Raw genomic sequence first — 57,671 nt, 5'->3', positions numbered from 1 at the left:
GGTTATCTTGATGGTGGTGCAGGTGATGATGAAATTGAAGGCGCTGGGCATTTGCTTGGTGGTGAGGGCAATGACATTCTCAATGGCCAAGGTGTCCTAGAGGGGCAGGCCGGCAATGATACCTTAACTGGACAAGGTAAATTGTATGGGGGCGATGGACAGGATCATCTTACCTTAACAGGTTTGTATGGTGATGAGCTTGGATTGCTTGCTGGCGGTTCGGGTGATGATATCCTGATTGTTGATGTAAACCGAAGACAATTTGTAAATGGTTCTAATCAAAATGAATTTATACAAGATGACGATGGTTATCATGCTATTCAGGATACGGAGCTGACAGAGGCGCAGCGTGCAATCTATGTTGAGGGTGGTCAGGGTAACGATACCATTTATGGTTCATTTGGGGATGAGGTTTACCTGTTTAATCTAGGGGATGGTCAGGACACAATTATTGAGCGTCCAGCAGGTCAGAACTATAGCAATGTCGCTGTATCATTTGATGTATTGCGTTTTGGTCAGGGTATTGCAACAACAGACATAAGCCTCCATCGTTATGGCAATGATCTGGTCATCCAGCATGGCAACCAGACAGATCAGGTTACCATTCAAAACTACTTTACGGGTGGTCATCATAAGGTCAATGAAATTCAGTTTGCTGACTCAACTACTTGGAACAATAGCTATATTGAGAACCATGTCATCTATCATGGTACAGCCAATAATGATGAGGTTTGGGGCTATCGTGATACCCATGAAACCTTTGAAATGGGTGCAGGTGACGATAAGGTTTATTCAGGTGCAGGCAATGACATCATCTATGGTCAGGCTGGAGATGACACTCTGTGGGGACAGGCTGGAAATGATACGTTTTATGGAGGGGTCGGCGCTGATTATTTAGAGGGTAATGAGGGTGACGACATTCTGTATGGTGATCAGGACAACGACATTCTTTATGGTGGGGCTGGTAATGACATCCTTTATGGTGGGCAGGGCGACGATACACTGAGGGGCGGTACAGGGCACGATATCCTGGATGGTGGTGCAGGGAATGATAAATATTTCTATTACTTGGTTGATGGTACAGAGACCATTGACCAGACAGGTGGTGGAACAGATGTTCTGTGGTTGATGGATCAGGGTATTACCGAGGATAGGATTAAATTTACCAAAGAAAATAATGACCTGATTGTGACGATTGACAATAATCCAAATCAGTCGGTCCGAGTCAAGGACCACTTCTTGGGGGGGGAGAAAGCAATTAGCAGTGTACAGCCGAATGGGGGCTATACCATCACAGCGGCTCAAATTGCAGTCAAGGTCAATGCTTCTTCTGGAGGTTCATCCGATCCAGCAGGTGATACCATTTATCAATATAGCTCTGGTGCAATGACGATCACGGAACAATCGGGTAATGATACAGTTCTATTTAAGAATGGCATTACCTTTAGTCAGGTGGGTAATCATCTGACTAAATCAGGGGATGACCTGATCCTGAAAGTAAATGGTAGCAATACCAATAAAGTCACCATCAATAACTTCTTTAAGGCAGGTCAGTATCTGGTTGAAACCTTGCAGTTTGAAACAGGTGGACAACTGACGGCTGAACAAATCTTTGGAGCATTCGGCCTGACAATTCCATCAGGAACAACCCCAACGCCACCAAATCCCGCGGGAGATACAACCTATACCTATAGTTCTGGCGAATTGACCATTACTGAACAGTCGGGTAATGATAAGGTCATCTTTAAAAATGGCATTAGCTTTAGCCAGGTGGGTAACTATCTGTCTAAATCAGGTGACGATCTTATTCTTAAGGTGAATGGTAGCAACACCAATAAGGTCACAGTGAAAAACTTCTTCCTGGCAGGGAATTATCTGGTTGAAAACTTTGAATTTGAGATGGGTGGTAATTTAACGGCAGAGCAGGTTTTTGGAGCGTTTGGTTTAACATTGCCATCTACAGGTGGCGGAAATCAGGGTTCCAGTGAGGTTGCAGGTGACACTGTCTATAACTACACCACAGGTGCTTTAACCATTACTGAACATTCAGGCAATGACAAGGTCATCTTTAAAAATGGTATTACTTTTAATCAGGTGGGAAGTTATTTGACCAAATCAGGTGATGACCTGATCCTGAAAGTGAATGGTAGCAACACTAATAAGGTCACGGTGAAAAACTTCTTCCTGGCAGGTCAGTATCTGGTTGAAACATTCCAGTTTGAGACAGGGGGGCAAATGACCGCTGAGCAGATTTTTGGGGCGTTTGGCATCACCATGCCACAGCAAAGTGCGCCAGCAAACACACCACCTGAAAATACGAATTTAGATGCTTTTAACACCACCTATAACTACAGTTCAGGTGCCATGGTCATTGATGAAAAGCTGGGTACAGATCAGGTGGTTTTTGGCAACGGAATTACCTTTAGCGAGGTGGGTAACTATCTAACTAAATCGGGTGATGACCTGATCCTTAAGGTGAATGGCAGCAATAGCAACAAGGTTACAGTAAAAGACTTCTTCCTTGGAGGTGCGCATGAGGTCGAATCTTTCAATTTCGAAACAGGTGGCAGTATTTCCTCACAGCAGATTTATCAGGTATTTGGTGTGGATCGTCCTGTCAATGCTGAGGATGAAGTCACCAGTATTGTAATGGGTGATTCAGGTGATAACGTGCTGAGCAGTGATGCGGCGGTGAGTGAATTATTCATCTTAAACGAGGGCAATGATATTCTTGAATTGTTGCTCAATGCTTCAGGTGAGACTGCTGTGGATTATGTAACTGACTTTGATATGGCGGAAGACCAGATTGATTTGTCGCAAATATTGGACAGTCATGCAACCAGTTCCAATCTTTCCAGCTATATCGAGATTATTTATGATGCAGATGCTAAAACAAATACATTGAGTGTTCGTAGTCAGTCAAATGTAAATCCCAAAGATCTTCTCATTCTTACTAATCAAGCTGAACAATTATCAGTAGCTGATCTCATGATGAATCAGTCCATCATTTATTAATACTTCTTGAGTTGTAGGGTAGAGAGTTGCCCTACAACTTTATAAACAATCAATTATTCTACTTAAGCACTCATCAAAGCTTTACGTTTTCAAGAAAGTTAGCAGCTTCACCCTCATCTGGTAGCTTATGAGCAAGTACATTTTCATAGAGTTCACGTGGGTAGTCAGTTAGTGTACTTGGAGCCATATCTCAAAATTATTGCGCTTAATGTACAATCACCAAATTATTGAAGAAAATTGAGTTCACTTAATAAAATAGCAGCAAATAAAGAATTGAATTTTTTGTAGTAAAAATAGTAGTAAAAAAATAATTTAAAATATTTAATTGTTTATTATCAATAAATTATATTTTTAGTTTGACTGTCACCGCTTCCGCCAAATACGAAAAAGCCCTTATGAAAATAAGGGCTTTTTTCTTGTCTGTAGATTTACCCCTTAATTTACCCCACATCAAATGCTGGATTGGAATAGCCAAAATAAGAATAATTCAGATAGGTTTAGATAAAAGTGAAATTGAACACTCACAAAACTTCAAAAACATACCGATATATAAATGAGCTGTGTATTTATTTTTGATGCTTTTTAAATTGTACGTAGTCAGGATAATTTCTTATTGAGATTCTTATTCTGATCTGAGATTGAGAGCGGTGTGTACTTAGTCCTCTAAGAAAACCACAAATACATTTAATTTGAGGCGTATCTGTTAGAGTTTTTGATTGATCACTTACGACATTATCAAAATTTTTTTGATATAGAATATATATCGTACTTATTTTTGAAAGAACATTATTGGAAATAATTTTGGATGAAAATTATAAAAGGAACAAATTTTTGGAGGTTACTCTCAATCATTCTGATGTTCATTATTTTTCTAGGATTGTATTATTTTTTTATTGTTTATCCTAAGGATACACTGAAAAACCGTTTGGCAATTGCTGAAGAAATTCTTATGGCATCAAATTGGCAAGATTTGGCATATAAGCATGACTTGTATAAAGCATTACTAAATCAGAATGTACCGCTGAATCCTATTAACGATGAAATTTACTTGGATGATCTGAATAGGCTTAGAGTGTTATATCAAAGTGGAGAAGGCGAAAAGTTAATAGATATATTGAACAAATATTCTAAGTACTCAATTTATCAGGATAAAAGTGTTCGTGGGCTATGCCTACAATTAGAGTTTCTTCAATTGTATAAAGATAAAATTAAGCGAGAGAAGTACCAGACTGAGAGATTAGCTCGTTGGCAAAATTTTAATGAGAAAAATTGGGAAACGGTTTCTTCTTGGTTACAAGAGAAAGATGCATTTAATCAATTCTTTAAATCAAAAAATATGCAAGTTGATTGTTCTTTTTAAGCCTAAGCCAATAAAGTAGGGCCGCCTTGCATACTTATACAGTATTTGATAAAACCACCAATCAATCACGGAAACAAGCTCTATAAATCATTATGGCTAAAAAGTATATTCTTTATCCAATAAAAACAATTAAGGATTGGCAGGGTGAAGACTGGGATGTTTATGAAGAACGAAAAACACAAACCAAACTAACTTTAAATTTTGGTTGGTTATATGGCGTACCACGAGTAGGTTCAAAATCTCTTATTCTTACATTTGAGTTGGTTGAGTATCTAAAAACAGTTACATATCGTGAGACGATAGAGCAACTTGGGATATCGACTTCCACTGCAACCAAGATAAGACGTAACTTAAATCTCCAAAAAGAAGTTGTTCGGCGTGACAGGGATTGGATTATCCAGCATCAAAATGAAATCCTGTACTATAGCTATCCAATGTTATTGGAAAAATATGGACTTCGAAAAGGCATTGTTAAAAGTTACTCTAACTATTTGGTTGCTGAAGTTGGAATCAAAAGAAAAGGAACGCGTCATCACGAAAGCCAATTTGCTGTAGAAAAAATCTATCTCAGACATAAAGAGGAAATTGCCCAGTGTCGAAGCCCCAAAGTATTACAAAAAATGCTTCAGACAGATGAATATACAGCCCGAAAATTCCATGAATTGGCCTGCGCTGAATTGAATCTAACGGTGATGACTGAAGATTTTCTCAAAAACTTAAGAGATACTTGGCAGTGGCGTTATCAACATCAAGCGACTATTTTAAATTCTCAGATGTCAATTAAACAAATTGCGGAACAGCTCAATACCACAACGGATGAGATCAATAATGCCCGCAAGGCATTAAGACGCAGATTAAACATCAAAGAAACTATTGGCGTGGTGAGGGAAGTAGATATGGAGAAGTGGGTATTAGAACATGCAACAGAATTAAGAAATTTAAAAGTGAGTCAATTAAGAGAGAAATATCAACTCACTAAATCGCAACTTAAATATCGTCGAATGCGACTTAAAAAGCTTAAACAAAAAGAGACATAAATAGTCGATTTTCACGAATGTTTTAGACAGGTCTGTATAGACAAATTACGTCATTTTTGATTAAAATTTGTCACAACCTAAACTCAATAATAAGCTATGTTTAATAATATTTATGCTGCATTAGAGCAACTTGGGCTTACTGCGCAGAAGCGTGCGATTCATGTGCAGTTCAGTAATAATAAACTTAACGACCAAGTCTTTCTCCAGCGTATTGATGGAACACATGCCATTAATGACGGAGTTCAGTTACAACTGATCTGCCTTTCAACTTCAGCAACGATCCCTTTAAAGCAGTTTATTGGTAGCCAAGTAGCCGTAGATATCGTCAATGACAAATCTGAGTTAAATCGTATTTCAGGCATTGTAACTAAAGCGGATGTGGGTGCTAGTGATGGCGCACTGACAATTTATCGTCTTACGATTGAAGACCCAACTGCATTATGGAAACATCGTAGAAATTCCCGCGTCTTTATGGCGAAATCTGTTGTTGATGTCGTGCAATGTATTTTTTCTGAGTGGCAGCAACGGAGTTCCTTATTTGCTTCAAGTCTGACTTTGGATATCAGTGGGCTAACCAAGGACTACGATGTAAGACCATTCATTATGCAGAATAATGAACTGGACAGCGAATTCATTCAAAGATTACTATTTTCCGAAGGTGTTAGTACTTTAATTGATGAAGCACAGCTAAAAGTATCGAGTTCAAGTGAACAAATCCAAGCACAAAAACTCAGACTGATTGACAGCAATGATCAATACAAGGCATTGGATCGACGTAGCATCCGTTTTCATCGGAGTAGTGCGACAGAACAACAGGACAGCATCACAGCATTTACAGGTTTACGCTCAATCCAACCGACTTCAGTGCATATCCAACGTTGGCAAGCCGATGCATTGGAAACAGAGGAAGGGGCTGGTTCAGTTCAAAGCAAACACAGTCATAGCGATAATCAGGATAATGCCAGTCTAGGTCTAGAACAAGCATGGCATTTTTCACCTGCATGGATACAAGACTTGAATGGTGAAGATGGTGTAACAAAATCAGGCAACAGCCAGATTGAAAAGTTCAATGAAAACCTGAGCAACTATTACGACTCACAAGCCAAACAATTTACTGCAACATCAACGGTACGTGATGCACATGTTGGCTACTGGTTTGAATTTAACGAACATCCAGAAATTGATGGGCACGATGGCTCAGATAAAGAATTTCTGATCACATCAAAGAATTTCTATAACCAAAATAACTTACCGAAAGACCTGACAGATCAAGTCACTGTCTTATTAAAACAAAGCAACTGGCAACAGAATGAAGTGTACACCGATCAGCAAGATGAACGCCAAGCCAACGCATTAGTCCTGCAAAGACGTCATATTACGCTTGTCCCTGAATATAATCCCTTAACCCAAAGACCGACAGCTCATCCAATGCGCGCAAAAGTGGTTGGGCCAAGCGGTGAAGAAATCCATGTGGATGAATGGGGGCGGATCAAAGTCCGCTTCCTGTTTACCCGCAATGACGATCATAGCCACGATGGTGGTGCGGGTGCTAATGACAACGACACCGATTCAGCATGGGTGGATGTACTGACCCCTTGGGCGGGTGAAGGTTATGGCGCACGCTTCTTACCGAGAATTGGGGAGATGGTAGTGATCAGCTTCTTTGATGGCAACATTGACCGTCCTTATGTGGTTGGGCGGATTCATGAGGCGCAACGTCATCCAACTAAATTCGATGATAAAGGCAAACTACCTGACACCAAAAAACTGGCAGGGATCAAGTCCAAAGAATATCAAGGTGAAGGTTTTAACCAACTGCGTTTTGATGACACCACGGGGCAGATTAGTGCACAACTGCAAAGTAGTCATGCTGCTAGCCAACTCAATTTAGGTAAACTCAGCCATCCAAAAGACATCGCGACAAGTGAAGATCGCGGAGAAGGTTTTGAACTCCGTACCGATCAATGGGGCGTAGTCCGTGCAGGCGAAGGTCTACTGCTTTCCACCTATAAACAGGATCAGGCTCAAGGCGAACATCTAGATGCACAGCCAGCCAAGCAACAGCTAGAAGGCAACCAAAACAATGCCAAAGCATTAAGTGAAGTTGCCAAGAATCAGCAAACCGATGAAATTGAGTCTTTAGAGCAGTTAAAAGAGTTTGCAGATCAAATTCAGAACAAGATCGCAAAATTTGAAAAAGCTTTATTGTTATTGAATTCACCTGCGGGGATTGGACTGAGCACCAGTGACGATATTCATGTATCCGCGGATGGACAGATCAATCAGTTTGCAGGGGGTAGCATTAACCTGAGTACGCAAAAAAATCTGGTTGCACATGTGCAAAATCGAATCAGCCTATTTGCCGCACAAAGTGGGATCAAACAAGTGGCTGCCAAAGGTAAGTTTGAAGTACATGCCCAGTCGGATGGCATGGATTTACTTGCCAAGCAGGGTATTCAGATTATTTCGACTGAGGACCGTATTGAAATCATCAGTCCTAAAGAAATTGTATTTACTGGTGGTCCATCACAACTCAAGCTGAATGGTTCAGGAATTTTCCCTATCACCAGTGGCAAGTTTGAGGTGAAGGCGGGGCAGCATTTATTTGAGGGAGGGCAAAGAGTAAAAGCTGAAATACCATCTCTCCCTATTGTAAGTGATATTAAGACTTTTACTAATAAATGGGATTTTTATGATTTATTTTATGAAGCTGATTTTTCAAAGGTTCAATATAAATTAATTAATAATATAAATAATATTTATATTTCAGGAACTTTAGATGAACATGGTCGGACTAAACGTATGAATACTTCTAGTAATGAAGGATATGACATTCTTATTGGTAAGGATGATGATTGGACTGTTTCCGTGGATGATGAAAGTGAAGTTGATGATTTTGAATATAATTGTAGTTGTGGTTCACAAGGTAGCCATGAACATGAGGATGGGATCTAATCATGGATTGTTTAGCAAATATCAAGTTTTTAGATGCTCTTGATCAGCCAATAAAAGGGTTAGTTCACCAACTATGGGTTGGATCGACATTGATTTCTGATTATATAACTTCTGATAGTGGTGAATCTGTTTGGATTAAACGTCCTGTAGGTACAATTATTGATGTTCGAGTAAGAAGTATAGTTACTGGACAATATAACTCTCAAGTTAAAATACAGCTTATTGGTGAAAAAACTGTTTTTATTGTGCGTAGCCCTAAAATTTTACTCAAAGGAGTAAATCTTTCAGCCAAAGATGTCGCAACTGGCACATATGTACGATCAACATATATTGTTGCCGAAGGCGATTATTTAGGTCGAATTGCTGATGATAATCATACAACTACAAATGAATTAATTAGAATTAATAATTTAAAAAGTGATACTGATATTAGACCTGGGCAAATTTTAAAAATTCCAGTCAGAAAATCTGAAGCATCAACGCCACCACCTGAAACTAAGTCTAAACCACAAACACCAAAACCAAATCAACAAGAAAAAACCAAGGTTATCGTTGTCCAGCAAACGGATACTTTGCCGTTAATTGCAAAAATTACAGGCAATACGGTTGATGAAATCAAAAAATTAAGCGGTCTTACTAGTGATAGATTGAGCCATAATCAAAAGTTGAGAGTTTATGATCGTCAAGTAGCATCTACAGCATCAAAACCTACAACACCGAAGAAAAATGAAGAGAAAAAGCCTGCAACACTACCAAAAGTTACCCAAGATGCTTCTAAAAATAAAGAAAAAACACCTGTAGCTAAAGTTGAAGCCTCTACGCCAGTCAATGTAAATGGCTTATTGCCGCAAGCTTGTGGTGGAGAAAAACACTACAAAAGGACTTTGGCTCGAATAGCTGAATTACATGCTGTGTATCAACCATATGTTATTAAATTAATAAATGCTGCTTATCAACAACTTGGTATTACATGGGTTATTACAGATGGTTATAGAAGCCCATCAACTCAAAATGCTTTACCAAGTGCCAATACTAATGCTAAAGCTCTACAGAGTTACCATCAATACGGGTTGGCAATAGATATTGTTTCAGTCAGAAATGGAGAAATAACATATCTTACAAATGCTAATCAGTCTATGCTGGATAGTAAAGCATTAGGACCAATAGGTCTGAAATTAGGTTTAGGCTGGGGGGGAACATGGAAAAAGAAAGATTGGCCTCATTTTGAGTTACAACCAAATGGGAAAACTTGGCGTGATTTAAAACCCCAACTCTTAGAGTTAGGTGTAAAAAACTATAAAAAGTTAAAATTTTAGGTGAAATTATGAGAAAAGAAATTATAGGTTATTTTGTCCTAACGTTGTCTATCGTTGGGTGTATTGATAATCAAGCATTAGCTTATACTTATACTGGCTCTCAAATAACCAGTAAGTTTAATAAATTACAATCAATTGTTATCCCTTATGAATATGAAAATGGAGTGCTGTCAGATAAACATGCAACAATATATAAAATGAAAAATGGAGAATGTGCAATTGTTGCTATTTTAAATAATGAATCAAACTTTGGTGGATATGAAGATGTTATATATTTTTCGAATAAAAAAATGAAATCAGGATATACGCGGAGTTTTTTTTCTATATTTCTGGATAAAGAAGCAACAAAAAAATCAAAGAATATTAAATATGATGAGTTCATTAATGATTCTGATACCCAAAATGAGTTACGTACAGATTTGAACAATTATCTAAAGAAAATGAATAAAAGTACTTTAGACAAATGTTAGTTAATATTTGATCTAGTTGGAGGAGATTCTTGTAAGGTAAAGTACGATGTTAACTAAATATTTTTCTAAATCTTATATACTGCTGCTAATATTTTTAGCGGCTTGTAATAGTTCTGCAAATCAGGATATTAAAAATAAAGTATTCGAGTTAGATCTGACAGATGAGCAGATAAGTGCAGAAGGTGGGGGAATTGAGCTATATAAAGGTAAAAATTCTTGTCACCTTATACTTAATCTTTATGGGGAATCTGGCCAAGAAAAATATGACTTTAGATTTAAGAAAAAGACTTTAATAGAAACTTACTATTTAACATATAGGTATAAGAATGGGGTTTTAGGCGCTGATGATGATTTAAAGGAACTTATGGCCGTTGATAGTACTCATTCGGATGGTAGTGATATGGAGCTTATTGGGCATGAGTTAGTAGCAGGTGAGAAAGACAAAAATCTTGTTAAAAAGTTCGAAATCTATAAAAAAAGAGTCCCTACAATGATTCTGAGAAAGAACTGTGATTAAAGCTTTAAGTCTCTTGCTATAAGAATGATCGGGGGAATTGAGGCAAGTTAAAAAGCTCCAATATTTTCATATTGGTGGAGCCTGTAACTTATTTTGTGTAATTCCATTTAAAACTAATGCTTCAGTCTAAGATGGCCGAAGTATTCGTTTTATGATGTCTACTCAAAGTACGCACAACAAAATTCAGCCCAATCAGCTATTAAGCCTTTACGTTATCTCAAGATAAGCTCCACGTAAGTAGGCTGCTTCAACTTTATTTGGTAATTTATGTGCAAGTACATGTTCGCAGACTTCGCGTGGATAATCCATCTTATCAGCTGACCAGTCACGGAAAGTAGAACGGAAACCATGTGCTGTAATCATTCTGTTTTGTTTAGGATCTATATAGCCTAAGTCATTTGCACCAACCATAGTGAGTATTGTTCTCCTGTTAGAGTTCGAAAACTAATATGATATAAAAGTGGAATCGAACTGATATCAGCCAAGATAAACAAGCTGCTATTTTGAAATAGATAGAAAAAAGAAATCTCTATGTAGTAAAAAATTAAATATAAAATATTTTATTTTTATAAATCAAGTGATTGTTTTTTTAATTTGACTGTCACCGCTTCCGCCAAATACGAAAAAGCCCTTATGAAAATAAGGGTTTTTTTATTTCTCTGTATTTAGATTAACAGCTTCGTTGCAATTGCCCACATCATAAGTCCAACGACAACATCTAGAATTCTCCAAGAACTGGCTTTTTTAAACCAAGGCAATAAAACTCTTGCTCCATAGCCTAAAGTGAAAAAGAAGATCCATGAAGAAAGTATGGTTCCAGCCGCAAACCAGTACAGGTGATCGGCAAACTGAACTGAAATCGAACCAACCAGAATCACGGTGTCTAAATAGACATGTGGATTCAGCCATGTAAAGGCCAGACACATGCCAATGATTTTAAGGAGGGAATCTTTCTCAATCTGACTAGGATTCAGTGCTGAGCTATTATTGATGGCTGAGTAAAAGTTTCTGAGACCATATAAAAATAAAAAAGCAGCACCGAAGTATTTGGCAATGGTCACAATCAAAGGAAAGTCGATCACGATTTTTGAAAAGCCCATCACCCCCAGATAAATTAGGATAGAATCTGAAAGTGCACAGATTAAACAAACCCAAAATACATGCTGCTGTTTTAAACCTTGTTTGAGGACAAATGCATTCTGTGCACCAATGGCTAAAATTAAAGAAAAGCCAATACCGAGCCCATAGAAAAATGCAGTCATATTTTGGTTCCTCAATCGTATCGGGTGGTCTGTGTTGGCTTTGGATGGAAAACAACGTGCATATGCTTAGGCAAAGGCAGTTCGTCTAACGCTTAGATCAAGTGTTAGATGCTTTTTTTCCATTAAAAATTTACTGTTTGCTATTATCTTTTTATATTTATAAAAGTCAGTAAAATTAAGATTGTTTTGGTTTGGCTAAATTTTTTTTAAGGTTTAAAGGTGGGAGTACAACAAAGCAGCTTAGATATTGTTGTCCGAATTACCCCCCTTATTCTTCAATTATTGCCCTTATTTTAAGAATTGTTTTAGATCAAAATTAAAAGCAATCGACACAGGAAGTGTTCGAGGGAATATCCCAGTAAATATTTAAAAAAGAACTAAGCGAGCCAGGCATGGACCTCAATCATCATATTCAAAATGTAAATAACCGAATGCTCAGTAAAACAAGGACAGTGATTTCGCTCGGTTTTGCCACACAAGGTCTGGGTTATGCGACTGTGATGACCGCACTCCCTACAATAAAAGGCCGATTCAGACTTTCAGATGATCAGTTATCGCTGATTATTCTGGGGGTATGCATTGCAGCAGCGCTCGGCTCAATTTTAGCTGATCGTATCGCGGTAAAACTTGGATCACGACTTGCCGTTGTGACTGGTTTTATTTTTGAAGCCATAGGAATCGCAATTGCTGCATTTAGTCCCAATGTGATTGTCATGATTGCGAGCTTTTTGCTTTATGGACTTGGACTCGGTTGCTTAGATGCAGCGCTGAATATGCAAGCAGTTATCATGGAACAACGACTTGGTAAAAGTGTCTTTGGTGGTTTTTTTGCATGTTATACCGCGGCTGCATTTTTAGGGGCATTAATGATGTCAGCCACTGTTTCAACTACACTTGGAGCAACGACAGCATTATGCATTGCAGTGGTGATTGCATTCGTCACCTCACAACTTTCTAGACACTGCTTATTTCAACAAAAACAATGCTCAGACATACATCTTCAAGAGAAAGCAGCGATTCCATATCAACAACTTCTCATTTTTGGCGTGATTATTCTGATTGTGTTCACTGTCGATTCTGCAATCAGTACATGGAGTTCCATTTATCTTAAAGACGTTTTAGCAAGTTCAGCAACCATTGCTCCTTTAGGTTATGCGGCCTATCAAATAGGAATTTTGCTCACACGCTTAAGTCTTGATTATTTACTGCAATTTAAAACAGCAACATGGGTTGCTTTGGTCACGCTCCTGATTGGAGCATTCGGATGCGTATTATCTGGAATAAGTCATTCATTAGTGACGGTTATTGTTGGTTTTGCATTGGCTGGTGTCGCTGTAGGTGCGTTGGTTCCACTGACCTATTCTGCTGTAGGTCGTTTAGATGAAAGTCGACGAGATGAAATTATTGCGCGTGTTAATATTTTTAATTATGGAGGGGCAGTAGCTGGAGCCGTCATCGTTGGCTTGTTAGCAACGCCTTTTGGCTATGCGCCGTCCTTTATCGGCTTGGCATTTGCTTTACTTAGTATTATTTATTTGAGAAAAAGACTGGCTTGATCTACCTCAATCAGGACAGAGGCATTTTGCGTTGGTCGTGATCAGGGGGAAATTAATAACGATCTTGGAAAGCCCCGTGACGCCAAGGCAAATCAGAATCCTACTTGAAAGTAGGTAGATCCATTGCCTAAAAGAATGAGAACTTTTCAGAGAGAAAAGTTACGAGTTTAGCATCATCTTTTTTTCTTTTAAAAATTCAGTAGAATTAAGATTAATTGGATTTAGCTAAATTTTTTTAAGGTCGTTATGCTGGACAATAAACAATGTGAGGCCTTTTTTGCTGTTGCTGAAAATGGAAGTTTTGAACAAGCAGGGTTGAAGCTGTGCATTACTGCATCAGCGGTGACTTTAAGAGTTCAGGCACTGGAAAAAGAACTGGGACAGTTGCTATTGATTCGTGGTCGCCCTTGTGTCTTGACGCAAGCAGGTCAACAAATGTTTGAGCATTTACAGCACATCAGGCGTTTAGAGCAAAACCTGTTGCATGGTTTGACGGGTGCAGGAGAGTCACATTTTTTTAAAACCGTGATCGGTTCTAATGAGGACTCCTTGGCAACCTGGTTACTTCCAGCATTAAAGGAAGTGTTACTCAAAGAAAAGATCGTGATTGAGCTGAGAACAGATGACCAGTCGCATACTTATTCATTATTAGAAAAGGGCACAGTCAGTGCTTGTATTTCGATTGAAGATCAGCCGATGCGAGGCTGTCATGCTGAATATTTAGGACTGATGCGTTATCGCATGATGGCAACTGAGCAATTTAAAAAGAAATGGTTTGCAGAGGGAATTCATCGAGAAACATTACGCGCTGCACCCGCAATTATTTTTAATGAAAAAGACCGTATGCATTTCGATCTTCTCGAAAAAAATTATGGATTGATGAAAGGAACTTATCCTTGTCATTTAATTCCATCATCAGAGTCTTTTGTGACCGCCATTAAATTGGGGTTAGGCTATGGCATGGTGCCCGAGCTACAACTGAATATTGAAAATAAAGCAGAAGTATTGGTTGGGTTATTGCCTGATATTAGTGTTGATATTCCACTGTATTGGCATCATTGGGATCAGCAGTCAAAACCATTACAGCTTTTGACTGAACATATTGTAAATCATGCTCGATTAATTTTGGCGTAAGTAAGCCACAGTATAAATAAAACTCGTAACCAAGCTTATAAATTGTTTGCTTATAATCATGTCATATAAGTACTGATTTAGAAGCTTGATTCAAATTCGATATTTTAAATCATTAAAATATTCTAGAGCTTTGGATATATTGGGTAGAGACATTATTAAGGGCGGTTAATATGTGCATTGCATCTTGGGTTATTAACGCTTGGTTGAGCTCATTCATATAAGTTAAAAGCTGAGCTTTTACTTTGTTGGAAAAGTCTGGTGTAACAGGTTGATCTTCATAAAGTAAGACATAGTTTTTTGCAAAACCATAAATCAGCAATAAAGCACTGTGTTCTAGCGGGTACTCTGCAGCAACAATCGCTTGTTCACATTGATTTTTTAATTGTTTGTAGGCATCCGTTCCATTCGGAAGAGTCTGGAAAGTTTCAAATATAGATTGGAAAGTCATTTGAATCACTCGCTCAAAAAGAAAATCTACAGATGATCGAGCTGAAAATCAAGCCTTAATTTTTTATTTATTTTAACTCTATTCGTGTATACCTTTTATCCAAAGATTGGCATTCCGTTTTCTTAAAAAATTATCGAATGTTGAGAGGGTTATGCTAATGAAAATATTAAATTGTAGTTGTCTTGATAAAAGCTAATTCAAAAAATGAAATTGAATATAAATCTTGGATTGGGATTTATTTAAACTGTTTTTACATTTCCGATACTTGTCATATACATGGAGTACAAATTAAAAAATTGCTGATATGTGAAAATGTTAAGAATTATTTGATTTTTATCGTTTTAGGTGATGGTTGTGAAAAAGATTTTATTCCCCGTTATTTTTGCATTTGCTTTAGTGGGCTGTACCTCGATTACAACAATGTCGCCTGCTCAATTTAACCAGCTCACCACAACCCCGATTCCATTTGCTGGAAGTTGGACTGGTGAAGCGGGTGCTGCATCAGTCGCGTTAAGTCTGAACCGTCAAGGCAGTGGGTTGCTGTGTATGGATGACCGTAAGGAAGTTATGTCTTATCGGGTAAAGTTGGTCGATAACACCCTATACAGTGATAAAGGGGTCAAGTTTAAAGTCAAAGCGTTGAATAATAGTAAGGCCAACATTCACATGAGTCTATTGGGATTAGGGGTTAATCTTGATCTGAATAAAGATGATTCTCTAAAGAATGCCACAGTAGGTTGTAAGCAAGCCCTAAATTAATTTTGTATTGCTATTCTAAACCTTGCCTGTGATTGCAGGCAGTTAAGTTTTTCGCAGATGAAAGAGACCGTTATGTTTTCTCCTTATATTCATGCGTTTGCATTATTTTTCTCATTACTCAATCCCTTCCTGATGAGTGTTTATATGGTGGGGATGATCCGTAATACCGATGCAAAGGTATTTAGTAAAGCCTTGATACAGGGGAGTTTGATTGCCTTCGGGGTATTTATTCTATTTGCCTGGGGCGGTGAGAATATTTTTAGTCGCTATTTAAATGTTCGTTTCGAATCTTTTCAAATTTTTGGTGGCTTAATTTTCTTGGTCATTGGTTACCGTTATGTATTCCAGGGTGCAGAAACGATCGGAGAAATGCGGGGTGCGCCTGAACATCTGGCGGGTACTATCGCGATGCCATTTATGATCGGTCCAGGCACAATTAGTGCGGCGGTGGTGACTGGGGTGAGTGTACCTTTTACAGGGGCAATGGCTGTTATTGCAATTACCTTGATTCTAACCTGTAGTATTTTGATCTTGATGAAGTTTGGTCATGATCATTTACGCTATAAACATGCAAAATATATCGATCGCTATTTTGATATTGTCGGACGTTTATCTGCTTTGCTGATTGGTACGATTGCAATTGATATGATTGTAAATGGTATCGTTGGTCTGATCCGTTCAGCTAATTTGAGTTAATTACCTTCTAGCTTGATTTAATATATCTGATATTGAAGCTGTTTTTTCTTTCATTCATCTACCAGTTTGAAGAGCGTATTTGGATAAAAACAGTTTCATTGTCATTATTTTGAATTGAATGATAGAAAGAATATAAAAATAATTGATGATGTTTTATCATTTTGCGCATATTTTTACGCGCATGAATGAACGATAATAACAATGTTGCATTCTCAATGAGCTCTCATGTATCAATTAGATCAAGCAAACCAAGCACCTGATGACCAGTCTGAGTTGACGATGACGGTTTTAATGACACCTGATATGGCAAATTTTTCAGGTAATGTTCATGGTGGAACGATTCTCAAGTTGCTCGATCAAGTGGCTTATGCATGTGCCAGTCGATATTCAGGTAGCTATGTGGTAACCATGTCGGTTGATCGCGTCAATTTTAAAGAACCCATCTATGTCGGTGAATTGGTAACTTTCCTTGCCAGTGTCAATCATGTCGGCCGTACTTCAATGGAAATCGGCATTCGTGTTGAAGCGCAAAATATTCAAAAGCGGACAATTCGACATACCAATACTTGTTATTTCACCATGGTTGCCGTAGATGAACAGCGTAAGCCAAAAGAAGTTCCACAGCTAAATTTGGATACAGAATGGAAGCGTTGTCGTTTTGAAGCTGCTGAGCAGCGTAAGGCAATACGGTTGCAAGAAGTTCATCAACCTTCATGCAGTGTTTTTAAGAAAACCCCTTAGTACTCAGTTTTTAATAGAGTGCTGATGCAAAAAAGATCGAACCGCAGCATGGTTCGATCTTTTTTTACATTGGTAATGAAGTAAGGGTTAAATCATTACCAATGTGAGTCTAAGGAACTGGAGGAACCTTGAGATCTAATTAGTTTGTTGGTGCAGGTGTAGATGCAGGCGCTTCAGCTGCTGCTACATCAGTTGCAGCTTGACCTTGAGTTTCAGGTTGTTCTTGAGTAGAAACAACGACTTTTTCTTCAGTTTGAGCTTCTACTGGTGCTGCAAATGTAGACGCTGCTGCAAGAGTAAGTGTAGTCGCAAGAACAGTTTTAATCAGTTTCATGTTTGGCATCCTTATTTCATTTAAAAATAACAACCTTCATGGGATGATTCGGTTAATCCAAATCTCTCAATTTCGGCATGAGGTTCATGCTATGTGCCAAACCCATTTGCGGCAATATTCTTAACAATCTATTACGACTATCTTAACAATATGAAATATTGCGTGCTGTTTTGTAGCTGCTATGTAAAACAGCATGGAGAAATTAAGGATGAAAATGTATGTAAATATGTTTTTATGGTTAAAAAATAATCGCTAATTTTACGTGTTTTAAACATTAAGTTTGGTTTTCTAAAAAATGCTTAATTGAATAAACCATTTATTTTGAATATTTAAATAAGATTTTTAGATTTTAATTGTGATGTATATCACTTTATTTTTGATTGATGGGGTGTGTATCTAATTATGGGTAAAACCATTCTTTATTTTATTTCATCAATTTTTCGCTTTAGAATGAAATAAATTTTTAATGCGAGTCTATCGTGAAGCTTGTTGCTCCGAAAACAGTGCCTACCCATATTATTTCTGGTTTTTTAGGAGCGGGTAAGACCACATTATTGCAGCATTTATTGGCTCAGAAACCAGAACATGAGGTCTGGGCAGTTCTGATGAATGAGTTCGGGCAGATTGGTGTTGATCAGCAACTGATTACTCAGCAACAAGGCTATGCGGTAAAAGAATTGTTGGGGGGCTGCTTGTGTTGTAGTAGTCAATTACCGATGCAAATTGCATTGTCCCGCCTGCTGAGTGATAGCAAACCGGATCGTTTATTTATCGAGCCCACAGGTTTAGGGCATCCCGCACAATTATTAGAACAACTGACTGAACCGCATTGGCAGAGTAGTTTGGCTATGCGAGCTTTAGTCATTGTTGTGGATGGTAGTCGCCTACATGACCAAGACTGGGTCAAACAGAATTTATATACAGATCAATTAAAAGCAGCACAAATCGTGGTGTTATCGCATATCGATTGTATGACCGCAGCAGATCATCAAGCCTATGTGGCTTTAAAACAAGAATATGACACTTATGTCCAGCATTGGATTGAAGCTGAAAATGGGCAAGTAGAGATTCAACAATTGGATATTCAGCAGCAACCTGTACAACGTAAGATCCAACCCTTATTAAGATTGCAGCAAACGCAAGCTGTTGAACCGCTGCCTGAAATAAAACAGCTGCCATACCATTATGTGGAAACGACGCAAGGTTATACGGTAGCAGGTTGGAAACTGCCTAAACGCTGGCAGTTTAACTTCTATGATTTGTTGGATCTATTATGTGCTCAGCAGGATTGGGTGCGTATTAAAGGTATATTTAATACTGAGCAAGGTTGGAAAAGCTTTAACTTTAACCCGCAGCAGTTTAACTATAAATCGGCTGAGGAAAGCATCGACAATCGAATTGAGCTGATTTGTCAGTCAACACGAGACTGGTTGGCTTTTGAAACACAATTATTGCAGTGCCGTATCAATCCGATTGATGATCAACATGATCAAATCGCACATGCTTCTGGGTAAAATAGAGTATGCTTAGCGCCAAATTTGAGTACACCGTATTGAAGAGTATCGTTTATGGCGCTAAAAGCAACAATATATAAGGCAGATCTGAATATTGCCAATATGGATGAGCATATCTATGCAGATTATCAGCTCACACTTGCTCAGCATCCTTCTGAAACCATTGAGCGTTTAATGGTGCGTATTTTAGCTTATGCGCGTTTTGCCGATGAGCGTCTAGAATTTACCAAAGATTTATTTGAAACTGATGAGCCTGCACTATGGCAAAAAGATCTGACAGGGCTGTTAGAGAAATGGATTGAAGTCGGTTGTCCATCTGAAGATAAAGTTAAAAAAGCCAGTGCGCGTTGTAAACAGGTTGCAGTGGTGACCTATGGCGCTCAATCGGATGATTGGTGGCAGAAAAATACCAAGATTAAAACCTTAAGTAATGTGCAAGTATGGCAATTGGCCCCACAAACCACACAAGCACTTGAAGAGTTATGTGAACGCACCATGCAATTGCAGTTGAATATTATGGATGGTGAGTGGACTTTGTTAAGTGACAAAGGACAGGTCGACATTCAGTGGCAACAATTGCAATAATTTTAGTTTGAGTGATGTGGAGAGATAGAAATGAGTGCAGAATTAGAAATCATTGACTTGAAAGTAGGTGAAGGTAAAGAAGCGGTTCGTGGTGCTTTGATCACGACTCACTATACAGGTTGGTTGGAAGATGGAACCAAGTTTGACTCGTCTTTAGATCGTGGCAACTACTTTGAAACTGTGATTGGTACAGGTCGTGTGATTAAAGGTTGGGATCAGGGCATCATGGGTATGCGTGTGGGTGGAAAGCGCAAGTTGATCGTACCTGCACATTTGGCCTACGGCTCACGTAAAATGGGCAAAATCATTCCAGCCAATGCTAATCTGACTTTTGAAATTGAACTATTCGATGTAAAAACACGCGACGAATAACCAGTTTTGATTGAATGAATTGAAGCGGTTTAGTTTTTTTAGGCTAAATCGCTTTAAAATCATAAAGATAAAATAATATTAATAATTGTATAATAAGATTTTGATTTTAAAAACATTTCTTTCATCTGAATTTTATTACAGCCCAAGAAAAATATATTGATTCTATATACAGTCCTGTATATCTTTGAGTTAAAAGAGCAATTTTTCTATGACCCTTATTGTTACAGCATAAATCGGTATTCTCAGGGTGTGAAATATTGTGCTTTAGGTGACGATAGGTTGATGGGGGTAAGTCAGCTATAGTTCATCGATGATAAAAATGTGGCAAAAAGTAATGATAAGAATTTGAGTGAGTAGAGGTCGATATGAATGATTATTTGGATATCACTGCATCAGAACTATTAAGAGAGTTAGATCATTTTTTTCTGATTGATACCCATGATGGCGCCCAGACTGGTTTTTGGGTCAATGAAAAAGCGCTAACGGACAAACATTACTGGATGGATGGTGATTATAAGGTTGAAATCCTCAGGTCTTTACAGCCTTCGCATCAGTATGCACCACATGACTATAAAATCACGCGTTTAGCAGTAGGGGAGAATGACAGCAATGTGGTGTTATTGGATTATGATGGCGTGCATAAAAAAATTCAGAGCTTCCGCCGAGGTGAGTGGGTGAACCGTCTGAATAAATATTTTTATCAAAAAGAGCGCCACTATTTACAGCAGCTTGCAGACCATCCCAATTTTCAATTAATACAGTATTAATCTCGTACGACGACGCTTAAATCCCCCCTAATTCAAATATTGAAATAGGGGGTGGTGTGCTTACCAAAAAATATTCAATTAAAATGTGATTGATTTCATAAAAAATACATTTAAGTTTATTTTCAGCTTTTAAAATTATAAATACAATCCGTACTTCCAGCTGACCATTAAAAACATCTTATTTGTCCATAAAATTGTAAGATGATGCAGGCATGATCTGCGATCAGCGAATTTCTAATCTTGAGACGATATCTCTATGACAACACGTTTAGTGTCTCCGACGTTAAAAACTTTTTTAGGTCTTGTGTTTGGGGTTGTTGCCAGTACTACAACTTTTGCGGCAAATCCAAAAATCGATGCAACCACATTGACTGTCATTGGATATCACGAAATTACAGATCGAAAAGATGCACTGATTCCAAGCTATGCGGTTACCGCCAAACAGTTTGGTGAGCACATCGACTGGCTAAAAAAGAATGGTTATCACTTTATTAATGTTGATCAACTGATCAAAGCACATCAAGGCAAATATAAATTACCAAGCAAACCTATTTTGCTGACGGTGGACGATGGTTATCAGTCGTTTTATCAAAATGCTTATCCGATTATTCGTGCGAAAAAAATTCCAGTGGTGTTAGCTGTTGTCGGATCTTGGTTAGAGCCTAAAGCAGACCAGAAAGTTGACTTTGGGGGGGAGCTGATTGAGCGTAATAAAATCCTGAGTTGGGATGAACTCAAGGAAATGCAAGACAGTGGTTTGGTCGAAATCGCTAGCCACAGTTATCATTTACACCAAGGCATTAATGGTAATCCGCAAGGAAACTCAGAACCTGCTGCGATTACGCGTATTTATGATCCTAAAACCAAGAGTTATGAAAGTGATGCAGCTTATCAAGCTCGCGTTTATCAAGATTTAAAAAAGAACAATGACCTCTTAAAATCACATGGTTTACGTTCACCACGCGTGATGGTCTGGCCGTATGGCCGCTATAATATGCAGTTGGTACAAACCTCCAAACAGTTGGGGATGCCGATTACCATTACTTTGGATGATGGGGCGGATCATGCCAAGCAATCACTACAAAATATGAGTCGTATTTTGATTCAGGGTAATATGTCAACCAGTGCTTTAGCACAGGAGATTAAGAACCGCGAACTGAATCTCAATGACAATAATCGACCGCAAAAAATTATGCATGTCGATTTGGACTATATCTATGATCCAGATGAGAAGCAGCAAGAACGTAATCTTGATCATTTGATTGATCGTATTAATGGTATGGGCGTGAATACGGTCTATTTACAGGCTTTTTCTGATCCAGATGCCAATGGTTCTGCGGATATGGTGTATTTCCCAAATCGTCATATTCCAATGCGTGCAGATTTGTTCAATCGTGTGGCTTGGCAAATTCAAACCCGTACGCCTGTACAGCGTCTATATGCATGGATGCCATTATTGGCGTGGGAACTGCCTAAAACTGATCCAGTGTCGAAAGATTTAGTGGAAACCCAGCAAGCAAAAGCGGGTGAGCATTTGAATATGGGCTATATTCGTCTCAGTCCATTCTCACCAGCAGCACGACAAACAATTAAAGAAATATATCAGGATTTGGCTAAATCAACGCCGTTTGATGGCTTGTTGTTCCATGATGATGTGACTTTGTCAGATTATGAAGATGCCAGTCCTGATGCGTTGGCGGCATATGCCAAGCAAGGCTTGCCAACAGATCTTGCTAAAATTCGTGACAATGATGCCGATTTGCAAAAGTGGACCGCTTATAAAACCCATTATTTAGATGATTTTGCAATGGAATTGGCTGGAGAGGTGCGTCAGTATCAGCCATTTTTGGTGACGGCTCGTAATCTCTATGCGCAAGTAGCTTTAAATGCTTATGCGGAAAATTGGTATGCACAATCTCTAGAGCAATCACTAAATCGTTATGACTTTACTGCGATTATGGCGATGCCTTATATGGAGCAATCGGACAATCCTGCAAAATTCTATTCAGACATTATGAATCGTGTGAAGCAGTATCCAAACGGCATTAAAAAGACCGTGATGGAGTTACAGGCGGTAAACTGGCGCAATGACCAGAAAGTACCATCTGAAGAAATGGCGGCAACGATTAAGTCCTTATATGAGCAGGGTGCAATGCATATCGCTTATTATCCAGATGATCCGATCAAAGGACATCCAGATGTAGAAACTATGCATAAGGCTTTTGGTCTAAAATCATCTCAATTAGTACCATAGTCGAGTAATGTAGATGAGTTGGATTGCTTTATTGTGGTCATATGCCATTAAATTTGTTTTTTACTATCCATTATTTATGTCGTATTTATGGATGGTTGGCGCAATTATTTTTTATTGGAAAGAGCGTCAAGATCCTCCCTATCAGCAACCCGCGGCCTTACCTGAGTATCCCAAAGTCGCGGTATTAGTCCCTTGTTTTAATGAAGGGGACAATGCTGAAGAAACCATTAGCCATGCACTCAAATTGGATTATCCGAATTTTGAGGTGATTGCGATTAATGATGGTAGTTCTGACAATACGGGTGAGGTGTTAGATCGATTGGCGACACAGTATGAAAAATTACGTGTCGTACATCTGGCACAGAACCAAGGTAAAGCGATGGGACTACAAGCGGGTAGCTTGATGACCGATGCAGAATTTCTGATCGGGATTGATGGCGATGCTTTGCTTGATCCACATGCCGCTAAATGGATGATACGACATTTCTTAGAAGATCCAACAGTTGCCGCAGTAACGGGAAACCCGCGTATTCGGACCCGTTCGACTTTACTTGGACGAATTCAAGTCGGGGAATTCTCTTCGATTGTCGGCATGATCAAACGTGCACAACGTACTTTTGGCCGGTTATTTACCGTGTCGGGTGTGATCACGGCCTTTCGTAAAAGCGCTGTTCATCAAGTGGATTATTGGTCACCGAATATGTTGACTGAAGACATCGATATCACATGGAAATTACAACGTGCAGGTTGGGATGTCCGCTTTGAGCCAAATGCTTTGGTGTGGATATTGATGCCGGAAACCCTTAATGGTCTATGGAAGCAACGTCTACGTTGGGCGATGGGTGGCGCACAGGTCTTAGTTAAAAATATTGATGTGTTTTTAAAGCCTAAACTTAATTTTTTATGGCCGTTGATGTTTGAACTATGTTTGACACTCATTTGGTCATATTTGATGCTTATCATGGCGGTGATCTGGTTATTGCACTTTATCTTTGCAATTCCAGCTCTTGCGGTGGTGAGTTCACCATTTTTACCATACGGTAGTGGAATTTTATTAGGTGCGACCTGTTTAATTCAGTTTGCTTTAAGCAAATGGATGGATAGTCGTTATGAACCAAACCTAGGGAAAAATTATTATTGGATGATTTGGTACCCGTTTGTGTTTTGGTTGATCACAATTACTGCTACAATCGTCGCCTTTCCAAAGGTGCTGTTGCGTAATGATGAGAAACGTGCCCGTTGGATTAGCCCAGATCGTGGAATTCGTTGAATCGAAAAGATTCATTTTGCTGAGTAAAAAGCAATGAAAGCAGATAGCTTGATTATTGATGTACGTCGCCAGCTCCCATGGCATAAACGTTACTTCTCAACCACCACCACTGCAATGATGTGGGCGGGTTGGTTACTGTTATGGCGTCCATTTATTTTAGTGTGGGTGTTGGTTGAATTACAAAAGACGCATATTGCTCAACGTTTGATGGCTGCATTTAGTGATGGCATTGAGCATGGTGTCACTGCATTATTTATGTGCGCGGTTGCATTATTGTTGTGGGGATTGTTGCCTGCTAAACGTGTGCATAAAAAGCATGCTGTTGAAAAGACCTTGCCTGATTATGCGCGTTATTTCGAATTACCGGAGCAAGAGATTCAGGTAGGACGTCAGCAGAAGATCAGCATCGTTCATCACGATGAGAATGGTAAAATTATTCGCGTAGAGTAATTATTTATTATTCTAAATCAAGAAGATCGAATGCCTTAATTTTTGAATTAAGGCATTTTTTTATGCTGGGTCTTAAATTTCAGACATAAAAAAACCAGCTTTCGCTGGGTTTTTATTTGCACCATCTTTCACTAGTTGGAAGATGGTGCCCGAGGCCAGACTCGAACTGGCACGCTTTGTGGGCGGGGGATTTTAAATCCCCTGTGTCTACCGATTTCACCACTCGGGCATGTGCGCAATGATAGAGGACACTTTAAAACTTGGCAAGAGTAAAACTTGCTATTTGCTTTCTTTTCAATCAATTCATGTGCTTATCTGATGAAAATTAAGCATTGTCATCATATTTTCATGATTCTTTCATCAAATTGAGATCAAAGCTTCATCTAAGCCCATTAATTTCAATCATTTACTTATAGTGATAAAATTAAGGTAGCTATCCAAATGACAGCAAAAATTTCACGACGGGAACTCATTCAAAAAAGTCTATTCGGTTTCGGGGCGTTGTCTTTATCTGCGGGATTTACAGGCTGTAATGACAGTTCAGATCAAGAAACAGCAACATTGCAAGTGAGTTTTGAACATGGGGTTGCCAGTGGTGATCCTTTACAAGATCGCGTGATCTTGTGGACCCGCTTGACGCCAAGCGAGAGTAGTGCCCGTCTGCAAGTGACATGGGAAATTGCTTTAGATCAGCAATTCAAACAAATCATTAAAACCGATAAAGTTACCACGGCTGCAGCGCAAGATTTTACTGTAAAAGTGGATGCCACAGGCTTAAAACCAGATCAGTCTTATTTTTATCGGTTTATCTTCGGCGATAAGGTTTCACCTATCGGACAAACCAAGACATTGCCAAGCAGTGCGACAAAAGTCAGTTTTGCGGTGTGTTCATGTTCAAACTATCCAGCAGGTTATTTCTATGTGTATCGTGAAATGGCCAAGCAAAATGTTGATGTAGTTATTCATCTGGGGGACTATATTTATGAATATGGTGCAGACGGCTATGCAGCAGAAGATGCGGCTAAACTGGGGCGTACACTTGCAGCTGACAACAATAAGGAAATCATTAAACTAGATGATTATCGCAAACGCTATGCGCTCTATCGTAAAGATAAAGATCTACAGGCATTGCATCATCGTCACCCATTTATTGTGATTTGGGATGATCATGAACTTGCGAATGATGCATGGCGCGATGGGGCTGAAAATCATCAGCCAAACGAAGGGCCATTCCTTGATCGTAAGCTCGCGGCTTTACAGGCTTATTTCGAATGGATGCCAATCCGTCCTGTCGATGATCAACATACCAAGATTTATCGCCAGTTCGATTTTGGTAATCTGGTTCAATTAACGATGTTGGATACGCGAATTATTGCGCGTGATGAGCAATTGGACTATGCCAACTATATGACAGCGAATGGTTTGGATATTGCAAAATTCCAGGCAGATTTGACCAATCCAGCACGTACTCTAATGGGCTATACCCAACGTGATTGGCTGATTGGAAAACTGCAACAGTCGACAGCAACTTGGAATGTGCTCGGTCAGCAAATTTTAGTGACCAAGATGTTAGTTCCTGCTGAGTTGCTACTTGCTTTGGCTGAAATTACTGCGGGTAATCCGAGTGCAGATACTTTAAATAAGATGAATGCCCAAATCACTGAATTAGTAAAATTGAAACTTCGGTTATTACAAGGTGATCCGACTTTAACAACACAAGAAAAAGCACGTGTTCTGACGGTTGCACCTTATAACCTAGATGCATGGGATGGTTATTTTGCTGAGCGTGAGATTGTGTATGCTGCTTTGGCGCAATTAAAGAAGAAAGTCGTGGTGCTGGCGGGAGATACGCATAACGCATGGTCATCAAATTTATACAGTAAAGATGGTGCATTCGTTGGGGTAGAGTTAGCAACCAGTTCAGTGTCTTCACCAGGCTTGGAAAAATACTTAAATATTCCATTGGCACAGTTGCAACAGTTTGAATTTGCATTTACGACTTTGATTGATGAGTTGAATTACTGCAATTTAAATCAAAGAGGCTATTTGATTGTTCAATTTGATACTACTCAAGCGCAATCACAATGGATTTATCTGGATTCGATCAAAAAGCCTGAATATGTGATTGATAAAACCCGTGGTTATCAATTGAGCTTGGATAAAAACTTATTGCCATTGAAAACAGGGCAGCAAGTCGCATAGTTGTTTTGTTGTGGCTAATTCATTATTCGATGAATTAGCCATTTTAATCTATGTTTCTCTTAGATCTTATCGTTGTTCTCATTAATTGTCATAAAGTGACTTTATTTTTCTAAATTTGGCAATAACTGCTGTTGTCCTTCAAAAAAATAATAAAAGTAAAAATAATTAATTAATCAGTATAAGATCAGTTTTATTTTAAGCGGAATGGTCTATCAAAATTGAGTGAAAAAATAAAAGATATTAATTCTGAGTGACACAACCTGTCAAAGCAATGTGAATAATAAGCATAGATTGATTAAAACCAAATAAACTAGGTAAATAATGGCAAAAGTTTCTGAAAAAAGTGGGCAACTAGCTGAGCGTTTAGCGAAAATTTTAGTCAAGTTAAATAGTGGGATGAAACTTGATATTAAAACATTGGCAGACGATCTGAACGTTAGTGAACGTACTATTTTCCGTGATATTGGTCGTTTAGAGTCAGCAAATTTAGTTTTACTGCGAGATGATCAACAGCGATATTATCTAGACTCCAAATCAATGGGGCTGTTTAAACAAAAAGATATTAAAGTCTTTGCTCAGATGTCAGGTATTCATAGTTTATATCCAAATTTAGCTACACCATTTTTAACTAAGTTGTTAAATCAGGGTCAGCTTACCTATGCAGCAAAGGGGTATGCTCATGAAGATTCAAGTAAATTCGAACATCTATTAGATATATTGTCAGAAGCAATTGAAAAGAAGCAACAAATTGGTTTTCTATATAATGGAGAGTCACGTGTCGTAGAACCTTATCGTTTAATTCATCATCATGGTAGTTGGTATTTAGCAGCCGTAAGAAAAGGAAAATTGCGGACTTATCGCGTAAGTCGTATCAACAAATCTTATGAACAACACCATTTAGAAAGATTTGAACATAAGCCAGATGTATTAAAACAGCTTGAAGATGAAAATAGTATTTGGTTTGGACAAGAAAAAATTGAGGTTAAATTAAAAATCCATGCAGATGTTATCTCGCATTTTAAGCAACGGAAACTTTTGCCTGAGCAAGATGATAATCTGATAGAACGAGAAGATGGCGGCTGGGATGTTTCTTGTAAAATCAGTCATGCAATGCAGCTTTTGCCTTTAGTACGGTATTGGATTCCACATGTGGAGATTATAAGTCCTGATTATTTACAGGATGAGTTGGAAGCTGATCTAAAAAAATATTTAGCTCGGTAAATATTAAAGTTAAACTGATAGGAGAGGTTTATGCCATTACCATTTATTTTAGCAGGTGCTGCTATCGCTGCTGCAGTTGGTGCAAAAAAAGGGTATGACGGTTATCAAGACAAAAGCCGTGCAGACAATATTATTGAAGAGTCAAAAAAACTCTATCGTAATAAGAAGGATGTATTTGATGTTGTTAATAATAATACTAGCCAAGCCTTAGAGAGTTTGGGTGAGCTTGAACTTAAAATAGGTGAAGATTTTGATAGGTTTGATCGGTTAGTTGAAGAGATACTTCGTAATAATAATTTTCAGAAATATGGAAATACTAAAATTGAACTTCCGAAGCATAAATTGAATCAAATTAAGGAGGTTGCAATTAGTGCAACAGATTATTTGAGAACGGCGGTAGGTGGTGGGGTATCTGGTGCCGCAGCTGGATTTGCTGTGTATGGTGGGGTAATGGCGCTAGGTGCAGCCTCCACAGGAACACCAATAGCAGCTTTGTCTGGTGCAGCTGCATATAATGCAACAATGGCTGCAATTGGAGGAGGCTCTCTAGCTGCTGGGGGGTGGGGAATGGCTGGCGGGGCAATGGTTTTAGGTGGGGCTGTAGTTGCACCTGTATTGGCTGTAGCTGGTATTGCTTATGCGATACATGGTTCAAAAGCATTAGAAAATGCGCAAGATGTTAAACAACAAATTGCTGATGCTGTGGATAAAATGGATAAAGCAAAAGAGCAATTATTCAGGGTAGAACAATATGCTCAGAAAATTGCATCAGAATTAGAAAGAATATATGTCATTTTTCAAGAGTATTTTGAATTATTGAAGGATGTAAATGAAATTGTAAAAAATGGTGATGAAGAAAAAATTAGAAATCTTACCGCTACTGCGAATTTATATATTCAAAATGGAATCATACTCGCTGCTATTATGGCTAAGCTTATTTCGACACCATTATTTAAGGTCAAAAGAGATTTTGAAGGTGGGGCTATTTTAGGTAATGATAATTTGCCTCAAATTCAAGTTGATGCAGATGGTATACAGATTTTAGATAAAGCTAGATTGGATAAAGCTTTGGAAACAGCAAGTGAAGATTTTTATAATTTTAAAAATCCTCGTTAATTAAAAATAATCATGCATCCTTTATTTTTATAAAGTAAAGGATGACTTTGGATGTTGGTATGGTAGCACAGGCATTTGATTGGTCAGAAGAAATTAATAAAGTTGTGACTAAAAGTTTAGTAACGACTTTTGGTCTAGATTTTCTATTGTTAGAAGATAAAAAAGGTGGTGATGTTGATACTATTCATAATGTTAGGCAGGGGATATGGGCAACAGAGCAAGAAATGCAAAATTATGAGTGTCGAGGAAAATACGATTCAGAGGCTTATCATCGGCATGCAAACTATATAGAAACAAATAGAATAAATAAAGAATTACAAAAATCTGGTGAACTTAAAGATGCCTACAGGAATAATAAAACATTTGCTTTTCAAAATAAGCAAGAAAAAACAAACTTAGACCATGTTATTGCAGCAGTTGAAATTCATAATGATGCAGGTCGAGTCCTAGCAGGGCTTGATGGAGTGGAGCTCGCAAATAAAAGCTCAAATTTGTGCGTAACTGGAGAAACAATTAATAAGGTAAAGAATAAGCATTCCATTACAGAGTTGCTAGGAGATGGGAAACCATTGCAACAATCTATAGCAAGTCGTGAGGTGAATATCGAGAAGTTAAAAAACAAATTAGAGAGTATGCCGCAAGATTCACCACAACAAAAACATGAGTATCAACAAGCGTTGAACACTCTAAAAGTACAGCAAGAACGATTAGAGCAATTACTGCAAGTTAATCCTGATACTATGAAAAAGGTAGATGCAAAAGCAAGGGCTGAAAATGAAAAACAGATTAATTCATATTATACAAGCTCGAAATTTTTTAATGCAAGTATAAATGCAGCAGGTGTAGCTGGAATTAAGATGGGGCTAAGAGAGTCTCTTGGTCTTGTTTTTGCCGAAATTTGGTTTGAACTTAAAGAACAGATACCAAATATTTATGAAAAGTATAAAAAGATTGAATTTAAAATTCTAGATTTTTTAAATGATTTGAAAGAAACAATAATCAATATTGTTGAGCGAGTGAAGATAAGATTTAAAGATCTTTTATTAAATTTTGGAACAGGTACAATTTCTGGAATATTTTCTAGTATTACGACGACTATATTAAATATATTTTTAACAACCACAAAAATTTGGGGGAAGATGATTCGTGAAACATGGTTGAATATAGTTAATATTGCTAAGTTAGTTTTCTTTAATCCTGAAAACTTAAGTACAGGCCAACTTGCAAAAGCAACTTTTAAAATTTTGTCGGCGAGTATAGGTGTTGTTGCAGGGACGATAATTCATGAGAATCTAGTTGTATTAGAGGCACTGCCTTTTTTAAGTGCAGAGATTCGTGGTTTTTTTACAGCTCTTGCAACTGGTATTATTACCTTGGGTTTGAGCTATTTTATTGAACAAAGTCCTATTATGTTGAAGTTTTGGGAGTATTTGGATGGATTTAAAACAAAATATGAACGGACTCTTGATCATTTTAAAGAAATAAATACTGAACTAGATCGATATATATTTGAGTTAACTCAATTAGAGTTTGGACTAGACCTTAATGAATTATCACAATTTGCATCTCAGTTAGAGCGAAAAAGCTCAGAATTTGAAAAAAATCTAGTGTTGAAGCAAGAAGTTGAAAAGCAAGGCATCGTTTTGCCATTTGAAACTGGTAATCAGGATAGCACAACAAATTGGTTATTGGGGTTAACTAGAGAATGAAACCGTTTCCATGTACTCAATGTGGTGCATGTTGCCGTCATGTCAATTTATCTGAATTGACTGCTTATCTAGATCGTGGTGATGGTGTTTGTCATTACTACGATTTAGATACACGTTTATGTGGTATATATGAGAATCGACCAGAAATTTGTCGAGTTGATGATTATTATAAAAAATATTTAAAAGAGCGGTATGTTTGGGATGATTTTATTGAGTTAAATTTGATCGTATGTAAACAATTAAATGAGTTGGATTAAAATTAAATCTATGGTTTTTGATTTTCTAATAATTTTAATTAATCATTTTTTAGAGCTGATAAATCAATCTGCTGAAGTGGAATTGGCTGAGGCAATAAAAAACTGAACGATTGAGTTTGGTTTTAGTTAAACTTTATCTAAAAGCTGTATGTACTCAGATAATAGATTTTAGATTTAATTTCTTGCCTTTGAGATGATTTAAACGGTAAGCCATTCCTTACGAATGTTAGTGACTTGATCATACTGATTTAAATCAAATGTGACTTTAAACCCCAACTTTAAATCGATGTCTTCTCGCCATTCTTCACTAGAGAATTGATAGCGAACAGAATTTTCATCAATAACTATGCCTGCTTTATTCAAAGATGAATAATGTAAAATAAGTCCAATAATCATGATGTTCTCTTTAATTGGTGTTTAATGTGGCGTATTTATAAATAAAGAGAATGACAGCTAGTGTCATTTTAAAAATTAAATATAAAAATAAGAAAAATATTTAATACTGACATAAGCTGTCAAACAGCTTGTACATATTCAATCTGTAACTTTTATAGGAAGCAGATAATGGAAAAAAATCTTAATCTTGAAGAAAATTTGGCTAATGAATGGTTTTATGAAAAGAATGGGGAGCGTATAGGGGCAATTTCACAATCACAAATGATTAATCTTATTCAAACAGGAGGTTTGCATCGAGACACTGTGGTATGGAGAAAAGGTTTAAAGGATTGGGTATTTTTAGAAAAAACTGAGTTGAATCAATTTGTTGATAATACTCTTCCACCTCCATTAACTGGACAGCATGTAAATAATACCATGGTGTGGGTATTGGCTTTTGCACCTATTTTAGGGCTATTTCTTGAATATTTTGTCGCAGGCATATTCTCTGGGGGCAATGTTGAATTAGCGACTTATAAGGTAGAGGAAGGCTATTATTTTGTAATTACCATTGCCTTAAATATTATGCTTTCTATTCTAGATGAGAAACGGTTGGACAAAGCTGGGGTGAAAACAGAAAAATTTAAAGGTATGGTGTGGTTAGTGCCTGTGTATTTATTCCAACGTGCTAAAGCGCTAGATCAGAGTCTTGCTTATTTTATCGTATGGATTGTTTGTTTTATCGTGGCAAACTACAGCTAAAACTGAAAATGAACAATTTACCATGAGGCTGCTTAGGTTGCCTCTTTTAGATTATTGGGGAATATTCAGACATAAAAAAACCAGCTTACGCTGGATTTTTATTTGCACCATATTTCAGTAGCTGAAAGATGGTGCCCGAGGCCAGACTCGAACTGGCACGCTTTGTGGGCGGGGGATTTTAAATCCCCTGTGTCTACCGATTTCACCACTCGGGCTTTACCAATGGAGGCGGAGGTCGGAATCGAACCGGCGTACACGGAGTTGCAGTCCGCTGCATGACCACTCTGCCACCCCGCCATCTCTTGGTGATGCACATATTAGCAACCTTTAAAAAAAAAACAATAGTGTTTAGAGCGAATATGCACATAAAAACAACATCTAAAAGAATATTGCTCAAATTATCATGTATTATTTACGCAATTGATTCATACCCACTTTGGAGATGCGCTGTGGCATTGGTTTTAGACGGTCGTGCATTAGCAAAACAAATTGAAACGGATTTGTTGGTACGTGTAGAAGCATTAAAAGCAAAATCGGGGCGTACCCCAATCTTGGCAACCATTTTGGTTGGTGATGATGGTGCATCTGCCACTTATGTGCGTATGAAAGGCAATGCTTGCCGCCGTGTTGGCATGGACTCGCTTAAAGTTGAGCTTCCAAAAGAAACCACAACTGAACAATTATTGGCTGAAATTGAAAAATTAAATGCTAATCCTGATGTGCATGGCATCTTATTGCAACATCCAGTGCCTGAACAAATTGATGAAAGAGCCTGTTTTGATGCGATTTCATTGGCAAAAGACGTCGATGGCGTGACGTGTTTAGGTTTTGGTCGTATGGCAATGGGCGAGGCTGCATATGGTTCTGCAACGCCAGCGGGCATCATGACCATTTTGCAAGAAAACAAAATTGAAATCGCAGGTAAACATGCGGTTGTGGTTGGGCGTTCTGCTATTTTGGGTAAACCAATGGCGATGATGTTATTACAAGCCAATGCAACTGTGACGATTTGCCACTCGCGTACTCAAAATCTGCCAGAATTGGTTAAACAAGCCGATATTATCGTTGGTGCAGTCGGTAAAGCTGAGTTGATCCAAAAAGACTGGATCAAGCAAGGTGCAGTTGTGGTTGATGCAGGTTTCCATCCGCGTGATGGCGGTGGTGTCGGCGATATTCAATTGGTCGGTATTGAAGAAATCGCATCTGCTTATACCCCAGTGCCGGGTGGTGTGGGGCCGATGACAATCACGACTTTGATTCGTCAAACTGTAGAAGCTGCTGAAAAAGCATTAGCGTAACGATTAATAACCCCTCGTTAAGAGGGGTTTTTTAGAATTCAAAAAATATGAGTTGCACTTTTCAATTTGCCAAAGCACCTGAACATTTGTTACAGGCCTTGCATCAGGTGATTCCCAATACTGATTTACTCGCACAGCAGTTACCTGAAACGCCGATTTCACTGTGGTTAATTCCGCCAGTATTTCCAACAGACCGCTTAGATGATGAAGTGATTCGACGGATTTGGAATGAAACACCGTATTGGATTTTTTGTTGGGCTTCTGGTCTGGCAATGGCGCAATGGTTGTTGGCTGAGCCGCATCACGTTAAAGACAAGGTTGTGTTAGATTTTGGTGCTGGATCTGGTGTCGTTGCGATTGCGGCAAAAATGGCAGGTGCTAAACGCGTCATTTGCTGTGATATTGATCCCGTAAGTCTTGCATCATGTCGTGAAAATGCCTTGCTGAATGATGTTGAACTCGAGTATCTAGACGATTTGTACCAGTCAGAACAAGTTGATGTGTTATTGGCGGCAGATGTACTGTATGACCAATCCAATCGTTTCTTTCTGGATGAGTTTTTAAAATTTGCACCTGAGGTTTGGGTCGCGGATAGTCGAGTCAAAAACTTTAGTCATCCTCAATATCTAAAAATTGATGAGCGTAGCGCAAGCACTTGGCCAGATTTGGATGAAGCCAAAGAGTTTAGAAATGTTAGTTTTTACCGAACCAAATAATACGCCTCAGTGAAAAGCTATATTGTATTGAGGTTATCAAATCTCAACACACTCTGTTCAGTATGCGTGCTAAAACATTCAGACGAAATAAACAGATAGCCTTCGGGCTGTTATAGAGAAGAATGTTTAAAAAAGGAAGGTGTATGAGTATCCAGCAGACTGATGATGGGAAACATGGTGCATTTAAGCTGTTTGAGGGCGAGGTGCTCGCAGGTGAAATGGCTTATACATGGGCGGGAGACAGTATGCTCATTATTGATCATACCGATGTGAGTGATCAATTTCGTGGGCAAGGTGTCGGACATAAGTTGTTAAAAGAGTTGATTGGTTTTGTGCGTGAACGTCAGGTGAAAGTCATTCCTCTATGCCCGTTTGCAAAATCGGTGTTCGATAAAGATCTTTCGATTCATGACGTATTAAAAGGATAAGATGAGTTGGATGTATTCTTAATACTGGAATACATCCTTTCTCATTGAGCAAGCTATACAATTAAGAACAGGTATAGCGAACCACTTTGAGAGTGCTTGGACGTGCCTCAAGTGCCTGACGGGTTGCATAGCCTTCACTATTATTTAAATCAGGTGAGTTCGATAAGCCAAATGTTGCGCGGCTATTACCGATTTTTACGCCGTATTGCTCTTGTTGGGTTGGGTTAACGATCTCATTGACACTCAATACTGCAAGTTTATAGGTCTTGTCTGCACCTAAAATTTGCTTGCAGGCATGTTGTAATTTCTTTTCATCTAAATCGCTATTGCTCCGTGCCGCGAGAGTATAGGCAACAGTCGCGGAAGTGGCCGTTTTATTTTCGATTTGATAACCCGTTGTGCCGTTGTATTGATGTGGACTGCTTTGACAGGCTGCAAGAACAAGAGCACCGCTCATAATTAACAATAAATTGGTTTTTTTCATATCAATGATCCTGTTATTTCTGGTTTTAGTATCGCATAAAATAAGTTTTTTATTGTGAGGAATCTTTAAAACACAGGCTATTCATCGTTTTTTAGCTTCAAATATCAAGAAAGAATTTTCGTTTTCGAACAATTTTGCATATAATCTGCCAAGTTTTTTATTTAATACAGAAGTCATTGCTTTTTTGTAGTATTTGAGCCCGTTTTTTAACGGGCATTTAATTTATTGCACTATACATAAGCAAGTCTGGATAGGTATGTCATGATCTCTACAGATAGTCAAAAGAAATACGTGGTTGCATTTGACCAAGGTACAACCAGTTCACGTGCGATCGTATTGGATCACGATGCGAATGTCATCAGTATTGCTCAGCGTGAATTTACGCAAATTTACCCACAACCAGGTTGGGTTGAGCATGATCCAATGGAAATCTGGGCGACACAAAGCGCCGTATGGGTTGAAGCTTTAGCGCAAGCAGGTATTTCTAGTGAGCAGATTGCAGCAATTGGAATCACTAACCAGCGTGAAACCACTGTCATCTGGGATAAGCAGACCGGCAAACCTATTTACAATGCAATTGTATGGCAAAGTCGTCAAAGCAATGAAATTTGTAATCAACTGCGTCAAGATGGTTGGCAGGCTTATGTTCATAAAGTCACTGGTTTAGTTCTTGATCCGTATTTTTCTGCAACAAAAATTAAGTGGATTCTGGATCGTGTTGAAGGCAGTCGTGAACGTGCAGAACGTGGTGAGTTGCTGTTTGGTACGATTGACACCTGGTTACTATGGAAATTGACCAATGGCCAAGTGCATGTCACTGACTATACCAATGCATCTCGCACCATGTTATTCAACATTGAGACTTTGCAGTGGGATGACAAGTTACTTGAAGCCCTGAATATTCCTAAAGCGATGTTGCCAGAAGTACGTAGTTCTTCAGAAATTTATGGTTATACCCATACCATTAGCGGACAAGAAATTGGGATTCCAATTGCTGGTATTGCTGGTGATCAGCAGGCTGCACTCTTTGGACAAATGTGTGTAGAAGTGGGGCAAGCAAAAAATACCTATGGTACAGGTTGCTTCCTGCTTATGAATACGGGTAAACGCATTGTTCAATCTGATCATGGTTTACTGACCACAATCGCCTGCGGTCCACGTGGTGAAGTGAACTATGCATTGGAAGGTGCGGTGTTCAATGGCGGTTCTTGTGTGCAATGGTTGCGTGATGAGCTGAAAGCGATTAATGATTCGCACGACTCTGAATATTATGCAACTAAAGTAAAAGACAGTAATGGGGTTTACGTCGTTCCAGCCTTTACGGGCTTAGGTGCACCGTATTGGGATCCAACAGCGCGCGGTGCGATTTTGGGGATCACCCGTGGCGTCAGCATCGAACATATTATTCGTGCCACATTGGAGTCGATTGCTTATCAAACTCGTGATGTGCTGGATGCCATGCAGCAAGATTCGGGTGAGAAATTGCGTACTTTACGTGTCGATGGTGGTGTAACTGCGAATAACTTCTTGATGCAGTTCCAAGCCGATATCATGGGCACTTCAGTTGAACGTCCTGCGATGAAAGAAACAACGGGTATGGGTGCAGCATTTTTGGCGGGTCTGGCGGTCGGTTTCTGGTCGGATTTAAATGAATTGAAGAGTAGAATGACCATCGAAAATACCTTTACCCCAGAGTGCAGTCAGGATGTGACTGAAAAACTCTATAAAGGTTGGTTAAAAGCAGTCGGACGTACTCGTGATTGGGCGGAAGATTAAGTTAAAATAACCCCAATTAAAGATGACTAAAACAACATAGGATGGATGAGCATGAGCTTGATACTACGCCAACAGAAAACCCTCGAATTAGTGAGAGAGCGTGGCTATATTAGTATTGAAGAGCTTGCTCAGCATTTTGATGTCACGCCGCAAACCATCCGTCGTGATATTAATCAACTGGCCGATGAAGGCTTACTTCGCCGTTATCATGGTGGTGCAGCGCATGATTCAAGTGTGGAAAACACTGAATATACGATGCGTGTTGGCCATATGTTGGAACAAAAAAGAACGATTGCAGCCGCAGTGGCTGCAGCTGTTCCTGATTATGCCTCTTTATTTATCAATATTGGTACTACTACGGAAGCCATTGCTCACGCATTGCTGAATCATACGGGTTTGCGGATTATTACCAATAACCTCAATGTCGCTAAAATCCTCAGTACCAAAGAAGATTTTGAGGTATTGATTGCCAGTGGGCGTGTCCGTCCGGATGGTGGGGTGATTGGTCAGGCGACGGCAGACTTCTTTAAGCAGTTTAAAGCGGATTATGCTTTAGTCGGCATTAGCGGCATTGAAGAAGATGGCACCCTGCTGGATTTTGATTTCCAAGAAGTGTGTGTCTCTCAGGAAATTGTTTCCAGTGCCCGACAAGTATTTCTTGCTGCGGATAGCAGTAAGTTTGGTCGTAATGCCATGATTCGTTTGGGCTCACTCAAGCAAGTCGATTGTATTTTTACCGACCAACAACCAAATGATGAATTTATGAAAACCATTCGCGATTTAGATGTTGGCTTGATTGTTGCCCAATAAATCTTCATTTTCGAAAAATTGTTACTTTTCTTGAGTCAGAACTATTTGGCTCAAGTCTTTTCAAATAAGAACTAAGCGCTAAGCATCAGCCGCCTTTATATTGAAAGATTCTCTTTGTTTTAATGCTGCTATTTTCAGTTTTGACCATTTATCTAAAAATGCCTAGAAATTGGCATTTTTTTGACGTTTTTTTATTGTTTGTTTTCATTTTACATGTTTAAATGTTCGTTATTGAACAATAATGAAAATTTGCGGTGACTTATGCAAACTTCTCCTCAGTCAAATGACAAAATATACGACCTTGCTGTGATCGGTGGTGGTATCAATGGTGTTGGTATCGCAGCAGATGCTTCGGGTCGTGGCTTATCTGTATTCCTATGTGAAAAAGATGACTTGGCCAGCCATACATCTTCTGCAAGCAGTAAATTGATTCATGGTGGTTTACGCTACCTTGAACATAAAGAGTTTCGCTTGGTGCGTGAAGCCTTGGCTGAACGCGAAGTATTGTTGGCAAAAGCACCCCACATTATCCGTCCAATGCGTTTTATCATGCCGCATCGTCCACATTTGCGTCCAGCATGGTTGATTCGTACTGGATTGTTCTTTTACGATCACTTGGGCAAGCGTGAAAAACTATTGGGTTCGAACAACGTTTATTTTAAAGAAGACAGTCCATTAAATACTGCAATTACTCGTGGTTTTGAATATTCAGATTGTGCGGTAGATGACTCTCGCTTAGTTGTGCTAAATGCTATGCATGCCCGCGAAAAAGGCGCTGATATTGTGACACGTACTCGTTGCCTATCAGCACAGCGTGAAGGTCAATACTGGATTGTTGATTTGGAAAATGAAAAAGGTCAATTCCAGATCAAAGCCAAGGCTTTAGTGAATGCGGCTGGCCCTTGGGTGGCACAATTCATTAAGCAAGATTTACAGCTTAAATCACCGTATGGCATTCGTTTGATTCAAGGTAGTCATATCATTGTGCCGAAGCTGTATGAAGGTGATAAAGCCTTTATCATGCAGAATGATGACCGTCGTATTGTGTTCGCAATTCCGTATTTAGACCAATACACCATGATTGGTACCACGGATCGTGAGTATCAAGGTGATCCTGCGCAAGTCAAAATTACCCAAGAAGAAATTGATTACTTAATTGAAGTAAGTAATGCACACTTTAAGAGCCAATTGACACAAGCTGATATTATTTCGACTTTTGCTGGTGTACGCCCATTATGTGATGATGAGTCGGACAATCCATCTGCAATTACCCGTGATTATACTTTGGCTTTATCGCAAGAATCGGAAGATCAAGCCCCATTACTGTCTGTGTTTGGCGGTAAGTTAACCACGTATCGTAAGTTGGCTGAGTCTGCCATGCAGCAACTCAAAGCTTTCTTCCCTGAGATGAAGGGCAGTTGGACCGCAACAGAAGCTTTGCCTGGTGGCGAAAATATGGCATCTGCTGAGCAGTTGGCAAATGAAATCCGTGCACAAGTGACGGATACGTCTGAAGCGTTAGCAAAACGTTGGGCATCTGCTTATGGTTCACGTATTTGGAATATTTTAGGTGAGGCAACGTCGGTTGAGCAGTTAGGTCAGCATTTTGGTCAAGGTTTGTATGCCAAAGAAGTGGACTATTTATGCCGCTTTGAGTGGGTAACGACCAGTCAAGATATTTTGTGGAGACGTTCTAAATTGGGTCTCAACTTTGCACCAACTGAAATTGAAAGCTTAGATGCCTATTTAGCAAATAAGCCAAATACCACGGTTGCGGCTTAAAAGTTTTCAATAAAAAAGCCCCTTTGAATAAGGGGCTTTTTTATTGAGCTTAATTAGTACTTGAAGCGGAATGCTACAGTGTAATTGGCGGGTGCGCCATAGAAGGCTTGTCCATCAGTAAAGCTGTTTAAATATGTTTTATTCGTAACATTATTGGCATTGGCTTGAATAGAAAGATTTGGACTAATGTCATAGCTTGCCATCAAATTGAGCAGTGCATAATCACTTTGTTTAAGATAAGTACTATAGCTTGGGTCAAAACGGGTGATTTTACTTTGCCATTTCACACCTGCACCGACTTTTAATTTTGGTAGCTGAGCAGGGGAGTAGGTCGTTAATAGATTAAAGCTTTGTGTTGGGTTGTAAGTTCGTGCAGCTCCGCCATTCTTCAGATCTTGCAGGCTAAACTGGGTATAGCCGAGAGAAACATTGACTTGATCTGTTAATTGTCCGGCTAAACCAACTTCTACACCTTGTGAGCGCAAGTCACTAATTTCAACTTTACGATTGATCGAAGGATTATCGGTTGAGCGAAGCGGATAGTTATTTTCCTCGGTTCTAAATACAGCCAGTGTCCCAGTAAGCTTGTTGTCTAGCCAAGAACTCTTAAAGCCGACTTCATAGCTTTTACCTTCAATTGGATCCGCAACTTTGCCCGTTGCTTTGTCAACGGCGGTTTGTGGGCGGAAAATCGAGGTATAACTCATATAACCGGTATATTCAGGAGTGAAGTTATAGGTAATGCCTGCATAAGGTGAAACTTTATTTTCATCGTAAACCATAGGTGCATCGTAACTTATGCCTTCGCTCTTGGCTTGGACGTAATTTGCACCGAGGGTTAATTTTAAATCCTCATTGAAGTGTAGGCGTGTCGCTGCATAAATTGATTGATTGCGTTGTGTATAGTCAGCTGTTTTTGTAAATGCGCCCCAAGACACATTACTTGGTGTCCAACTTGCCCAGTCTGTTGTACATTGGGCTTCGTAAGTATTTGGGCTTGTACCACGTACACATGTGCCAATATTACTGTCTTGAATATCGCCTACAATTTGAGCATCATTTTGTTTGCTCTGGGTAAAGCTATAGCCAATAATGGCTTCGTGTTGTTGACCAAATAATTCAAATTTTCCATTTAGATTAAGATCAACACTGTGTTGTTTGTTTTTTTCATGAAAGCCCTTGGCGGTAAGATCGACATCTGCGCCGTTTGCCATCGGATAACCATAATAGTAGAGCAGTCGGCTGTCGCGATTTTTTTCATTATAGTTATAGTTTAGGTTGGCTGACCAGGACTCGGAAAGTTTCTGTTTGAGTTCAAAGAAAGCATTTCGAGATGTGTTGTCCCAATAGGCCCAATCTGGATTAGGGTTGTAAGAGCGATCATAACTGATTTGTTTACCATTTGAATCCATTAATGGTAAAGCACCCCAGTTATTGGCATTGGGCTTATTTTTTTCTTGGCTAGCTCCTACTGTGAATAAGGTGGAGTCACTTAGATCGGCTTCTAAAATTCCTGCAATGCCATTTTTCTCAGAAGAATAGCGGTCTAAGTGAGAATCACCAGTTTGTTGGAAACCAGATATACGACCACGTACAGCACCATTTGATGACAGACTACCTGAGGCATCGGCCTCATAACGTTGCGTATCCCATGAGCCATAGCTCAGCCCAGCATTGGCTTGGAATGCTTTGGTGGGGCGTTTACGGATATAGTTGATGGTTGCGCTTGGATCACCAAAAGCATTGGTGAGTGCATCCGCACCTTTAATCACTTCAATGCGATCATAAAAATAGCTGTCTGGATTGGTGTCGTTATAATTCCATTCGCCTGAAGGAAATCCAATCCCATCAACCAAAATGTTGGAAATTTCAAAACCACGTGCCATATAAACAGAGCGTTCGGTTTCAAGGGAATTAACCGTCACGCCTGGGGTATTGTTGAGCACATCTCTAGAACTGGTTAAGCCAAAATCTTCTATTTGTTGGCGTGTTACTACATTAATTGTTTGTGGGATTTCTTTGGCTTCAATATCGAGTTTGGTGGCGCTTGCACTATTTTTAATAGCATATGCTTTGGTTTTTTCACTGGCATCGCTGTCTTGTGATGCTTGAACTTTGATGGTTGGAAGTTGTTGTGATCCTTCCTCAAGTGCATGACTGTATGAACTGATGCTGACGAATGTGGAGATGGCTAAAAAAAGAGGGGTGCGTTTGAATAGCGGGGAGAAGCTCATATCTACAACCATGTAAATGAGAAATATTATTGTTATAATTATTGTTAATGTTTGTTGGTTTTGCAATTTATTTCGTCTGAAGCTCGATAGAATTACTGACTCCGAGTTTGAGGCTTAATAGGAATTTTCGAAAAGAGAGTAAGAAAAAGGCCGCAGAAGCGACCTATGAGCAAGTTATGTCCAATCAAAGGTAAATAGGACGCGTCGAGTTTCGGGTTGATAAAACATCAAGATATTGTCGGCACCATGATTGCAATATTCCCAACCCGATGCGGAGGCAATAAAATAGTAACGCCGTTCGTGTTGATCAACGATCTGTACAAAACAATTGTCATCTTGTTCAATATTTTGCAGTTTAAGCTGTTCCTCAATTGGGTAGCACCAGTTACCGTATTCAGCATCACCACCCAGTTGATTGAGTAAAATGGTGGGTTCTTTATTTTGATAATTGACATCAGATGTACTAATCACTCTTTTTTGTTCTAAGAAGCGTTGTTTGACCTGTCGAAAATCTTCATGCATTTCTTGGCTATGAGTCAAAACTTCAGCGTATAAAGGGTGATTTTTATTTTCTAAAATAAAATAGTGTTGATCAGCCAGCCAATGATATTGAGACTGCTCATCCAACTGTAAAATAAACCAATTTTCATGCGCAAATTGATTATAGAACTCAGCAGTTTCTGAGCCGATGTAGCACTCATAAGGCTCAATTGGATTGACTAAATGGATCCAGCCTTGCCATTCGGGATTGACCTGAGCAAGGTCAATCGAAATGAGGGGGAGTAAATGCTTTGCCAGAAAAGCGTCTTTGGCTGTAAAAACAGTGCCTGAGTCTGGGAGTAATTTTAAAAAATCTTGTGCGGTTGTAAGGTCTTGTTGCATAACTTTTTCCTGCTTAAATGGATAAGATACGGATCTCTTTATATTTTTTAATGGACTTTTGCTGGCATCTTAAAGTCTTCATTTATTCATCTTCGCTGGATGAAAATCACTTTTGAGGCTGTTAGTTTATTATAGTTTTGCAATTTAAGATGATAAAAAAGGCCGCCGTAGCGACCTTTTAATCTCCCTGAATCCCTCTTTAATAAAGAGGGAAATTAAGGTGCTTAAGCAGATTTAACAGCTGCTAATAATTCATTTTGACGATCTTTAAGTGCTTGAGGTAAGCGAGCGCCAAGTTTAGTGAATAACTCAGTGTGGCTTTCAAGTTCTTTGATCCATTGATCTTTATCTTGCGCTGTTACGGTATTGAATTGCTCTTTAGAGAAATCGATACCAGTCCAGTTCAACTGTTCGTAAGTTGGAACCAAACCGATTGGTGTTTCAGTCGCATCAGCACGGCCTTCACAACGATCAATGATCCATTCAAGAACACGCATGTTTTGACCGAAACCAGGCCATACGAAGTTGCCTTCAGCATCACGACGGAACCAGTTTACGTTGAAGATTTTTGGTAATTTATTACCAGCAGCTTCAGCTTTTTCGCCTACTTTTTTACCCATGTCTAACCAGTGACCGAAGTAATCAGCCATGTTATAACCCGCAAATGGAAGCATTGCGAATGGGTCACGACGAACGATACCTTGTTGGCCAACAGCCGCCGCAGTGGTTTCAGAGCCCATGGTTGCAGCTTTATAAACGCCATCAACCCAGTCAAATGCTTCAGAAACTAAAGGCACTGTATCTGCACGACGACCACCGAAGATGAATGCAGAGATTGGTACGCCTGCTGGATTTTCCCAGTCAGCGTCAATTGAAGGGCATTGACCCGCAGAAACGGTAAAGCGTGAGTTTGGATGCGCTGCTTTTTCGCCTTCAACGTATGGTTGACCTTTCCAAGTGATCAGGTCTGCTGGAACTTCTTTAGTCAGACCTTCCCACCATACTTCGCCATCTTTAGTCACTGCAACGTTGGTGTAAATCACATCTTTATGCATGGTTGCGATACAGTTCGGGTTAGTCTTGGTATTTGTACCAGGCGCAACACCGAAGAAACCAGCTTCTGGATTGATTGCATATAAACGACCATCTTCACCTGGTTTAATCCAAGCAATATCGTCACCTACAGTTTCGATCTTCCAGCCTTCGTAGCCTGCTGGTGGAATTAACATTGCAAAGTTGGTTTTACCACAAGCAGAAGGGAATGCTGCTGCGATGTAGTGTTTTTCACCTTGCGGATTGGTCACGCCTAAAATAAGCATGTGTTCAGCTAACCAGCCTTGCTCACGACCCATTGCAGAAGCAATACGTAATGCTAAGCATTTTTTGCCTAGAAGTGCATTACCGCCGTAGCCAGAACCGTAAGACCAGATTTCACGTGTTTCTGGGTAATGAACGATGTATTTTTCATTGTTACATGGCCAAGCAACATCTTTCTCGCCATCTTTAAGTGGCGCAGCAACGGTATGTACGCATGGGATAAACTCGCCATCTGTACCTAACACGTCATAAACTGCTTTGCCCATACGTGCCATTTTTGTCATGCTGACAGCAACGTAAGGAGAATCTGTTAACTCAATACCGATGTGAGCAATGTGGCTTCCTAAAGGACCCATCGAGAAGGGAACCACATACATGGTACGGCCTTCCATTGCACCGTCAAATAATCCATTTAATTTTGCGCGCATCTCAGCAGGAGCAACCCAGTTATTGGTTGCGCCAGCATCTTCTTGATTTTGAGAGCAGATATAAGTGCGATCTTCAACACGAGCAACGTCAGAAGGGTCAGAATTTGCAAGATAAGAACCAGGATGTTTTTCTTGGTTGAGCTTTTGCATGGTGCCGTTAGCGATCATCAAGTCCATTAGACGTTGATATTCCTCTTCGCTTCCGTCACACCATTCGATTTTTGCTGGTTTGGTTAATTTTGCAATTTCTTCCACCCATGCAATAAGCTTAGGGTGACGAACGAATTCTGGTGCGTTCACTTGGGTCATGGTGATGCCTTTTTAAAGTGTGTACAACGTACAAATTCTATCTACTGGATGGCAGTAAGACAGATGAAGTAAAAAAAGTGGCTGTATTAAAGCATAAAATCATAAAAAATATAAGACTAAAGAATAGGTGGTACTGTTAATGCAAAAATGTATATTTAATTTTATATAGTTGTTTTTTATCAGTTTTTATATTTTATATTTTACTATTTTGTTTATTTATATATGTTATTTTTGTTATAAATCACCAATAAAAACAATAGCTTGATTTTATTTTTATTTTTATGAGAATTGTTATTGATTATATGAATGAAGCTCATTCAAAATTTACATAAACAAGCTTTTATTTGTTGATTTTGTAAACAAAAATATGATTATTCTCGCCCTAGAGGTTGATGTTCATGAGCCAAAATTTAAAGCCTTTATCGATTATTTATAACCAAAAATCAGGATTCCATGCTGCGCAGCAAGATGAAGAATATGAACGCCTCATGACTTTGTGGACGCAATATGGATTTGAGATACAGGTGTTTGAGCTTAACCCACAGATCAACTTTGAAGAAATGATGGCAACGGTTTTAGTTCGACATCAGCAAGCGGATTTACGTGGCGTCGTCGTTGCGGCAGGAGGAGACGGTACACTGAATGCCGTAGCAAAAAAGTTAATGCATACGGATATCCCAATGGGAATTATGCCATTGGGGACATTTAACTATGTGGCTCGGGCATTGAATATTCCAATTGATGTTGCTCAGGCTGCAGCAGTAATTGCGACTGGAGCGATACAAGAAGTCCATGTTGCTGCAATCAATGACCAGATCTATCTGAATAATGCGAGCTTAGGGCTCTATCCCTTATTTATAAAAAAGCGGGAACGCTATAATCAACGTTTTGGGCGATTCCCTTTGAATGCATATACATCCGGCTTAGATGTATTGCTGCGTGAATATAAATCTTTAAAACTTGCGGTAACCATTGATGAGCAGCAATATCCCGTTGCGACACCTTTGGCTTTTTTTGGTAATAACCAACTACAACTGAGTGATATGAAATTAAGGATTGCAGAGTGTGCTGCACATGGCAAGTTAGCAGGGGTTGTTGTTGCTAAAAGTGACCGTCTCAGTTTAATGAAAATGTTATGGAAATTGGTTCAGGGTAAAATTGATCAAGCTTCGGATGTGTATTCATTTTGTGCCGAACATATACAGGTGAACTGTAAAAAGCCAAAATTAACGGTGGCAATAGATGGAGAGCTTATGGAGATGGACACGCCATTAAAATTTTCAGTTAAAAAATCAGCTTTAAAAGTGATGGTTCCGAATGCTGTTACATCTGTCTGATCTGCATTTCGGTACTGAACGTGAAGGCTGCATTCAAGCGATAAAGCAATTTTGCCAGCAACATCGCCCAGAAGCCATCGTGGTGAGTGGAGATTTGACACAACGTGCGCGTTTTAAGCAGTTTTATGCATGTCGGCAATTTCTAGACTCTCTCAATCTTCCTTATATTGTTGTCCCTGGTAATCATGATATTCCGCTGTATCATGTCTGGAATCGTTTTTTCTCTCCCTTTGTGCGTTATCAGGCATTTTTTGGCCGCTTAGAAACAACTTTAGAAACTGAACATTTTTATATAGTGGGAATGAACAGTATTCGGCGGAGATATCATACGCGTGGGCATATTTCGCTTGATCAAATTCATGAAACCTATGAAAAGCTCAATCATGCACCTGCGAATAAACTAAAACTGGTGGTTTTTCATCAGCCCTTTTATACCTTTCCGAATGAGCATGGTGATAAAGATTGCCCTGTACTTGGAAAAATTGCTTTAGAACGTTGGGGGGCAACTGGTTTATTCGGTCTATTACATGGGCATTTACATAAAGTTGCTGTACATGATTTAAATCAAATTTTTCAGTTAGGATTTGATCACCCAATTTTAGATATCCATGCGGGGACAGCGACTTCAAATCGACTACGCTTTGGATTAACCAATAGTTTTAATGTGATTTCAGATGATGGAAAGATTGAGCATTATTGGTTTGATGAGAAAGAACAAATCTTTGTCCCATCTCAAATTGTTGTTTAATTCAGCAGCTTTCGTTGTTGTGTTTAAAAAAACATCTAATAAGTACAATTTTTTTTCTTTTGCCCCTTGAAGCTATTTTTTTCAACCCCACAAAAGTGGCATATCAAAATTTTATGTATTGCCATGCATTGGCGATACACATTAATCAAAAAGACTAAGTCTGATGGAGTTAACTATGAGCAACATTCGTCCATTACATGATCGTGTTGTGATTCGTCGCGTAGAAGAAGAAACTAAAACGGCTGGTGGTATTTTACTTCCAGGTTCTGCTGCTGAAAAACCATCGCAAGGTGAAGTAATCGCAGTAGGTAATGGTCAAATCACTGACAACGGTATTCGTGCTTTAGACGTTAAAGTTGGCGACAAAGTATTGTTTGGTACTTATGCGGGTACAACGGTAAAAGTAAGCGGTGAAGAGCTCTTGATCATGAAAGAGTCTGACATCTTAGCGGTACTTGAAGGCTAATCGGCACATAACTCACAAATTATCAGATACAGTAATTTAAAAAGATTCGGAGTTTCACATGTCAGCTAAAGACGTAAAATTTGGTGATTCAGCTCGCTCAAAAATGATTGCAGGCGTAAACACACTTGCAGATGCAGTAAAAGTTACTTTAGGTCCTAAAGGCCGTAACGTTGTCATCGATCGTTCTTTCGGTGCACCACACATCACTAAAGATGGTGTAACAGTTGCGAAAGAAATTTCATTGAAAGACAAGTTTGAAAACATGGGTGCTCAGCTTGTTCGTGAAGTGTCTTCTAAAACTAATGACATCGCGGGTGACGGTACAACAACGGCAACTGTACTTGCTCAAGCCATCTTAAATGAAGGGATCAAATCAGTGACTGCTGGTATGAACCCAATGGATTTAAAACGTGGTATCGACATCGCTGTAAAAACAGTTGTTGAAAATATCCGTACCAATGCAAAACCAGCGGATGATTTCAAAGCAATTGAACAAGTGGGTTCAATCTCTGCGAACTCTGATACAACTGTAGGTAAACTGATCGCTCAAGCGATGGAAAAAGTCGGTAAAGAAGGTGTTATCACTGTAGAAGAAGGTTCTGGCTTCGAAGACGCTTTAGATGTTGTAGAAGGTATGCAGTTCGACCGTGGTTATATCTCTCCATATTTTGCGAACAAGCAAGATACTTTAACTGCGGAACTTGAAAATCCATTCATCCTTCTTGTTGATAAAAAAATCAGCAATATCCGTGAATTGATTACGGTATTAGAAGCTGTTGCTAAAACAGGTAAACCACTGCTTATCATCGCTGAAGATGTTGAAGGCGAAGCGCTTGCGACACTTGTTGTGAACAACATGCGCGGTATTATCAAAGTATGTGCGGTTAAAGCACCTGGTTTTGGTGATCGTCGTAAAGCAATGCTTCAAGACATCGCGATCTTGACTGGCGCGACTGTGATTTCTGAAGAAGTCGGCATGTCTTTAGAACAAGCTTCTCTTCAAGATCTAGGTACTGCACACAAAATCACTGTTTCTAAAGAGAATACTGTGATTGTTGATGGTGCTGGTAATGCTGCACAAATCGCTGAACGTGTTCAACAGATCCGTGCGCAAATCGAAGAATCTACTTCTGAATATGACAAAGAAAAACTTCAAGAACGCGTTGCTAAATTAGCAGGCGGTGTTGCAGTCATCAAAATTGGTGCGGCAACTGAAGTTGAAATGAAAGAGAAGAAAGACCGTGTAGACGATGCACTTCATGCAACTCGCGCAGCAGTTGAGGAAGGTGTTGTTGCGGGTGGTGGTGTTGCTCTGGTACGTGCTGTAAACGTATTGGATGGCTTAAAAGGTGCAAACGAAGATCAAACTGCGGGTATCAACATTTTACGCCGTGCGATTGAAGCGCCACTTCGTCAAATTGTTGCAAACGCAGGTGATGAGCCTTCAGTTGTAATTAACGCGGTGAAAGGTGGTGAAGGTAACTTTGGTTATAACGCTGCAACTGGTGAATATGGCGATATGTTAGAGATGGGTATTCTTGACCCTGCTAAAGTAACGCGTTCTGCACTTGAACACGCAGCTTCTGTTGCTGGTTTGATGTTAACCACAGAATGTATGATTACTGATATCCCAGAAGATAAACCTGCTGCTCCAGATATGGGCGGCATGGGTGGTATGGGCGGCATGATGTAATACATCTAAGTCTAGATCAAAAAAATCCCTGCATATGCAGGGATTTTTTACGTTTGTAGAATGGTAAAAGCCAAGATAATACGCTAATTCATATTTATAACTTTAAAAATTTAATAGAACATAAATTGCTGGGAGCCTATACATGTATAAATCTTGCTGTTTCATTGTGATATGCAGTCTATCGGGATTCCAAGCCCATGCTGAAAGCATTAAAGAATCTTTTGCGGGGGAGACCAAAGTCTTTTTGAATATCTATGGATTTGCTGCCGATATTGATGGAGTGATTGGCTATCAAGGTTTGAACTATCAACTTGATCAGCCCTTCAAAGATACAGCTGATGCCCTTGATCAGGCTCTCATGGGACATTTAGAAATAAATAAAGGCAAGTGGGGGATTTTCTCTGATATTCAATATGTGAAAACTGAAGAGAAAAAACAAGTTTATTCATTTCCTGTGGTTTTATCGACTAAAGTTAATCTTAGTAATTTAGGTATTTATTACCGAGCCTATGAACAATTTCCCGATGGTCAGGGGCTGGTTATTGAGCCGAGTTTAGGTGTGAATTATACCGACTTAGAAGGTGTGTTAGGGGCGTTGGGTAAGCAAGTTTCTGTTGGAGAGGATTGGTATGAATATTTTGGTGGAGTAAGGCTTCGCTACAATAATGATTCACCTTGGAATCTTGCTGCTCAATATACCTATGGTACGGAACAGACTCAAATCGCACAGGCATATTTAGGTTATCGTCAAAAAGTATTTACAGCACCTGTAAACTTTAGAGTGGGTTACCGTTATGTATCCCAAGATTATAAAAATGGCAGTGTTAAATGGGATACGGTACAACAAGGTCCTGTCATTGGTATCGGGGTTGGATTCTAAGCCGATGAAATAAATGAAGAGAAGAAATAGTCATCCTGTTTCTTCTCGATCTCAAAATTATTTCAATAAAATAATCATCCATGTAAAGAAAATAATTGCTAAAGAGACAAATTGCGCGGCGCTGCCCATGTCTTTGGCATTTTTAGACAGCGGATTTTTTTCTAAAGAAACGCGATCAACCACGGCTTCAATTGCTGAGTTAAACAGTTCCACAATAATCGCCAATAAGCAGACAGCAACCATTAGGGCCTGTTCAACAGCTGAGACATGGAGGAAAAAACTGAGTGGGATGAGAATCACGTTCAGCAATAGGACTTGTCGGAAGGCGGCTTCATAGCGAAAAGCTGCTTTAAACCCAGCAACTGAATAGCCCGTTGCATTTAAAATCCGTTTAATGCCATTTTTGCCTTTATAGGGAGAGTATTGCGTCATTACGATTGAGGAATGATAGAAAGCTCTAGTATAAGAGCAAAGATGTTGCAGTAAATTGGCAATATGTCGTATGCGTGTACGAAGGTTAGACTTTTTCTGTCATTTAATCGGCACTGTGATGTATTTAAGAATTGTCAATTGGGATCACGCTAAGGATAATAAGTACAGACTTATTGAAGGACATTTCTGCATGAAAATTATCGCTGATGAAAATTTGGCATTTACCGATTATTTCTTCGCGGAATTTGCAGAAATACAACATCGGGCAGGGCGTACCCTGACCCATGTTGATGTACAGGATGCCGATGCATTGTTGGTGCGCTCTGTCACCAAAGTGAATCATGCTTTAATTGATCAAACGAAAATTAAATTTGTAGGCAGTGCTACCATTGGCACCGATCATCTAGATATTCAGGCACTCGAACAACAACATATTGCTTGGAGTAATGCCGCAGGCTGTAATGCACAAGCTGTTGCAGAATATGTGATTACTGCGTTGCTACATTTAGATATCAATCTCTTGGAAAAAAATAAAGCCTTTACTTTAGCTATTGTGGGGCTTGGCAATGTCGGTCGTCGTCTTGCTGTGATGGCGCAACTCCTTGGCTGGAATGTAGTTGGTTATGATCCTTATGTACAGCTAGCAGACATCGAAAATGTTTCTTTTGATGAACTATTAAAACGTGCTGATGCCATTTCGATTCATGTGCCCCTGACCAGATCAGGTGATTTTCCCACACAGCATTTATTTGATGCAGCTGCTTTAGCTGCAATGAAACCTTCAGCTATTTTAATCAATAGTGCGCGTGGACCCGTGATTCAACAGTCAGCATTAATGGCAGATATTGTTGCGACGCAGCGTCAAGTCGTTCTCGATGTTTTTGAGTTCGAGCCTGAAATTTCAGAACAGTTATTGGATATGTTGGCATTAGCGACCCCGCATATTGCGGGTTATAGTCTGGAAGGTAAGGCCAGAGGTACGCAGATGATTTATGAAGCCTTTTGCAATACTTTTCAGCATGAGGTATCGAAGCAATTTGAAAGCCAATTGCCAAGCGTAGAGCAGTATTTTGAACAGCAAGATTTAAAAACTGTGCTTAAACAGCATCTCACTCAAATTTATGATATTGCTGTCGATGATCAACAACTTCGTGCCTGTATCCAAGATGGCAAAGTAGAACAAACAGCATTTGATTTACTCCGTAAAAATTATCCTTTACGCCGTGAATGGGCTGCACATGGTGGACCAAAAGCATGAGTCAAGTAATGAAAAGCTACCAACCGACCTGTTCAATTGAGGCCTTAAAAGCACGTGCAGAGATGTATCACAAGATTCGTCAGTTCTTTGCACAACGTAATGTTTTGGAAGTAGAGACTCCGATTTTATCGCAGGCAGGCGTTACAGATGTACATTTGGCTTCAGTACAGGTACAGCGTCATATTCATGGCAAATTAAATACCCAGTATTTACAGACCTCGCCTGAATTTCCAATGAAACGTTTATTGGCCAGTGGCAGTGGTCCGATTTATCAAATCTGTAAAGTGTTTCGTGATGATGAGCATGGTCGTAAGCATAATAGTGAATTTACCATGTTGGAATGGTATCGACCGGGTCTGGATTTAAAAGGCTTGATGCATGAAACTGCGGAGCTGTTAGAAACCTGTTTGGTACATCGTTTTGGCGAAATTCGTCCTATTGTTCTCAGTTATAAGCATGCGTTTCAGGATCGTTTGGATATTAATCCTTTGCAAGCGAGCTTGAAACAACTCAAAGATACAGCCAATCGTGTTGGGCTTAATCTTGATTTGGGTGATGATCGTCTAGCTTATATGGATTTATTGTTCTCGCATTTTGTTGAGCCAAGTCTGGGTTTTGATGCCCCAGTATTTTTAACTGATTTTCCACCTGAAATGGCATCACTGGCAAAAGTAAAACAAGATGAGGATGGTGAATCCGTTGCAGCACGGTTTGAGGTATATATTGAGGGTTTAGAGCTAGCCAATGCCTACGATGAGCTTTTGGATGCAGGTATTTTAGCTTCTCGTTTTGACGCGGATAATGCCGAGCGTGCGAAGCAGGGTTTAGCAGTCATCCCAACTGATCAGTATCTGTTGGCAGCTTTGCCGAATATGCCAGAATGTTCGGGTATTGCCTTGGGAATTGATCGTTTGCTGATGGTGTCGATGAATCAGGTCAAAATTGACCAAGTGATTGCATTTCCTGCTGAGATTGCCTAATTACAATGTTTATAAAATCTGCATCAACAATTGAATCAATTCAGTTTGTCGATGGGTTTTGGTTTTTTTGAAAATCGCTTGCAGATGCTTCTTCACGGTATCGGCCTGAATTTCATGTGAAAGCGCAATTTCTTTGGTGGTTTTTCCTTCTAGAAGTTGCTCACATATTTTATGTTCAACAGGCGTAAACATAAACAGCTGGGTACAGATGTCTTTTTGATATTTTGGCTTCTGTTTTAATCCAGAGAAGGTTGCAAGTAAGACTGGACGAAGGCCAAAAATCTTATGGGTTTTTTCTGGGCTGAGTAAATCTAGTGTTAAGAATAAGTGTTGATCCAACAGCATGATTTTGGAACGTTTATGATTCGTCTGCTCTGGATTGTTTTTATAATGACGCTCCAATTCAATCAGGTTTTGATCAAACTGAATTTGCTTATCTTCATTAAAAATAAATCGGCGTTGTTGGATTTGGATCTGTGCATTATTTTTCAGTAACTGCTCAGCTTCATTATTAATTTCTAATATATCCCCATTCAGATTAATAATTGCAATCGGTTGATTCATTTTCTGAATCAACTGCGAGCCCAGCAAGGTCATGGTTGAATATTCAAAATGATGACGATACTGCTGAATTTTTTGTTGTACGATGGGCAAAATGTCATGAATTGGCTGAAGTTCAGAACAACTTAAAGCACCGCGTTCAGGATTAGTGAGAAAGGCCAGTAACACACAGACTTTTTGATCGTAAATAATCTGAATGGCTGAACAAAAACGTAGATCGAGCGGTTGTAACACGCGTTGATAGACCTGGGTTTGGGTTATTTCCTGTTCTTGAAAATGTTGTGCACAATGCATCCATCCACTCATCGGTGCGATGAGCATTTTTTTTAGACGTGGATCGTCATCAATATCTAAACGAATTTGGGTAAGTGCCGCTTGTTCGAGTTGATGTGTATCAAGATTGACGCCGTGATGCACGCTAAATGAAAGGGCTTGGACTTCAAGGTCCACAGCCAACAGTTGCGAAGCTTGTACATTCAAATAGTGATTTAATTGCTCTAGAAAAAAGATCCAATCATCTGCATGTTGAACTTTATTCAAGATGTCCATAACAGTGCGATGCTGGGTCAAATTCATCTAAGAATCCCATCGAAATAAATAGAATATATTCCATATAGTCTATATGGGTTTTTAATAAATGAAATTACTAAATGAAAAAAAATGTGATTTTTTATGCAATTATCTGACAGAAAGGTGTTTAGTGTTAAATCATGGATAAGATAAACAGTGAGGCGTATAACTCTGCCTAAACTCAATAGGAGTTTAAGCAGAGAAGAATTTAGCAGCGTCCTTTTTTAGCCTGTCCTGGGGGACAAAAATCACCACGTCCATCATGATGGTTGTCTGGATCAACAATCACACTGCCATGAGGGGTATGCACAGCACAGGCGGATAAACCCAATGTCAGTAAAGTGCTGAAGCAAAGTAGTATTATTTTCATCATTACATCCTATTGTTATTGCTTTCCCTTCTACTGTAAATCGAGCAGTAGGTTTCAGCTAGCAGAACGATGCAGCTTTTTAACAGAGATTTGTATCATTTGGTTGTGCGTAAAACGGTTCTAAATCCGACATGCGTTGCGGCCAAATCAAATTCTTGTGGATAGCGGCTGCTATTCCGATAACGGGCGCAAAAGTTGGAAGCGCATAAAAAAGAGCCACCTTTAAGGACATACTGCGTTGTGGCGGTGTCTTGCTGACGGAGTTCAGTATAATTGCCCATATGTTGATCATGTGCGCCATGATAAACAGAGGAGGTCCATTCCCAGACGTTGCCAATCATATCGAAGAGTTTAAAGGCATTGGCAGGATAACAGCCGACAGGTGCGACATTTTGAAAATGATCTTCAACCGTATTGTTGAAAGGAAATTCCCCTTGCCAGTAATTGGCCTGTGGATGTTGATGCGCATCCTGTGGCGCTTGGTGTAAAGGCGTATCTGTTTTAGAACCTGCTTTGGCTGCATATTCCCATTCTTGTTCTGTGGGTAAATCTCGACCCAACCAAACGGCATAGTGCTCGGCATCATTTTTAGTGACATAGCGAACTGGCTCAGAGGGTGATGGGGGCTGACCAGCTACACCATTTGGCGTTTTCCATGTGTAATCTGCTTTCAGTTGCCACCATTGTTTGGGGTTATTCGCATCAGGCGAAAATACTGCCGCCTGCTTTTGTTTTTCAGCATCAGTGATATAGCCTGTCGCTTTGATGAAACTGGAAAACTGAGCCACAGTGACTTCGGTTTGATCGATCCAAAAACCTTTGACCTGACGTTGAGATTTTCCAAAATTCAGCTCATCAGGGTAGGCCAAATTTGATCCCAATTGAAATGAACCTTCAGGAACCCACACCATCCCCGCAGTTTGACTCTTTTGCCATGCCTCAGGTAAACCCGAATACTGTTGGCATTGTGGTAATGAACCCAATTGCGCCACTATCGTGTTATCTAGAGGGGAGAGGTTTGTATCGGGTTTAACTTTACTGCAGCCTGCCACAAAGGACAGGCTACTCAGTGAAATAAATAAACTAATCCATTTCATTTAAGGAAATATTCCTTGACCCCATTTTGCTGGGTGTATTGGTTATAGACATCGACAAGCTCTTGTAACTTGGCAGGATTGTCTTGAGCGAGATTCTGGGTTTCACCACGATCATTTTTCAGGTTATACAGTTCCCAAGACCCAGTCCCAAGTTCTGATTTGCCTTGTAGTGCAATTTTCCAGTCTCCTTGGCGCGCGTATTTACTGCCATGTAATTCGTCGGCAAAATTAAAGTTGGCTGGACGAATGGCTTGGGTTTTATTTTCGAGTACAGATTTCCAAGAGTAACCACTTGGCGTATTGATTTGACGACCTTTGTATTGACCTTGTGGGATGGCAATATTGGCATAGTCGAGTACGGTTGGGAACACATCTAAGACTGAGGCAAAACCATGATGCGTGGCTTGAGCCTTGGTTTGGTATGGCAGTTTCACAATGGCAGGTGCGGTGGTTGCACCTTCACCCGCAGTGTCTTTCCAGAGGTGGAAGGGCGCAGCACTGACCTCCGCCCAACGGGGGCCGACATAATGATATGAACTCGACGTACCGACATTATTGACGCTGTTATCAAAACCTGATTCAGCTCCATAATTGCCACGGATAAAGCCTTCAGCACCATTATCTGAGACAAAGAAAATTAAAGTGTTGTCATATAAGTTATTGCGTTTTAGATATTGAATCACACGACCAATATTGGCATCCAGATTTTCGACCATGCCTGCATAGATTTCCATTCTGCGGGCTTCCAGCGCTTTTTGCTCAGTTGAAAGTTCATTCCACTTGCCATATTTTTGCGGTGCATTTGGTGTGGCGATTGGTTCAGCTGCTTTAAAGTTTGCTGGAATTAATCCGAGTTGTTTTTGACGGGCAATCCGAGCATCGCGAATCACATCATAGCCTGCATCATAAACACCACGATAACGATCACGATATTCAGCAGGTGCCTGTAAGGGCCAATGGGGCGCTGTATACGCTGCATAGGCAAAGAATGGCTTGCCTGAGTTCTTACCTGACTCTAAATAACTGATCAGTTTATCTGTGAAGTAGTTGGTAGAGAAGAAATCATCAGGTAAGGATGAAATCGGAACTTGTTTGCCGTCTTCGGTATACGTTGCATTACGCTTATAGGCACTCGGTGCTTGTTTAAAATGTAGGTCTAAGCCTTGCAATAGCGTAAATGAATGATCAAAACCTTTGGCTTGTGCGTTGGTTGCATTGGTTAAGCCTAAGTGCCATTTGCCACTGATATAGGTTCGATAGCCATTGTCTTTGAGGACTTCAGCAATAGAGAGTGAACGCTCATTTAAATAGCCCTCATAACCAGGTTGGCCTCTTAAATGCTCTGGTGTAAGTTCCGCCATTGCCCCAATTCCTGCTAAATGATGGTCAGTACCTGAAATCAATTGTGAACGTGTTGGTGAGCAGGTTGGTGCGGTATGATAATCCGTTAAAATACGACCTGCTCGGGTCAGTTCATCAATATTGGGGGTATGAATTTCACCACCAAACGCCCCTAAGTCTGAATAGCCTAAGTCATCGGCCATGATGAATAAAATATTGGGTTGTTTTTTGGTTTCAACCACAGTGTTGGAATTATCGGAATTATTATCACTGCAAGCTGAAATTGACAGACTAAATAATGCAATTGAAAGTGTGCTCAGGAGGCTGTTACGAGACATGAGAGTCGACTTAATTTTATAGAAGAATTAGGGCGAGTTTAGAGAGATGATTTTTATGATAAAAATAATTAAAATTTGATTATTAATCTAAAAAAAAGAAAAGCCCCAATACAGGAGCTTATTTCTAAGATGATTTAAAATGGGATTTTGCTGAGTTGATTCAAGAAATGTGGAATGACCCGTGGCTCTAAAATGATAGTGACCACTACACCATAAGCGGCACCCCAGAGATGCGCGCTGTGATTAATATTACTATTGCCACGTTTGCCCGACCAAATGCTGTAAGCCACATACAAAATCGCAAAAATAATCGCAGGAACAGGGATAAAGAACACGAAGATCAAGTTCCAAGGTTGGAACAGGATATAAGCAAACAAGACTGCTGAAACTGCACCAGAAGCCCCTAAGCTCGCCCATCGTGCATCGTGGCGATGTTTTAAATAGCTCGGTAAAATGGCAACAATTAGTCCGCCCAAATAGAACAAAACAAAGCCCATGTCATAGAAAAACTGACGATAGAAGCTTTCAATGATATTGCCAAAGAAAAACAGCGTAATCATATTGAACAGGAGGTGCATACCATCGGCATGGATAAAGCCATGCGTGATAAAACGATCATATTGTCCACGTTGCATGGCCGGAGGCCAGAAAATTAAACGGTTCATCACCGCCTGATTGGAGA

At 39.4% G+C, this 57,671-nt stretch carries 52 protein-coding genes, 3 tRNA genes and 1 pseudogene (2 of these 56 running past the window's edge); 38 read left to right on the top strand and 18 right to left on the bottom strand.

The window, feature by feature from the left end:
• The 7 genes from NG55_RS12535 to NG55_RS12505 all read left to right on the top strand — a co-directional run.
• Positions 1 to 3,015 carry the 3' portion of a calcium-binding protein gene (locus NG55_RS12535; RefSeq protein ID WP_065343436.1) on the top strand. Its footprint begins 6,147 nt before the window's first position, so 3,015 of the gene's 9,162 nt are visible here — the last part of the coding sequence; its start codon lies off the left edge, out of view; it ends in the stop codon at positions 3,013 to 3,015.
• Positions 3,016 to 3,820: 805 nt separating this feature from the next.
• The gene (locus tag NG55_RS12530) at positions 3,821 to 4,375 is read left to right on the top strand and encodes a hypothetical protein (protein WP_065343435.1); all 555 of its coding nucleotides are present in this window, start codon (positions 3,821 to 3,823) and stop codon (positions 4,373 to 4,375) included.
• 92 nt (positions 4,376 to 4,467) lie between these two features.
• A complete protein-coding gene (locus NG55_RS12525; RefSeq protein ID WP_065343434.1) occupies positions 4,468 to 5,412 on the top strand; it encodes a hypothetical protein in 945 nt (314 codons plus the stop codon).
• A gap of 96 nt (positions 5,413 to 5,508) precedes the next feature.
• Positions 5,509 to 8,367: a type VI secretion system Vgr family protein gene (locus NG55_RS12520; protein WP_081409000.1), complete on the top strand. Its 2,859-nt coding sequence runs from the start codon at positions 5,509 to 5,511 to the stop codon at positions 8,365 to 8,367.
• 2 nt (positions 8,368 to 8,369) lie between these two features.
• Positions 8,370 to 9,683 (top strand): LysM peptidoglycan-binding domain-containing protein, encoded by a 1,314-nt coding sequence (locus NG55_RS12515; protein ID WP_065343433.1) that lies wholly within the window; start codon positions 8,370 to 8,372, stop codon positions 9,681 to 9,683.
• Positions 9,684 to 9,691: 8 nt separating this feature from the next.
• Positions 9,692 to 10,153 carry a hypothetical protein gene (locus tag NG55_RS21285; protein ID WP_065343432.1) on the top strand — a complete coding sequence of 154 codons (462 nt, stop codon included), beginning with the start codon at positions 9,692 to 9,694 and terminating at the stop codon, positions 10,151 to 10,153.
• Between the two features lie 46 nt (positions 10,154 to 10,199).
• A complete protein-coding gene (locus NG55_RS12505) occupies positions 10,200 to 10,670 on the top strand; it encodes a hypothetical protein (RefSeq protein WP_065343431.1) in 471 nt (156 codons plus the stop codon).
• Positions 10,671 to 10,828: 158 nt separating this feature from the next.
• On the opposite strand, the pseudogene NG55_RS12500 reads toward NG55_RS12505, so the two are convergent.
• Both NG55_RS12500 and NG55_RS12495 read right to left on the bottom strand, forming a co-directional pair.
• Positions 10,829 to 11,069 (bottom strand): annotated as a pseudogene (locus NG55_RS12500) (tyrosine-type recombinase/integrase); the annotation flags it as partial.
• A gap of 266 nt (positions 11,070 to 11,335) precedes the next feature.
• Positions 11,336 to 11,932 carry a LysE/ArgO family amino acid transporter gene (locus tag NG55_RS12495; protein WP_016541192.1) on the bottom strand — a complete coding sequence of 199 codons (597 nt, stop codon included), beginning with the start codon at positions 11,930 to 11,932 and terminating at the stop codon, positions 11,336 to 11,338.
• Between the two features lie 392 nt (positions 11,933 to 12,324).
• Here NG55_RS12495 and NG55_RS12490 point away from each other — a divergent pair, with 392 nt between their 5' ends.
• Complete coding sequence (locus NG55_RS12490; protein ID WP_065343429.1) at positions 12,325 to 13,488, top strand: MFS transporter; 1,164 nt, start codon at positions 12,325 to 12,327, stop codon at positions 13,486 to 13,488.
• Positions 13,489 to 13,734: 246 nt separating this feature from the next.
• On the top strand, positions 13,735 to 14,622 hold the full coding sequence (locus tag NG55_RS12485) for an ArgP/LysG family DNA-binding transcriptional regulator (RefSeq protein WP_016541194.1): 888 nt from the start codon (positions 13,735 to 13,737) through the stop codon (positions 14,620 to 14,622).
• Between the two features lie 112 nt (positions 14,623 to 14,734).
• On the opposite strand, the gene NG55_RS12480 is transcribed toward NG55_RS12485, so the two are convergent.
• Positions 14,735 to 15,070 (bottom strand): hypothetical protein, encoded by a 336-nt coding sequence (locus NG55_RS12480; RefSeq protein ID WP_065343428.1) that lies wholly within the window; start codon positions 15,068 to 15,070, stop codon positions 14,735 to 14,737.
• Between the two features lie 348 nt (positions 15,071 to 15,418).
• On the opposite strand from NG55_RS12480, the gene NG55_RS12475 reads away from it, so the two are divergent.
• From NG55_RS12475 to NG55_RS12465, 3 genes are all read left to right on the top strand, one after another.
• A complete protein-coding gene (locus NG55_RS12475) occupies positions 15,419 to 15,829 on the top strand; it encodes a J517_1871 family lipoprotein (protein WP_016660205.1) in 411 nt (136 codons plus the stop codon).
• Positions 15,830 to 15,901: 72 nt separating this feature from the next.
• Positions 15,902 to 16,525, top strand: a complete 624-nt coding sequence (locus NG55_RS12470; RefSeq protein ID WP_016541197.1) for a MarC family protein — start codon at positions 15,902 to 15,904, stop codon at positions 16,523 to 16,525.
• A 225-nt stretch (positions 16,526 to 16,750) separates the two neighbouring features.
• On the top strand, positions 16,751 to 17,266 hold the full coding sequence (locus NG55_RS12465; protein WP_016660206.1) for an acyl-CoA thioesterase: 516 nt from the start codon (positions 16,751 to 16,753) through the stop codon (positions 17,264 to 17,266).
• A 139-nt stretch (positions 17,267 to 17,405) separates the two neighbouring features.
• On the opposite strand, the gene NG55_RS12460 is transcribed toward NG55_RS12465, so the two are convergent.
• Positions 17,406 to 17,600, bottom strand: coding sequence for a hypothetical protein (locus NG55_RS12460; protein ID WP_016541198.1), 195 nt, complete (start codon positions 17,598 to 17,600; stop codon positions 17,406 to 17,408).
• A 479-nt stretch (positions 17,601 to 18,079) separates the two neighbouring features.
• Here NG55_RS12460 and NG55_RS12455 point away from each other — a divergent pair, with 479 nt between their 5' ends.
• The 7 genes from NG55_RS12455 to pgaD all read left to right on the top strand — a co-directional run bounded on the left by NG55_RS12455 (position 18,080) and on the right by pgaD (position 24,812).
• Complete coding sequence (locus tag NG55_RS12455; RefSeq protein WP_065343427.1) at positions 18,080 to 19,114, top strand: CobW family GTP-binding protein; 1,035 nt, start codon at positions 18,080 to 18,082, stop codon at positions 19,112 to 19,114.
• Positions 19,115 to 19,168: 54 nt separating this feature from the next.
• On the top strand, positions 19,169 to 19,699 hold the full coding sequence (locus NG55_RS12450; RefSeq protein ID WP_065343426.1) for a YaeQ family protein: 531 nt from the start codon (positions 19,169 to 19,171) through the stop codon (positions 19,697 to 19,699).
• A 30-nt stretch (positions 19,700 to 19,729) separates the two neighbouring features.
• On the top strand, positions 19,730 to 20,071 hold the full coding sequence (locus NG55_RS12445; protein ID WP_004652009.1) for an FKBP-type peptidyl-prolyl cis-trans isomerase: 342 nt from the start codon (positions 19,730 to 19,732) through the stop codon (positions 20,069 to 20,071).
• Positions 20,072 to 20,436: 365 nt separating this feature from the next.
• A complete protein-coding gene (locus NG55_RS12440) occupies positions 20,437 to 20,838 on the top strand; it encodes a hypothetical protein (RefSeq protein ID WP_016541201.1) in 402 nt (133 codons plus the stop codon).
• A gap of 256 nt (positions 20,839 to 21,094) precedes the next feature.
• A complete protein-coding gene (pgaB, locus tag NG55_RS12435) occupies positions 21,095 to 23,092 on the top strand; it encodes a poly-beta-1,6-N-acetyl-D-glucosamine N-deacetylase PgaB (RefSeq protein ID WP_065343425.1) in 1,998 nt (665 codons plus the stop codon).
• Between the two features lie 13 nt (positions 23,093 to 23,105).
• Positions 23,106 to 24,362 carry a poly-beta-1,6-N-acetyl-D-glucosamine synthase gene (gene pgaC, locus NG55_RS12430; protein WP_016541203.1) on the top strand — a complete coding sequence of 419 codons (1,257 nt, stop codon included), beginning with the start codon at positions 23,106 to 23,108 and terminating at the stop codon, positions 24,360 to 24,362.
• A 33-nt stretch (positions 24,363 to 24,395) separates the two neighbouring features.
• Entirely contained in the window at positions 24,396 to 24,812 is a 417-nt protein-coding gene (gene pgaD, locus NG55_RS12425) for a poly-beta-1,6-N-acetyl-D-glucosamine biosynthesis protein PgaD (RefSeq protein ID WP_065343424.1), read from the top strand.
• Between the two features lie 143 nt (positions 24,813 to 24,955).
• On the opposite strand, the gene NG55_RS12420 is transcribed toward pgaD, so the two are convergent.
• Positions 24,956 to 25,041 (bottom strand) — tRNA-Leu (locus NG55_RS12420).
• A 212-nt stretch (positions 25,042 to 25,253) separates the two neighbouring features.
• Between NG55_RS12420 and NG55_RS12415 the strand changes: the two genes are divergently transcribed.
• The 5 genes from NG55_RS12415 to NG55_RS12395 all read left to right on the top strand — a co-directional run bounded on the left by NG55_RS12415 (position 25,254) and on the right by NG55_RS12395 (position 31,317).
• On the top strand, positions 25,254 to 27,014 hold the full coding sequence (locus NG55_RS12415) for an alkaline phosphatase D family protein (protein ID WP_065343423.1): 1,761 nt from the start codon (positions 25,254 to 25,256) through the stop codon (positions 27,012 to 27,014).
• 321 nt (positions 27,015 to 27,335) lie between these two features.
• Positions 27,336 to 28,235: a helix-turn-helix transcriptional regulator gene (locus NG55_RS12410; RefSeq protein WP_065343422.1), complete on the top strand. Its 900-nt coding sequence runs from the start codon at positions 27,336 to 27,338 to the stop codon at positions 28,233 to 28,235.
• A 30-nt stretch (positions 28,236 to 28,265) separates the two neighbouring features.
• On the top strand, positions 28,266 to 29,351 hold the full coding sequence (locus NG55_RS12405) for a chemotaxis protein (protein ID WP_065343421.1): 1,086 nt from the start codon (positions 28,266 to 28,268) through the stop codon (positions 29,349 to 29,351).
• Positions 29,352 to 29,410: 59 nt separating this feature from the next.
• On the top strand, positions 29,411 to 31,060 hold the full coding sequence (locus NG55_RS12400; protein WP_065343420.1) for a DNA repair protein: 1,650 nt from the start codon (positions 29,411 to 29,413) through the stop codon (positions 31,058 to 31,060).
• A complete protein-coding gene (locus NG55_RS12395; protein ID WP_016541209.1) occupies positions 31,057 to 31,317 on the top strand; it encodes a YkgJ family cysteine cluster protein in 261 nt (86 codons plus the stop codon). Before NG55_RS12400 ends, NG55_RS12395 begins: the two co-directional genes overlap by 4 nt.
• Positions 31,318 to 31,515: 198 nt before the next feature.
• Here the strand turns inward: NG55_RS12395 and NG55_RS12390 are convergent, their stop codons facing one another.
• On the bottom strand, positions 31,516 to 31,713 hold the full coding sequence (locus NG55_RS12390; RefSeq protein ID WP_016541210.1) for a hypothetical protein: 198 nt from the start codon (positions 31,711 to 31,713) through the stop codon (positions 31,516 to 31,518).
• A 168-nt stretch (positions 31,714 to 31,881) separates the two neighbouring features.
• On the opposite strand from NG55_RS12390, the gene NG55_RS20615 reads away from it, so the two are divergent.
• Entirely contained in the window at positions 31,882 to 32,454 is a 573-nt protein-coding gene (locus NG55_RS20615) for a DUF4339 domain-containing protein (protein WP_023271428.1), read from the top strand.
• A gap of 129 nt (positions 32,455 to 32,583) precedes the next feature.
• On the opposite strand, the gene NG55_RS12380 is transcribed toward NG55_RS20615, so the two are convergent.
• Positions 32,584 to 32,669: transfer RNA gene (locus NG55_RS12380), tRNA-Leu, on the bottom strand.
• A gap of 8 nt (positions 32,670 to 32,677) precedes the next feature.
• Positions 32,678 to 32,751: transfer RNA gene (locus tag NG55_RS12375), tRNA-Cys, on the bottom strand.
• A 152-nt stretch (positions 32,752 to 32,903) separates the two neighbouring features.
• Here NG55_RS12375 and folD point away from each other — a divergent pair.
• The 3 genes from folD to NG55_RS12360 all read left to right on the top strand — a co-directional run bounded on the left by folD (position 32,904) and on the right by NG55_RS12360 (position 34,896).
• Positions 32,904 to 33,752 (top strand): bifunctional methylenetetrahydrofolate dehydrogenase/methenyltetrahydrofolate cyclohydrolase FolD, encoded by an 849-nt coding sequence (gene folD, locus NG55_RS12370; RefSeq protein ID WP_004652016.1) that lies wholly within the window; start codon positions 32,904 to 32,906, stop codon positions 33,750 to 33,752.
• A gap of 47 nt (positions 33,753 to 33,799) precedes the next feature.
• A complete protein-coding gene (locus NG55_RS12365) occupies positions 33,800 to 34,468 on the top strand; it encodes a class I SAM-dependent methyltransferase (RefSeq protein WP_004801487.1) in 669 nt (222 codons plus the stop codon).
• A 143-nt stretch (positions 34,469 to 34,611) separates the two neighbouring features.
• Complete coding sequence (locus tag NG55_RS12360; RefSeq protein WP_016541213.1) at positions 34,612 to 34,896, top strand: GNAT family N-acetyltransferase; 285 nt, start codon at positions 34,612 to 34,614, stop codon at positions 34,894 to 34,896.
• A gap of 61 nt (positions 34,897 to 34,957) precedes the next feature.
• Here NG55_RS12360 and NG55_RS12355 read toward each other — a convergent pair whose 3' ends face one another.
• Positions 34,958 to 35,380, bottom strand: a complete 423-nt coding sequence (locus NG55_RS12355; protein ID WP_016541214.1) for a hypothetical protein — start codon at positions 35,378 to 35,380, stop codon at positions 34,958 to 34,960.
• Positions 35,381 to 35,641: 261 nt separating this feature from the next.
• On the opposite strand from NG55_RS12355, the gene glpK reads away from it, so the two are divergent.
• The 3 genes from glpK to glpD all read left to right on the top strand — a co-directional run bounded on the left by glpK (position 35,642) and on the right by glpD (position 39,748).
• Positions 35,642 to 37,156, top strand: a complete 1,515-nt coding sequence (gene glpK / locus NG55_RS12350; protein WP_065343419.1) for a glycerol kinase GlpK — start codon at positions 35,642 to 35,644, stop codon at positions 37,154 to 37,156.
• A gap of 51 nt (positions 37,157 to 37,207) precedes the next feature.
• The gene (locus NG55_RS12345; RefSeq protein ID WP_004652022.1) at positions 37,208 to 37,966 is read left to right on the top strand and encodes a DeoR family transcriptional regulator; all 759 of its coding nucleotides are present in this window, start codon (positions 37,208 to 37,210) and stop codon (positions 37,964 to 37,966) included.
• 261 nt (positions 37,967 to 38,227) lie between these two features.
• Complete coding sequence (gene glpD, locus NG55_RS12340) at positions 38,228 to 39,748, top strand: glycerol-3-phosphate dehydrogenase (protein ID WP_065343418.1); 1,521 nt, start codon at positions 38,228 to 38,230, stop codon at positions 39,746 to 39,748.
• 53 nt (positions 39,749 to 39,801) lie between these two features.
• Here glpD and NG55_RS12335 read toward each other — a convergent pair whose 3' ends face one another.
• The 3 genes from NG55_RS12335 to NG55_RS12325 all read right to left on the bottom strand — a co-directional run bounded on the left by NG55_RS12335 (position 39,802) and on the right by NG55_RS12325 (position 44,918).
• Positions 39,802 to 41,994, bottom strand: coding sequence for a TonB-dependent siderophore receptor (locus NG55_RS12335; RefSeq protein WP_065343417.1), 2,193 nt, complete (start codon positions 41,992 to 41,994; stop codon positions 39,802 to 39,804).
• Positions 41,995 to 42,156: 162 nt separating this feature from the next.
• On the bottom strand, positions 42,157 to 42,864 hold the full coding sequence (locus NG55_RS12330) for a hypothetical protein (protein WP_065343416.1): 708 nt from the start codon (positions 42,862 to 42,864) through the stop codon (positions 42,157 to 42,159).
• 224 nt (positions 42,865 to 43,088) lie between these two features.
• A complete protein-coding gene (locus tag NG55_RS12325) occupies positions 43,089 to 44,918 on the bottom strand; it encodes a phosphoenolpyruvate carboxykinase (GTP) (RefSeq protein ID WP_016541219.1) in 1,830 nt (609 codons plus the stop codon).
• 398 nt (positions 44,919 to 45,316) lie between these two features.
• Between NG55_RS12325 and NG55_RS12320 the strand changes: the two genes are divergently transcribed.
• From NG55_RS12320 to NG55_RS12300, 5 genes are all read left to right on the top strand, one after another.
• Positions 45,317 to 46,255 carry a diacylglycerol/lipid kinase family protein gene (locus NG55_RS12320; RefSeq protein ID WP_016541220.1) on the top strand — a complete coding sequence of 313 codons (939 nt, stop codon included), beginning with the start codon at positions 45,317 to 45,319 and terminating at the stop codon, positions 46,253 to 46,255.
• Positions 46,236 to 47,003, top strand: coding sequence for a metallophosphoesterase family protein (locus tag NG55_RS12315; protein WP_023271433.1), 768 nt, complete (start codon positions 46,236 to 46,238; stop codon positions 47,001 to 47,003). The genes NG55_RS12320 and NG55_RS12315 overlap by 20 nt, the downstream gene beginning before the upstream one ends.
• 175 nt (positions 47,004 to 47,178) lie before the next feature.
• The gene (locus NG55_RS12310; protein ID WP_004801462.1) at positions 47,179 to 47,469 is read left to right on the top strand and encodes a co-chaperone GroES; all 291 of its coding nucleotides are present in this window, start codon (positions 47,179 to 47,181) and stop codon (positions 47,467 to 47,469) included.
• 58 nt (positions 47,470 to 47,527) lie between these two features.
• Entirely contained in the window at positions 47,528 to 49,162 is a 1,635-nt protein-coding gene (groL, locus tag NG55_RS12305; RefSeq protein ID WP_016541222.1) for a chaperonin GroEL, read from the top strand.
• 142 nt (positions 49,163 to 49,304) lie between these two features.
• Positions 49,305 to 50,042, top strand: coding sequence for a porin family protein (locus NG55_RS12300; protein WP_065343415.1), 738 nt, complete (start codon positions 49,305 to 49,307; stop codon positions 50,040 to 50,042).
• A 57-nt stretch (positions 50,043 to 50,099) separates the two neighbouring features.
• Here NG55_RS12300 and NG55_RS12295 read toward each other — a convergent pair whose 3' ends face one another.
• On the bottom strand, positions 50,100 to 50,474 hold the full coding sequence (locus tag NG55_RS12295) for a diacylglycerol kinase (protein ID WP_016541234.1): 375 nt from the start codon (positions 50,472 to 50,474) through the stop codon (positions 50,100 to 50,102).
• Positions 50,475 to 50,664: 190 nt separating this feature from the next.
• Between NG55_RS12295 and NG55_RS12290 the strand changes: the two genes are divergently transcribed.
• Positions 50,665 to 51,732, top strand: a complete 1,068-nt coding sequence (locus NG55_RS12290; RefSeq protein WP_065343414.1) for a 4-phosphoerythronate dehydrogenase — start codon at positions 50,665 to 50,667, stop codon at positions 51,730 to 51,732.
• Complete coding sequence (gene epmA / locus NG55_RS12285) at positions 51,729 to 52,712, top strand: EF-P lysine aminoacylase EpmA (RefSeq protein ID WP_065343413.1); 984 nt, start codon at positions 51,729 to 51,731, stop codon at positions 52,710 to 52,712. The genes NG55_RS12290 and epmA overlap by 4 nt, the downstream gene beginning before the upstream one ends.
• A gap of 9 nt (positions 52,713 to 52,721) precedes the next feature.
• Here epmA and NG55_RS12280 read toward each other — a convergent pair whose 3' ends face one another.
• The 5 genes from NG55_RS12280 to NG55_RS12265 form a co-directional block, all read right to left on the bottom strand.
• The gene (locus NG55_RS12280) at positions 52,722 to 53,849 is read right to left on the bottom strand and encodes a helix-turn-helix transcriptional regulator (RefSeq protein ID WP_065343412.1); all 1,128 of its coding nucleotides are present in this window, start codon (positions 53,847 to 53,849) and stop codon (positions 52,722 to 52,724) included.
• A gap of 202 nt (positions 53,850 to 54,051) precedes the next feature.
• Entirely contained in the window at positions 54,052 to 54,213 is a 162-nt protein-coding gene (locus tag NG55_RS21015) for a hypothetical protein (RefSeq protein ID WP_171257970.1), read from the bottom strand.
• A gap of 95 nt (positions 54,214 to 54,308) precedes the next feature.
• A complete protein-coding gene (locus tag NG55_RS12275) occupies positions 54,309 to 55,310 on the bottom strand; it encodes an SUMF1/EgtB/PvdO family nonheme iron enzyme (protein ID WP_065343411.1) in 1,002 nt (333 codons plus the stop codon).
• Positions 55,307 to 56,989 (bottom strand): arylsulfatase, encoded by a 1,683-nt coding sequence (locus NG55_RS12270; protein WP_065343410.1) that lies wholly within the window; start codon positions 56,987 to 56,989, stop codon positions 55,307 to 55,309. The genes NG55_RS12275 and NG55_RS12270 overlap by 4 nt, the downstream gene beginning before the upstream one ends.
• Before the next feature lie 134 nt (positions 56,990 to 57,123).
• Positions 57,124 to 57,671, bottom strand: the 3' portion of a protein-coding gene (locus NG55_RS12265; protein WP_016541241.1) for a rhomboid family intramembrane serine protease. The gene runs 70 nt beyond the window's last position; only the last 548 of its 618 coding nucleotides appear in the window; its start codon lies beyond the right edge, outside the window; the stop codon is at positions 57,124 to 57,126.

The organism is Acinetobacter gyllenbergii (genome assembly GCF_001682515.1).
GTDB lineage: Bacteria > Pseudomonadota > Gammaproteobacteria > Pseudomonadales > Moraxellaceae > Acinetobacter > Acinetobacter gyllenbergii.
Note: the sequence above shows the minus strand (reverse complement) of the source record. Positions and strands in the feature narration are given on the sequence as shown.

Bases quoted from the DNA above. Each gene is read 5' to 3' on its own strand.
- NG55_RS12335 (WP_065343417.1), bottom strand. From the start codon at position 41,994: ATGGTTGTAGATATGAGCTTCTCCCCGCTATTCAAACGCACCCCTCTT.
- NG55_RS12415 (WP_065343423.1), top strand. From the start codon at position 25,254: ATGACAGCAAAAATTTCACGACGGGAACTCATTCAAAAAAGTCTATTC.
- NG55_RS12365 (WP_004801487.1), top strand. From the start codon at position 33,800: ATGAGTTGCACTTTTCAATTTGCCAAAGCACCTGAACATTTGTTACAG.
- NG55_RS12315 (WP_023271433.1), top strand. From the start codon at position 46,236: ATGCTGTTACATCTGTCTGATCTGCATTTCGGTACTGAACGTGAAGGC.
- NG55_RS12395 (WP_016541209.1), top strand. From the start codon at position 31,057: ATGAAACCGTTTCCATGTACTCAATGTGGTGCATGTTGCCGTCATGTC.
- NG55_RS12440 (WP_016541201.1), top strand. From the start codon at position 20,437: ATGAATGATTATTTGGATATCACTGCATCAGAACTATTAAGAGAGTTA.
- pgaC (WP_016541203.1), top strand. From the start codon at position 23,106: ATGAGTTGGATTGCTTTATTGTGGTCATATGCCATTAAATTTGTTTTT.
- NG55_RS12355 (WP_016541214.1), bottom strand. From the start codon at position 35,380: ATGAAAAAAACCAATTTATTGTTAATTATGAGCGGTGCTCTTGTTCTT.
- NG55_RS12360 (WP_016541213.1), top strand. From the start codon at position 34,612: ATGAGTATCCAGCAGACTGATGATGGGAAACATGGTGCATTTAAGCTG.
- NG55_RS12530 (WP_065343435.1), top strand. From the start codon at position 3,821: ATGAAAATTATAAAAGGAACAAATTTTTGGAGGTTACTCTCAATCATT.
- pgaD (WP_065343424.1), top strand. From the start codon at position 24,396: ATGAAAGCAGATAGCTTGATTATTGATGTACGTCGCCAGCTCCCATGG.
- epmA (WP_065343413.1), top strand. From the start codon at position 51,729: ATGAGTCAAGTAATGAAAAGCTACCAACCGACCTGTTCAATTGAGGCC.
- glpD (WP_065343418.1), top strand. From the start codon at position 38,228: ATGCAAACTTCTCCTCAGTCAAATGACAAAATATACGACCTTGCTGTG.
- NG55_RS12465 (WP_016660206.1), top strand. From the start codon at position 16,751: ATGTATCAATTAGATCAAGCAAACCAAGCACCTGATGACCAGTCTGAG.
- NG55_RS12270 (WP_065343410.1), bottom strand. From the start codon at position 56,989: ATGTCTCGTAACAGCCTCCTGAGCACACTTTCAATTGCATTATTTAGT.
- NG55_RS12400 (WP_065343420.1), top strand. From the start codon at position 29,411: ATGGTAGCACAGGCATTTGATTGGTCAGAAGAAATTAATAAAGTTGTG.
- NG55_RS12280 (WP_065343412.1), bottom strand. From the start codon at position 53,849: ATGAATTTGACCCAGCATCGCACTGTTATGGACATCTTGAATAAAGTT.
- NG55_RS12495 (WP_016541192.1), bottom strand. From the start codon at position 11,932: ATGACTGCATTTTTCTATGGGCTCGGTATTGGCTTTTCTTTAATTTTA.
- NG55_RS12505 (WP_065343431.1), top strand. From the start codon at position 10,200: ATGTTAACTAAATATTTTTCTAAATCTTATATACTGCTGCTAATATTT.
- NG55_RS21015 (WP_171257970.1), bottom strand. From the start codon at position 54,213: ATGAAAATAATACTACTTTGCTTCAGCACTTTACTGACATTGGGTTTA.
- NG55_RS12300 (WP_065343415.1), top strand. From the start codon at position 49,305: ATGTATAAATCTTGCTGTTTCATTGTGATATGCAGTCTATCGGGATTC.
- NG55_RS12345 (WP_004652022.1), top strand. From the start codon at position 37,208: ATGAGCTTGATACTACGCCAACAGAAAACCCTCGAATTAGTGAGAGAG.
- NG55_RS12525 (WP_065343434.1), top strand. From the start codon at position 4,468: ATGGCTAAAAAGTATATTCTTTATCCAATAAAAACAATTAAGGATTGG.
- NG55_RS12470 (WP_016541197.1), top strand. From the start codon at position 15,902: ATGTTTTCTCCTTATATTCATGCGTTTGCATTATTTTTCTCATTACTC.
- NG55_RS20615 (WP_023271428.1), top strand. From the start codon at position 31,882: ATGGAAAAAAATCTTAATCTTGAAGAAAATTTGGCTAATGAATGGTTT.
- NG55_RS12410 (WP_065343422.1), top strand. From the start codon at position 27,336: ATGGCAAAAGTTTCTGAAAAAAGTGGGCAACTAGCTGAGCGTTTAGCG.
- NG55_RS12520 (WP_081409000.1), top strand. From the start codon at position 5,509: ATGTTTAATAATATTTATGCTGCATTAGAGCAACTTGGGCTTACTGCG.
- NG55_RS12515 (WP_065343433.1), top strand. From the start codon at position 8,370: ATGGATTGTTTAGCAAATATCAAGTTTTTAGATGCTCTTGATCAGCCA.
- glpK (WP_065343419.1), top strand. From the start codon at position 35,642: ATGATCTCTACAGATAGTCAAAAGAAATACGTGGTTGCATTTGACCAA.
- NG55_RS12310 (WP_004801462.1), top strand. From the start codon at position 47,179: ATGAGCAACATTCGTCCATTACATGATCGTGTTGTGATTCGTCGCGTA.
- NG55_RS12390 (WP_016541210.1), bottom strand. From the start codon at position 31,713: ATGATTATTGGACTTATTTTACATTATTCATCTTTGAATAAAGCAGGC.
- NG55_RS12450 (WP_065343426.1), top strand. From the start codon at position 19,169: ATGGCGCTAAAAGCAACAATATATAAGGCAGATCTGAATATTGCCAAT.
- NG55_RS12460 (WP_016541198.1), bottom strand. From the start codon at position 17,600: ATGAAACTGATTAAAACTGTTCTTGCGACTACACTTACTCTTGCAGCA.
- NG55_RS12405 (WP_065343421.1), top strand. From the start codon at position 28,266: ATGCCATTACCATTTATTTTAGCAGGTGCTGCTATCGCTGCTGCAGTT.
- pgaB (WP_065343425.1), top strand. From the start codon at position 21,095: ATGACAACACGTTTAGTGTCTCCGACGTTAAAAACTTTTTTAGGTCTT.
- NG55_RS12275 (WP_065343411.1), bottom strand. From the start codon at position 55,310: ATGAAATGGATTAGTTTATTTATTTCACTGAGTAGCCTGTCCTTTGTG.
- NG55_RS12295 (WP_016541234.1), bottom strand. From the start codon at position 50,474: ATGACGCAATACTCTCCCTATAAAGGCAAAAATGGCATTAAACGGATT.
- NG55_RS12480 (WP_065343428.1), bottom strand. From the start codon at position 15,070: ATGACTTTCCAATCTATATTTGAAACTTTCCAGACTCTTCCGAATGGA.
- groL (WP_016541222.1), top strand. From the start codon at position 47,528: ATGTCAGCTAAAGACGTAAAATTTGGTGATTCAGCTCGCTCAAAAATG.
- NG55_RS12330 (WP_065343416.1), bottom strand. From the start codon at position 42,864: ATGCAACAAGACCTTACAACCGCACAAGATTTTTTAAAATTACTCCCA.
- NG55_RS12490 (WP_065343429.1), top strand. From the start codon at position 12,325: ATGGACCTCAATCATCATATTCAAAATGTAAATAACCGAATGCTCAGT.
- NG55_RS12320 (WP_016541220.1), top strand. From the start codon at position 45,317: ATGAGCCAAAATTTAAAGCCTTTATCGATTATTTATAACCAAAAATCA.
- NG55_RS12475 (WP_016660205.1), top strand. From the start codon at position 15,419: ATGGTTGTGAAAAAGATTTTATTCCCCGTTATTTTTGCATTTGCTTTA.
- NG55_RS12325 (WP_016541219.1), bottom strand. From the start codon at position 44,918: ATGACCCAAGTGAACGCACCAGAATTCGTTCGTCACCCTAAGCTTATT.
- NG55_RS21285 (WP_065343432.1), top strand. From the start codon at position 9,692: ATGAGAAAAGAAATTATAGGTTATTTTGTCCTAACGTTGTCTATCGTT.
- NG55_RS12290 (WP_065343414.1), top strand. From the start codon at position 50,665: ATGAAAATTATCGCTGATGAAAATTTGGCATTTACCGATTATTTCTTC.
- NG55_RS12485 (WP_016541194.1), top strand. From the start codon at position 13,735: ATGCTGGACAATAAACAATGTGAGGCCTTTTTTGCTGTTGCTGAAAAT.
- NG55_RS12445 (WP_004652009.1), top strand. From the start codon at position 19,730: ATGAGTGCAGAATTAGAAATCATTGACTTGAAAGTAGGTGAAGGTAAA.